Annotated in this window: 61 protein-coding genes (1 of these 61 cut by a window edge); 18 read left to right on the forward strand and 43 right to left on the reverse strand. The window is 65.6% G+C overall.

Annotation, left to right across the window (positions count from 1 at the left end):
- Positions 1 to 191 precede the first annotated feature (191 nt).
- From J4O76_RS09910 to petA, 4 genes are all read right to left on the reverse strand, one after another.
- A complete protein-coding gene (locus tag J4O76_RS09910) occupies positions 192 to 740 on the reverse strand; it encodes an adenine phosphoribosyltransferase (protein ID WP_426281578.1) in 549 nt (182 codons plus the stop codon).
- A gap of 145 nt (positions 741 to 885) precedes the next feature.
- Positions 886 to 1728, reverse strand: coding sequence for a cytochrome c1 (locus J4O76_RS09915; RefSeq protein ID WP_426281580.1), 843 nt, complete (start codon positions 1726 to 1728; stop codon positions 886 to 888).
- Positions 1729 to 1749: 21 nt separating this feature from the next.
- Complete coding sequence (locus tag J4O76_RS09920) at positions 1750 to 3081, reverse strand: cytochrome b (RefSeq protein WP_426281582.1); 1332 nt, start codon at positions 3079 to 3081, stop codon at positions 1750 to 1752.
- A 10-nt stretch (positions 3082 to 3091) separates the two neighbouring features.
- Entirely contained in the window at positions 3092 to 3658 is a 567-nt protein-coding gene (gene petA, locus J4O76_RS09925; RefSeq protein ID WP_056489394.1) for a ubiquinol-cytochrome c reductase iron-sulfur subunit, read from the reverse strand.
- A 203-nt stretch (positions 3659 to 3861) separates the two neighbouring features.
- On the opposite strand from petA, the gene J4O76_RS09930 reads away from it, so the two are divergent.
- The 3 genes from J4O76_RS09930 (at position 3862) to J4O76_RS09940 (ending at position 5945) form a co-directional block, all read left to right on the forward strand.
- Positions 3862 to 4311, forward strand: a complete 450-nt coding sequence (locus J4O76_RS09930) for a tRNA (cytidine(34)-2'-O)-methyltransferase (RefSeq protein WP_426281583.1) — start codon at positions 3862 to 3864, stop codon at positions 4309 to 4311.
- A gap of 193 nt (positions 4312 to 4504) precedes the next feature.
- Positions 4505 to 5347: an oxygen-dependent coproporphyrinogen oxidase gene (gene hemF / locus J4O76_RS09935; RefSeq protein WP_426281585.1), complete on the forward strand. Its 843-nt coding sequence runs from the start codon at positions 4505 to 4507 to the stop codon at positions 5345 to 5347.
- 4 nt (positions 5348 to 5351) lie between these two features.
- The gene (locus J4O76_RS09940; protein WP_426281586.1) at positions 5352 to 5945 is read left to right on the forward strand and encodes a GNAT family N-acetyltransferase; all 594 of its coding nucleotides are present in this window, start codon (positions 5352 to 5354) and stop codon (positions 5943 to 5945) included.
- A gap of 111 nt (positions 5946 to 6056) precedes the next feature.
- Here J4O76_RS09940 and J4O76_RS09945 read toward each other — a convergent pair whose 3' ends face one another.
- Positions 6057 to 6797 carry a hypothetical protein gene (locus J4O76_RS09945; RefSeq protein WP_426281588.1) on the reverse strand — a complete coding sequence of 247 codons (741 nt, stop codon included), beginning with the start codon at positions 6795 to 6797 and terminating at the stop codon, positions 6057 to 6059.
- Positions 6794 to 7654, reverse strand: a complete 861-nt coding sequence (locus J4O76_RS09950; RefSeq protein ID WP_426281590.1) for a hypothetical protein — start codon at positions 7652 to 7654, stop codon at positions 6794 to 6796. Before J4O76_RS09950 ends, J4O76_RS09945 begins: the two co-directional genes overlap by 4 nt.
- Between J4O76_RS09950 and lipB the strand changes: the two genes are divergently transcribed.
- The 3 genes from lipB (at position 7626) to J4O76_RS09965 (ending at position 9796) form a co-directional block, all read left to right on the forward strand.
- On the forward strand, positions 7626 to 8426 hold the full coding sequence (gene lipB, locus J4O76_RS09955; protein WP_426281591.1) for a lipoyl(octanoyl) transferase LipB: 801 nt from the start codon (positions 7626 to 7628) through the stop codon (positions 8424 to 8426). The genes J4O76_RS09950 and lipB overlap by 29 nt on opposite strands.
- Positions 8427 to 8529: 103 nt before the next feature.
- A complete protein-coding gene (locus tag J4O76_RS09960; protein WP_056065069.1) occupies positions 8530 to 8811 on the forward strand; it encodes a hypothetical protein in 282 nt (93 codons plus the stop codon).
- A gap of 274 nt (positions 8812 to 9085) precedes the next feature.
- A complete protein-coding gene (locus J4O76_RS09965; protein WP_056488597.1) occupies positions 9086 to 9796 on the forward strand; it encodes a hypothetical protein in 711 nt (236 codons plus the stop codon).
- 160 nt (positions 9797 to 9956) lie between these two features.
- Here the strand turns inward: J4O76_RS09965 and queE are convergent, their stop codons facing one another.
- The 5 genes from queE to J4O76_RS09990 all read right to left on the reverse strand — a co-directional run bounded on the left by queE (position 9957) and on the right by J4O76_RS09990 (position 14862).
- Positions 9957 to 10589, reverse strand: a complete 633-nt coding sequence (gene queE, locus J4O76_RS09970; RefSeq protein ID WP_426281593.1) for a 7-carboxy-7-deazaguanine synthase — start codon at positions 10587 to 10589, stop codon at positions 9957 to 9959.
- A 1-nt stretch (position 10590) separates the two neighbouring features.
- Complete coding sequence (queC, locus tag J4O76_RS09975) at positions 10591 to 11295, reverse strand: 7-cyano-7-deazaguanine synthase QueC (protein ID WP_107954448.1); 705 nt, start codon at positions 11293 to 11295, stop codon at positions 10591 to 10593.
- Between the two features lie 309 nt (positions 11296 to 11604).
- The gene (locus J4O76_RS09980) at positions 11605 to 12522 is read right to left on the reverse strand and encodes an Hsp33 family molecular chaperone HslO (protein ID WP_426281595.1); all 918 of its coding nucleotides are present in this window, start codon (positions 12520 to 12522) and stop codon (positions 11605 to 11607) included.
- Between the two features lie 32 nt (positions 12523 to 12554).
- Entirely contained in the window at positions 12555 to 13472 is a 918-nt protein-coding gene (argF, locus tag J4O76_RS09985; RefSeq protein WP_426281597.1) for an ornithine carbamoyltransferase, read from the reverse strand.
- Positions 13473 to 13671: 199 nt separating this feature from the next.
- Complete coding sequence (locus J4O76_RS09990) at positions 13672 to 14862, reverse strand: aspartate aminotransferase family protein (RefSeq protein WP_426281599.1); 1191 nt, start codon at positions 14860 to 14862, stop codon at positions 13672 to 13674.
- Between the two features lie 240 nt (positions 14863 to 15102).
- On the opposite strand from J4O76_RS09990, the gene J4O76_RS09995 reads away from it, so the two are divergent.
- Positions 15103 to 15891, forward strand: a complete 789-nt coding sequence (locus J4O76_RS09995) for a hypothetical protein (RefSeq protein ID WP_426281601.1) — start codon at positions 15103 to 15105, stop codon at positions 15889 to 15891.
- 188 nt (positions 15892 to 16079) lie between these two features.
- Here the strand turns inward: J4O76_RS09995 and parE are convergent, their stop codons facing one another.
- A complete protein-coding gene (gene parE, locus J4O76_RS10000; protein ID WP_426281603.1) occupies positions 16080 to 18089 on the reverse strand; it encodes a DNA topoisomerase IV subunit B in 2010 nt (669 codons plus the stop codon).
- A gap of 159 nt (positions 18090 to 18248) precedes the next feature.
- Here parE and J4O76_RS10005 point away from each other — a divergent pair, with 159 nt between their 5' ends.
- A complete protein-coding gene (locus J4O76_RS10005; protein WP_253071021.1) occupies positions 18249 to 19106 on the forward strand; it encodes an outer membrane protein in 858 nt (285 codons plus the stop codon).
- Between the two features lie 509 nt (positions 19107 to 19615).
- On the opposite strand, the gene J4O76_RS10010 is transcribed toward J4O76_RS10005, so the two are convergent.
- A complete protein-coding gene (locus J4O76_RS10010) occupies positions 19616 to 20371 on the reverse strand; it encodes a GcrA family cell cycle regulator (protein WP_426281606.1) in 756 nt (251 codons plus the stop codon).
- A 65-nt stretch (positions 20372 to 20436) separates the two neighbouring features.
- Between J4O76_RS10010 and J4O76_RS10015 the strand changes: the two genes are divergently transcribed.
- The gene (locus J4O76_RS10015) at positions 20437 to 21291 is read left to right on the forward strand and encodes an ABC transporter permease (protein WP_120301080.1); all 855 of its coding nucleotides are present in this window, start codon (positions 20437 to 20439) and stop codon (positions 21289 to 21291) included.
- Positions 21291 to 22562, forward strand: a complete 1272-nt coding sequence (locus J4O76_RS10020; protein WP_426281608.1) for a serine hydrolase — start codon at positions 21291 to 21293, stop codon at positions 22560 to 22562. Before J4O76_RS10015 ends, J4O76_RS10020 begins: the two co-directional genes overlap by 1 nt.
- A gap of 206 nt (positions 22563 to 22768) precedes the next feature.
- Here the strand turns inward: J4O76_RS10020 and J4O76_RS10025 are convergent, their stop codons facing one another.
- The 18 genes from J4O76_RS10025 to J4O76_RS10110 all read right to left on the reverse strand — a co-directional run bounded on the left by J4O76_RS10025 (position 22769) and on the right by J4O76_RS10110 (position 39591).
- Entirely contained in the window at positions 22769 to 23296 is a 528-nt protein-coding gene (locus tag J4O76_RS10025; protein WP_426281610.1) for a GNAT family N-acetyltransferase, read from the reverse strand.
- A gap of 41 nt (positions 23297 to 23337) precedes the next feature.
- Positions 23338 to 24120 carry a LysR family transcriptional regulator gene (locus J4O76_RS10030; protein ID WP_426281611.1) on the reverse strand — a complete coding sequence of 261 codons (783 nt, stop codon included), beginning with the start codon at positions 24118 to 24120 and terminating at the stop codon, positions 23338 to 23340.
- Positions 24117 to 24515, reverse strand: coding sequence for a Co2+/Mg2+ efflux protein ApaG (apaG, locus tag J4O76_RS10035; RefSeq protein WP_056488567.1), 399 nt, complete (start codon positions 24513 to 24515; stop codon positions 24117 to 24119). Before apaG ends, J4O76_RS10030 begins: the two co-directional genes overlap by 4 nt.
- Positions 24512 to 25717 (reverse strand): trans-sulfuration enzyme family protein, encoded by a 1206-nt coding sequence (locus tag J4O76_RS10040; protein ID WP_426281614.1) that lies wholly within the window; start codon positions 25715 to 25717, stop codon positions 24512 to 24514. The genes apaG and J4O76_RS10040 overlap by 4 nt, the downstream gene beginning before the upstream one ends.
- Before the next feature lie 222 nt (positions 25718 to 25939).
- On the reverse strand, positions 25940 to 27037 hold the full coding sequence (locus tag J4O76_RS10045) for a glycosyltransferase family 2 protein (RefSeq protein ID WP_333961923.1): 1098 nt from the start codon (positions 27035 to 27037) through the stop codon (positions 25940 to 25942).
- 10 nt (positions 27038 to 27047) lie between these two features.
- Positions 27048 to 28094 carry a 3-isopropylmalate dehydrogenase gene (leuB, locus tag J4O76_RS10050; protein ID WP_426281615.1) on the reverse strand — a complete coding sequence of 349 codons (1047 nt, stop codon included), beginning with the start codon at positions 28092 to 28094 and terminating at the stop codon, positions 27048 to 27050.
- Between the two features lie 41 nt (positions 28095 to 28135).
- On the reverse strand, positions 28136 to 28867 hold the full coding sequence (recO, locus tag J4O76_RS10055) for a DNA repair protein RecO (protein ID WP_136190996.1): 732 nt from the start codon (positions 28865 to 28867) through the stop codon (positions 28136 to 28138).
- Between the two features lie 116 nt (positions 28868 to 28983).
- Entirely contained in the window at positions 28984 to 29961 is a 978-nt protein-coding gene (locus J4O76_RS10060) for a polysaccharide deacetylase (RefSeq protein ID WP_426281617.1), read from the reverse strand.
- Positions 29962 to 30116: 155 nt separating this feature from the next.
- Positions 30117 to 32042, reverse strand: a complete 1926-nt coding sequence (uvrC, locus tag J4O76_RS10065; RefSeq protein ID WP_056055419.1) for an excinuclease ABC subunit UvrC — start codon at positions 32040 to 32042, stop codon at positions 30117 to 30119.
- A 327-nt stretch (positions 32043 to 32369) separates the two neighbouring features.
- Positions 32370 to 32690, reverse strand: coding sequence for a DMT family transporter (locus tag J4O76_RS10070; RefSeq protein WP_056488555.1), 321 nt, complete (start codon positions 32688 to 32690; stop codon positions 32370 to 32372).
- Positions 32691 to 32892: 202 nt separating this feature from the next.
- Entirely contained in the window at positions 32893 to 33510 is a 618-nt protein-coding gene (locus tag J4O76_RS10075; RefSeq protein ID WP_426281618.1) for a hypothetical protein, read from the reverse strand.
- Positions 33503 to 33997, reverse strand: coding sequence for an ATPase (locus J4O76_RS10080; RefSeq protein ID WP_056065115.1), 495 nt, complete (start codon positions 33995 to 33997; stop codon positions 33503 to 33505). The genes J4O76_RS10075 and J4O76_RS10080 overlap by 8 nt, the downstream gene beginning before the upstream one ends.
- A 54-nt stretch (positions 33998 to 34051) precedes the next feature.
- Positions 34052 to 34279 (reverse strand): F0F1 ATP synthase subunit C, encoded by a 228-nt coding sequence (locus J4O76_RS10085; protein WP_055873230.1) that lies wholly within the window; start codon positions 34277 to 34279, stop codon positions 34052 to 34054.
- A 38-nt stretch (positions 34280 to 34317) separates the two neighbouring features.
- Positions 34318 to 35076, reverse strand: a complete 759-nt coding sequence (locus J4O76_RS10090) for a F0F1 ATP synthase subunit A (protein ID WP_056056028.1) — start codon at positions 35074 to 35076, stop codon at positions 34318 to 34320.
- 70 nt (positions 35077 to 35146) lie between these two features.
- Positions 35147 to 35467 carry an AtpZ/AtpI family protein gene (locus J4O76_RS10095; protein WP_056488546.1) on the reverse strand — a complete coding sequence of 107 codons (321 nt, stop codon included), beginning with the start codon at positions 35465 to 35467 and terminating at the stop codon, positions 35147 to 35149.
- 350 nt (positions 35468 to 35817) lie between these two features.
- Positions 35818 to 36198, reverse strand: a complete 381-nt coding sequence (locus J4O76_RS10100; RefSeq protein WP_426281619.1) for a YdbL family protein — start codon at positions 36196 to 36198, stop codon at positions 35818 to 35820.
- A gap of 1 nt (position 36199) precedes the next feature.
- Complete coding sequence (locus tag J4O76_RS10105; protein ID WP_426281620.1) at positions 36200 to 36376, reverse strand: YnbE family lipoprotein; 177 nt, start codon at positions 36374 to 36376, stop codon at positions 36200 to 36202.
- A 47-nt stretch (positions 36377 to 36423) separates the two neighbouring features.
- The gene (locus J4O76_RS10110; RefSeq protein WP_426281622.1) at positions 36424 to 39591 is read right to left on the reverse strand and encodes a YdbH domain-containing protein; all 3168 of its coding nucleotides are present in this window, start codon (positions 39589 to 39591) and stop codon (positions 36424 to 36426) included.
- An 86-nt stretch (positions 39592 to 39677) separates the two neighbouring features.
- Between J4O76_RS10110 and radC the strand changes: the two genes are divergently transcribed.
- The 3 genes from radC to J4O76_RS10125 all read left to right on the forward strand — a co-directional run bounded on the left by radC (position 39678) and on the right by J4O76_RS10125 (position 41141).
- The gene (gene radC, locus J4O76_RS10115; RefSeq protein WP_426281623.1) at positions 39678 to 40382 is read left to right on the forward strand and encodes a RadC family protein; all 705 of its coding nucleotides are present in this window, start codon (positions 39678 to 39680) and stop codon (positions 40380 to 40382) included.
- 82 nt (positions 40383 to 40464) lie between these two features.
- Positions 40465 to 40674, forward strand: coding sequence for a hypothetical protein (locus tag J4O76_RS10120; RefSeq protein WP_426281624.1), 210 nt, complete (start codon positions 40465 to 40467; stop codon positions 40672 to 40674).
- Positions 40675 to 40739: 65 nt separating this feature from the next.
- Entirely contained in the window at positions 40740 to 41141 is a 402-nt protein-coding gene (locus J4O76_RS10125; RefSeq protein WP_426281626.1) for a BLUF domain-containing protein, read from the forward strand.
- 75 nt (positions 41142 to 41216) lie between these two features.
- Here J4O76_RS10125 and J4O76_RS10130 read toward each other — a convergent pair whose 3' ends face one another.
- Positions 41217 to 41645: an EF-hand domain-containing protein gene (locus J4O76_RS10130; RefSeq protein WP_426281628.1), complete on the reverse strand. Its 429-nt coding sequence runs from the start codon at positions 41643 to 41645 to the stop codon at positions 41217 to 41219.
- 231 nt (positions 41646 to 41876) lie between these two features.
- Here J4O76_RS10130 and purB point away from each other — a divergent pair, with 231 nt between their 5' ends.
- Positions 41877 to 43175 (forward strand): adenylosuccinate lyase, encoded by a 1299-nt coding sequence (purB, locus tag J4O76_RS10135; protein WP_426281629.1) that lies wholly within the window; start codon positions 41877 to 41879, stop codon positions 43173 to 43175.
- A gap of 430 nt (positions 43176 to 43605) precedes the next feature.
- Here the strand turns inward: purB and J4O76_RS10140 are convergent, their stop codons facing one another.
- The 4 genes from J4O76_RS10140 to dnaK all read right to left on the reverse strand — a co-directional run bounded on the left by J4O76_RS10140 (position 43606) and on the right by dnaK (position 47791).
- Positions 43606 to 44058, reverse strand: a complete 453-nt coding sequence (locus tag J4O76_RS10140; protein ID WP_426281630.1) for a TM2 domain-containing protein — start codon at positions 44056 to 44058, stop codon at positions 43606 to 43608.
- 72 nt (positions 44059 to 44130) lie between these two features.
- Positions 44131 to 44601 (reverse strand): hypothetical protein, encoded by a 471-nt coding sequence (locus J4O76_RS10145; RefSeq protein ID WP_426281632.1) that lies wholly within the window; start codon positions 44599 to 44601, stop codon positions 44131 to 44133.
- A 32-nt stretch (positions 44602 to 44633) separates the two neighbouring features.
- Positions 44634 to 45767, reverse strand: a complete 1134-nt coding sequence (gene dnaJ, locus J4O76_RS10150; RefSeq protein ID WP_426281633.1) for a molecular chaperone DnaJ — start codon at positions 45765 to 45767, stop codon at positions 44634 to 44636.
- 116 nt (positions 45768 to 45883) lie between these two features.
- Entirely contained in the window at positions 45884 to 47791 is a 1908-nt protein-coding gene (dnaK, locus tag J4O76_RS10155) for a molecular chaperone DnaK (RefSeq protein WP_426281634.1), read from the reverse strand.
- A 168-nt stretch (positions 47792 to 47959) separates the two neighbouring features.
- On the opposite strand from dnaK, the gene J4O76_RS10160 reads away from it, so the two are divergent.
- Together J4O76_RS10160 and J4O76_RS10165 are read left to right on the forward strand one after the other, a co-directional pair.
- Positions 47960 to 48397 (forward strand): copper chaperone PCu(A)C, encoded by a 438-nt coding sequence (locus J4O76_RS10160; RefSeq protein WP_426281635.1) that lies wholly within the window; start codon positions 47960 to 47962, stop codon positions 48395 to 48397.
- Positions 48394 to 48873 (forward strand): vgr related protein, encoded by a 480-nt coding sequence (locus J4O76_RS10165; protein ID WP_426281636.1) that lies wholly within the window; start codon positions 48394 to 48396, stop codon positions 48871 to 48873. Before J4O76_RS10160 ends, J4O76_RS10165 begins: the two co-directional genes overlap by 4 nt.
- A gap of 160 nt (positions 48874 to 49033) precedes the next feature.
- Here J4O76_RS10165 and J4O76_RS10170 read toward each other — a convergent pair whose 3' ends face one another.
- The 5 genes from J4O76_RS10170 to hrcA all read right to left on the reverse strand — a co-directional run bounded on the left by J4O76_RS10170 (position 49034) and on the right by hrcA (position 52485).
- Positions 49034 to 49273, reverse strand: coding sequence for a hypothetical protein (locus J4O76_RS10170; RefSeq protein ID WP_426281637.1), 240 nt, complete (start codon positions 49271 to 49273; stop codon positions 49034 to 49036).
- Between the two features lie 107 nt (positions 49274 to 49380).
- Complete coding sequence (locus tag J4O76_RS10175) at positions 49381 to 50604, reverse strand: threonine synthase (RefSeq protein WP_426281638.1); 1224 nt, start codon at positions 50602 to 50604, stop codon at positions 49381 to 49383.
- 129 nt (positions 50605 to 50733) lie between these two features.
- Positions 50734 to 50859 carry a hypothetical protein gene (locus tag J4O76_RS10180; RefSeq protein WP_268795438.1) on the reverse strand — a complete coding sequence of 42 codons (126 nt, stop codon included), beginning with the start codon at positions 50857 to 50859 and terminating at the stop codon, positions 50734 to 50736.
- Between the two features lie 17 nt (positions 50860 to 50876).
- Complete coding sequence (gene grpE / locus J4O76_RS10185) at positions 50877 to 51416, reverse strand: nucleotide exchange factor GrpE (protein WP_426281639.1); 540 nt, start codon at positions 51414 to 51416, stop codon at positions 50877 to 50879.
- Between the two features lie 25 nt (positions 51417 to 51441).
- Complete coding sequence (hrcA, locus tag J4O76_RS10190; protein WP_093399755.1) at positions 51442 to 52485, reverse strand: heat-inducible transcriptional repressor HrcA; 1044 nt, start codon at positions 52483 to 52485, stop codon at positions 51442 to 51444.
- 214 nt (positions 52486 to 52699) lie between these two features.
- On the opposite strand from hrcA, the gene rph reads away from it, so the two are divergent.
- Both rph and rdgB read left to right on the forward strand, forming a co-directional pair.
- Positions 52700 to 53416, forward strand: a complete 717-nt coding sequence (rph, locus tag J4O76_RS10195) for a ribonuclease PH (RefSeq protein WP_056055360.1) — start codon at positions 52700 to 52702, stop codon at positions 53414 to 53416.
- The gene (rdgB, locus tag J4O76_RS10200) at positions 53413 to 54048 is read left to right on the forward strand and encodes an RdgB/HAM1 family non-canonical purine NTP pyrophosphatase (RefSeq protein ID WP_426281642.1); all 636 of its coding nucleotides are present in this window, start codon (positions 53413 to 53415) and stop codon (positions 54046 to 54048) included. Before rph ends, rdgB begins: the two co-directional genes overlap by 4 nt.
- A 110-nt stretch (positions 54049 to 54158) precedes the next feature.
- On the opposite strand, the gene J4O76_RS10205 is transcribed toward rdgB, so the two are convergent.
- Both J4O76_RS10205 and J4O76_RS10210 read right to left on the reverse strand, forming a co-directional pair.
- Complete coding sequence (locus tag J4O76_RS10205) at positions 54159 to 54869, reverse strand: EAL domain-containing protein (protein ID WP_426281856.1); 711 nt, start codon at positions 54867 to 54869, stop codon at positions 54159 to 54161.
- A gap of 154 nt (positions 54870 to 55023) precedes the next feature.
- Positions 55024 to 55348 carry the 3' portion of a CAP domain-containing protein gene (locus J4O76_RS10210; protein ID WP_056065155.1) on the reverse strand. Its footprint extends 233 nt past the window's final position, so only the last 325 of its 558 coding nucleotides appear in the window; its start codon lies off the right edge, out of view; the stop codon is at positions 55024 to 55026.

Below are 55348 nucleotides of genomic sequence, written 5' to 3' on the forward strand. Positions count from 1 at the left end.
CGGTATGTCGCAAGTTCCATGAATGGGGTCTGACGGGGTTTCGTTTGGTGGTGAGCGCCTGTGCGGGCTAGGCGCACTCCCCTTGCTGTTTCCTCGCGAGCGCGGGGGTCCAGGGTGACGGTATGCTACGGTATTTAGCTGGGCCCCCGCTTCCGCGGGGGAACGGCTATGTGGTTATGTCTTCCGAGCCGTCAGTGGCCGGGGAAGTGGATCAGGGCGGTTGCTTCGATGCCATCCGAGCGGAGCGCGTCTGTTCCGCCGAGGTCGGGAAGGTCGACCAGGAACTGGGCTTGCGTGACCACGGCGCCGGCCTTGTGGAGCAGGCGGACTGCCGCGCGGGCGGTGCCGCCGGTGGCGATCAGGTCGTCGACCAGCAGGACGCGTGCGCCAGGGGCGAAGGCGTCGGCGTGGATCGCGATGCGGTCGGTGCCGTATTCGAGCGCATAGTCCTCTGCGATGGTGGCGCCGGGCAGCTTGCCGTCCTTGCGGATCAGCAGGACGCCGGCCTTTAGCGGGGCGGCCAAGGCGGCGGCGAAGAGGAAGCCGCGGGCTTCGATTCCGGCGACTAGGTCGACGGTGCCGGAGACTGCTTCGACCATCCGTTCGATCGCGGTCGCCCAGCCTGCCGGGTCGAGCAACAGTGTGGTGATGTCGCGAAACTGGATGCCGGGCTTGGGGAAGTCCGGGATGGTGCGGATCAGGGCTTTCAGGTCGGCGTTGCGCGCGTCGGTATCGGACATGGGCGTTCCCTTCTCTCCGCACGGGGCGGTGGACGTGCCGACACGCGACGCTGCGCTACGGCCAAAACGAAAGCGGCGGATCAGGCTATTTGCCCGTCCGCCGCTCCCTTATCCGTGCGCCCTTACCGCGGGAGCCGGGCCGTCATCAATGCTTAACGTCGCGCCAGACGTTCTGGTAGGCGCCCCAGGCCAGGCCGCAGAAGATCAGGATGAAGATGATCGACGCGAACCCGGCGGCATGGCGCGCCTCGAGATTGGGCTCGGCGGTCCAGGTCAGGAACGCCGAGACGTCGGTCGACATCTGCTCCTTCGTCGCCTTGGTCCCGTCCGCGTAAGCGACCTGGCCATCCGACGTGAGCGGTGGCGGCATCGCGATGTTGAGGTTCGCGAAATACGGATTGTAGTGGAGCCCGGTCGGCGTCTTGATGTCCGGGAACTCCTTCAGCAGCGCGGCGGGCTGCGTCGTGTAGCCGGTCAGCAGCGAGTGGACATAGGCGGTGCCGTCCTCGCGCGCCTTGGTGATTAGCGACAGGTCGGGCGGCAGCGCGTTATTGTTCGCGGCGCGCGCGGCGATCTCGTTGGCGAACGGCGACGGGAAGCGATCCGACGGGATGTTCTTGCGCGTTGCCGGCTCGCCGGTCTCCGGGTTGATCGACGGCTGCTCGATCACCCACTGGTTGGCGATCGCCTTAACCTCGGGGTCGGTATAGCCGATCTTGGTCAGATCGCGGAACGACACGAGCCGCAGCGAGTGGCAGGCCGAGCAGACTTCCTTGTAGACCTGGAACCCGCGCTGCAGCTGGCGACGGTCGAACTTGCCGAACACGCCGTTAGAGGCGAGCTCGATTTCCTTGGGGTGCTTGTGCGCGACGCTCTCCGCGGTCGGCGCGACGGGGTCGGTGATGACTCCCGCCACGCTGCCGAAGAGCGCGATGCCGAGCACCAGCACGAAGGCCGCGCCGACGATGGAGGCGATGAGACGAACCATGTGTGTGTCCTCTAGTTCGTATCAGTGCGCGGCGTGCGGCGCGGAGGGCGCACCATGCGACGTGGGCGCCGTCGACAGCGCGGTTTTGGCCGGGCTGGTGCCGCCATGCTTGTTCAGCACCGCCTCGGTGATCGAGTACGGCAGCGGCCGCGGACGCTCGGAGCGCGAGATGATCGGCAGGATGATCAGGAAGTGCGCGAAATAATAGGCCGCGCAGATCTGGCTGAGGATCACGTAGAACGCGTTGGCCGGCGCACCACCGCAATACCCGAGCACGAAGATGTCCGCGACCAGCACCCAGAACGCGATCCGCGCCTTGGGACGGTAGTTCATCGAGCGAACCGGCGAGCTGTCGAGCCAGGGCAGGAAGAACAGCAGCAGGATCGAGCCGAACATCGCCAGCACGCCCCAGAGCTTGGCCGGCAGGATGAAGTCCGCGGTGAAGGCGCGCAGGATCGCGTAGAACGGCCAGAAATACCATTCGGGAACGATGTGCGCGGGCGTCGAGAGCGGGTTCGCCGGAATATAATTATCCGGGTGGCCGAGATAGTTCGGGAAGAAGAACAGCAGGCCAGCGAAGATCAGCATGAAGATGCCGAGCCCGAAGCCGTCCTTCGCCGTGTAATAGGGGTGGAACGGGACGGTGTCCTGCTCACCCTTGACGTCGACGCCGGTCGGGTTGTTCGAGCCCGGGATATGCAGCGCCCAGATGTGCAGGATGATGACGCCCGCGATCACGAACGGCAGCAGGTAATGCAGCGAGAAGAAGCGGTTGAGCGCGGCGTTGTCGGGCGCGAATCCGCCGAGCAGCCAGATGCGGATGGTGTCGCCGACCAGCGGGATCGCCGAGAAGAACCCGGTGATGACCTGCGCGCCCCAGAAGCTCATCTGGCCCCAGGGAAGCACGTAGCCCATGAACGCGGTCGCCATCATCAGCAGGAAGATGACGACGCCGAGCAGCCACACCATCTCGCGCGGCGCCTTGTACGAGCCGTAATAGAGCCCGCGGAAGATGTGCGTGTAGACGACGATGAAGAACATCGAGGCGCCGTTGGCGTGGGCGTAGCGCAGGAACCAGCCGGCGTTGACGTCGCGCATGATGCTCTCGACCGAGTCGAACGCGACCCCGCCGTTGGCGGCGTAGTGCATCGCCAGCACGATGCCGGTGACGATCTGGATCGCCAGCGCGGCGCCGGCGAGGACGCCGAAGTTCCAGAAGTAATTGAGGTTGCGCGGGACGGGATAGCCGCCGCCGAGTGAATTGTAGACGAGCCGGGGAACGGGAAGCCGCTCGTCCAACCACCGCGTCAGCGGCAGCTTCGGTTCGTATTGCTTGGCCCAGGGAAAGCTCATGTCGTTTTCCTCAGCCTACCGTGACGACGGTGTCGGAGTTGAAGGCGTAGTCCGGAACGTGGAGGTTCGACGGAGCGGGGCCTTTGCGGATGCGCGCGGCGGTGTCGTAGGCCGAGCCGTGGCACGGGCAGAAATAGCCACCGAACGGCCCTTTGTTTTCGCCCTCGCCCGCGCCGAGCGGAACGCAGCCGAGATGCGTGCAGACGCCCAACGTGATCAGCCAGTTCTTCTTGCCCGCCTTGGTGCGCTGCTCGAGCGTCTGCGGATCGCGCAAGGTCGAGATGTCGACCGCGTCGGCTTCCGAGATTTCCTTCGGCGTCAGGTTGCGCACGAAGAGCGGCTGCTTGCGGAATGACGTCTTGATCGCCTGGCCGGGGAGGATCTTCGAGAGGTCGATCTCGGTGGTCGACTGCGCGAGCACGTCGGCGCTCGGGTTCATCTGGTTGATCAGCGGCAGGACGATCGCGACCGCGCCGACACCGGCGAAGGAGACGGCTGCGATGTTGATGAAATCACGGCGGCGAGGATCATGGGCCTCTTCGTGAAACGGCTCTGGCGATTCGCCGGGGGGAACCATGTCGTCGACTATCGCCATTCATCTCGCCCTTGCACGTTATTTTTTTCGTGGCCTGGCGGGGTTTTCGGTTTCGACGAACCGTTGCCCACCCTGCCCGACCGTCCCCACGGAGGCTGGCCTTTGATAGACGGCGGGGTGCGGGTTTGCCAACTGCATTTTGCTTTGGGTTACCACCCGGCCCTCGGCACGCTAAGGGATCGGGCATGAGAATTGCCCTGTATCAGCCCGATATCGCCGGAAATGTCGGCGCGATCCTGCGGACCGCCGCGTGCATGGGGATCGGCGTCGACCTGATCGAACCGATGGGATTCACCTGGAGCGAGAAGGCGGTGGCGCGATCCGGGATGGATTATGTCGGCGCGGTCGACGTGGTGCGGCATGTCGATTGGGATGCGTTCCTGGCGCAGGTGCAGGGGCGGATCGTGTTGCTGACGACGAAGGGCGCGGTGCGGCTGGATGTGGCCGAGTTTCGTAGCGACGACGTGTTGTTGATGGGGAGCGAGGGGACTGGGGTGCCCGAGGACGTGCATGCGCGCGCCGATGTGCGGGTGCTGATCCCGATGCGGCCTGGGTTGCGGTCGATGAATATCTCGGTGGCGACGGGGATCGTCGCGGCGGAAGCGTTGCGGCAGACTGGCGGCTGGCCCGCCTAACGTCTGTGGGTGCGGGGCGCTCCGTCGCCAACGCCCGTCATCCTGACGAAAGTCAGGATCCAGAGCCACAAAAGGCCGCGTTCGTTACCCTGGATCCTGACTTTCGTCAGGATGACGGAAATTCGGGCACGGTCGCGCTTCCAGGCGGCCTGCCCCCTCCCCGTTCCGGGGAGGATTTGGTAGAGACCCGCGCATGACCGATCTCGACCCCCAACAAGCCGCCGCCCGAACCTGGTTCGAATCCCTGCGCGACCGTATCTGCGCGGAGTTCGAGGCGATCGAGCGGGAGGCGGGCTCCGACGCGTCGTTCGAATACACCCCCTGGGACCGGATCGATCCATCGGGCGAACCGGGTGGTGGTGGCGTGCGCGGCGTCATGAAGGGCAAGGTCTTCGAGAAGGTCGGCGTGAACGTCTCGACCGTCGGTGGCACGTTCGAAGGCGACTTCGCCAAGTCGATCCACGGTGCCGGCGACGACCCACGGTTCTTCGCGACCGGGATCAGCCTGGTCGCACATATGACCAACCCGCATGTGCCCGCGGTGCACATGAACTGCCGCTTCCTCAACACCACCAAGCGCTGGTTCGGTGGTGGCGGCGATCTCAATCCTCCCTTGCCGATCGAGGAGGATACGGCCGACTTTCACGCGACGATGAAGGCAGCGTGCGATGTGCACGACCCGGCCTATTACGAGCGGTTCAGGGAATGGGCGGAGACCTATTTCTACATCCCGCATCGGAAGGTGAGCCGCGGCGTCGGCGGGATTTTCTTCGATCATCTCGACGGTGATTTCGAGAGCAATTTCGCCTTCACGCGCGATGTCGGCGAGGCGTTCATCGACGCCTATCCGCGGATCGTGCGGCGGCGGATGGATACGCCATTCGATGCGGCCGAGGAGGCTCAGATGCTCGAATGGCGCGGGCGGTATGCCGAGTTCAATCTCGTCTATGACCGGGGGACGCTGTTCGGGCTGAAGACCGGCGGCAACATCGATGCGATCCTGATGAGCCTGCCCCCTCGCGCTACGTGGTCGTGATCCGGTGGCGCTGATCCCGGTTGCCGACGACGTCCTTGCGACGATCGTCACGACGCTGGAGATGCGGACGCGGCCACCGCTGCGGCCGAGCCCGGGATCGCGGTTGCGGCTGGTGAAGTGGGAGCGGCCGGCGCTGGAGAAGTATCGCGCGCTGTTTCGGCGGGTGGGGAGCCCGTGGCTGTGGTTCTCGCGGCTGGTGATGGCGGACGACGTGCTGGCGGGGATCGTCCATGATCCGGGGATCGCGGTGTATGCGGTGCTCGATCCGGCGGGGATCGAGGTCGGGATGCTCGAGCTCGATTTCCGCGAGGCGGGCGCGTGCGAGATTTCGTATTTCGGGTTGATCCCGGAGCTTGCGGGGCAAGGTCATGGGCGGTGGCTGATGGCCGAGGCTTGCGCGCGGGCCTGGGCGAAGGGGGTGGAGCGGGTCTGGCTGCACACCTGCACGCTCGATCATCCTAGCGCGCTGGGGTTTTATCGGGCGCAGGGGTTCGTGGCGGTGAAGCGGACGATCGAGACGTTTCCCGATCCGCGGGCTTCCGGGTTGTTGCCGCCGGAGACGGCGCCGCAGATTCCGTATTTGGCTAAGCGGGGGTAGGCAGAAAGACATGTTTCCCCGCGAAGGCGGGGACCCAGACTGGGCTCCCGCCTTCGCGGGAGAACAAGAGGCAGAGGGTTTACTGCCTTGGCAAACGCTGAGCCCTGCGCCTTACCTGGCCAAGCGGCGGTAGGCGGAGATCGCGATCAGGGCCATCGCTATACCGGCCGCCATCGCCGCCACCGCAGCGCCGGCATCGACGATCGCCAGCGCGACCGGGTTGGCCTGCCCGCCGTCGCGCAGCGCCTTGTCGGCCATCATGAACGGCGCGCCGACGAGCCAGCCGCTGATGTAGCTGAACGCTGCCAATCCCATGAGCGGGAGCCCCGAGCCTCGGCTAAGCGTGAAGCTGCGTCGGATCGCAGCCAGCGCACCAAGCGGGGCTTCGGCGAACATTGCCGGGCCGGTCAGCATCGTCCGGCCGAGGATGTAGAGGCCGGGGATCGCGTATAGCAGCAGCCCTGCGCCGGCCGGCAGCGACACGATCACCATCGCGAGCAGGAAGCGCGGGAAGATCCGCAGGCACCGCGTCAGGCTTGCACGCAGGTCGAGATGCTCGCGATCGAGATACAGCGCGTAGAACAAGGACGTGCCGAAGAAGCTCATTACATAGGCGAGCAGGTACCAGCCGCCATGCGCCGCCGCCCAGGTCTGCACCGCATCGGCCCAGACCATCGCCTGGGCTTCGTTGTTGCCCGCCGCCGCGTCGGGCATCGGCGGATCGGGCACGACCAGCGCGAGCGCGAACGCGGGCAGGAACAGGAACGGTGCGGCGATCCGTAGCAACAGGTCGCGGTCGCGCTTGAACAGCGTCCAGGCGTCGGTGAGAACAGTCGCGAAATCAAGCTTCATGGGACGGCGTGTTTCTCTCTGGTCGCGACATAGAGCTGCGCGGTGAAGACGGCGGCGAGCGCCGTGAAGGCGGTGGTGACGATCGAGCCTGCAACCCCCGCAAGGAAGGCCGCCGTCGCGACCGAATCCGCGCCTAGCACGAGTCGGAAGACGATACCCGTGACGGACTGCGCCGCACCGGTCGCGACCAGCAGCACGATGCAGAACAGCACCAAGACGCCGATGATCCGCCAGGTCATCCCCTTGGTCAGCTGGATCGACCGACGGATCGCGCCGACACCGAGGCGTTCGTTGAGAATGACCGGATTGAGCAGCACCAATCGCGCGCCGATCCAGAGCAGCACGAGTAGATAGGCCAGACCGTAGAGCGCGGTGAAGCTGGCGGCACCGACGCTAGGCGACGTCATCTGCGCGCTGGAGCCACTGGCGGCGGCAGCGAAGTCGAAACCGGACTGGACCAGAACGACGATCGGCGGCACCGCGAGGAGAGCCGCGACAATCGTCAACAGGACGGTGATGCCAAGCGCCGGCACGACGCGCGCGCTCCCTTGCCGACGTGCGGACGCGGCTTCAACCGCCGGATCGGTCGCGATCGCGACGATCGAGAGTTGCGCCCAGATCATCGCGACGAGCGCGCCGATCGTCAGGACTGCGCCAACCAGCATCGAAACCGGATTTGCGCGCGACGTGAACGCAACGAATCCGTCCCGCACGACCGTCGGCAGCAACATGCCGAGCACCGCGATCCGCGCGATCATGCCGGTGCGCCCGTTGAGCACCTCGACCGTGCGATCCCAGACCGTTCCCATCTTCACGCGTGCGTTGACTATGCCCGTCGTCGCGCCTGTCGTCGCCATGCCTGTGCTCCCGCCATTCCCGTTCCTGCGCGAGGTAGCCCAAGCCCTCGCGCTTGACCACATGGTTGAAACGCTCGCCGCGGTTGCAACTTCGGATGCGGGTGCGCAATTGGGATCGGTGACCACCCGTACCCTCTCCGATATCGAATGGCGGACCAGCGTCGGCCTTACCCCTTACGCGGACGCGCTGGCCCAGATGGAGGCGCGGGCGGTAGCCGTCGGCGTGAACGAGGCGCGCGAACTGCTGTGGATGCTCGAACATCCGCCGGTCTACACCGCGGGCACCAGCGCCGAGCCGGGCGACCTGATCGACGCGCGCTTTCCGGTGATTCCGACCGGGCGCGGCGGGAAATACACCTATCATGGGCCGGGGCAGCGGATCGGCTATGTCGTGCTCGACCTGACCAAGCGCGGGCGCGACGTGCGGTGCTACGTCCACGCGCTCGAATCCTGGGTGATCGCAGCGCTAGGCGAGCTGGGCGTCGAGGCGTTCGCGGTCGATGGCCGGGTCGGCATCTGGACGCTCGATCGGGGTCGCGAGGCCAAGATCGGGGCGATCGGGGTGCGGGTCAAACGCTGGGTGACGCTCCATGGCTTCTCGGTCAACGTCGACCCGGACCTGTCGCACTTTGGTGGTATCGTGCCCTGCGGCCTTCCGGAATACGGCGTTACCAGCCTGCAATCGCTCGGCATTCCGGCCGACCTTGCAACTTTCGACGCGGCCCTGGCGTTGACGGCCGATGCTTTCCTTGAAACAGTTTCTTGTCCTTGAGAAAACGAGGCTTGAGGGCAAAGCGTTATCGGATTAATGTCCACTACGATTTGGGTATTAAGGGCGAGCAGCCAGCCAAATCCTCTATCTAGGGAGCTTCCACATGCGTGCACTCATTTCCAAGGTTCTGACCGGTTCGCTGATCGCCAGCGCAGCACTCGCTGTTTCGGCTTGCGGTCCCAAGACCGAGACCACGACCGACAACACGATGGTCACCGACATGAACGCCACTGAGGGCATGGACACGATGTCCGACAACATGACCGCAGTCGACGGCGCGTCGAACGGTGGCATGATGGCCAACGACACCATGATGGCGAACGACACGATGATGTCGAACGACACCATGATGACGAACAACGCGATGACCACCAACGCAATGTAATTTCCGCAAGGAAACTACGACGTTGTGGAGGGCCGCCCGGGCAACCGGGCGGCCCTTTTCGTTATTGGTGGTGCGCGATGGGTTTCGGCGATCGAAGCACGTGCGGGAGCACCCCCACAGCTCCGCTGTCGAGCGATCGTTTCGGCGCCGACGGATTTCTGACGTTCCCACCCGGCAACGGCGTCGGACGACAGGTCGAAAAGGTTAAAATCGCTTGGGAGTTTCACGGAAACGCTTTAGATTCGATCACTTGGAATGCCCTGGGGAGGTTGGAATGAAGGTGTTGCGTACCGCGCTCGCGCTCTGCGTGGCGTCGAGTGGGCTCGCTGTGGCGCAGTCGGCGTCGGCGCAGTTCTTTTTACAGTCGCGCGATTTCTCGGGCGCAGCCGTCACCGGTGAAGAATCCGACCTTGGCCAGGCCCTGCCCGGCGCGACGTCGGCGGAGATGCGGGCGGCGTTGGTGTGGCACATGCGTGCGGCGCTCAACGTCGCGGCGTTGCAGTGCCAGTTCGAACCGACGCTGTTGACCGTGCCGAACTACAACTCGATCCTGGCCGATCACGGCGAAGAGCTGAAGGGGGCGTTCGATACGCTGACCAAGTACTTCGTGCGCGTGAACAAGGCGGCGGGCCCCAAGGCCGGCCAGACAGCGCTCGACCAGTTCGGGACGCGGACCTATTCGAGCTTTGCCACCGTGGCCGCGCAATACGGCTTTTGCCAGACCGCAGGGTCGATCGGGCGTGATGCGGTGTTCGCACCGCGCGGTCATTTCGCCGACGTCGCACTGGCGCGCTCGCGGGAGTTGCGCAACAGCCTGATCCCGTGGGGGGAGCAGCGCTTTCCCCGGTACATCGGTCGCGAACGGGGAGCACCGATGATGATCCGCCTCGATCCGATCTGCTGGAACAAGAAGGGCGAATGGGTCGTGAAGAAGTGCGGCGCGCAGAACTGGCCGCCGGTCGGTTTGGGTATGGCGACTCGCTGAGAGGGCTGGCTCGGGGGTTGAGTGATCTGGAGAAGTACCTCCCAGTCCTCACCCTTCGCACCTGGCAACCGGCCGCCGGGCCTTCCCTTTGTTCAACATCCTGATCACCTAGCGTTACGCAATACCCACGCGAGAGCTGGAGTGGTGCGTGAGGCTAGGGTTAGCGCAGACCGAGCAGCTTGTGCGTCTGGAGCGACAGTCGCCATTGCGGGCGTTCCATCACCAAATCTACGCACGCCTCGCGGTTCGCATCCGCCCGCGGATCGTCGAGCGGCTGGAGCAGGAAGTTCTCGAAGTCCCAGGTTTCGACTTCCTCAATGTCACTGCCCGGCTGCGGCCAGACGAGCTTCAGCTCGTGCCCGGCGCGCTGGACGACGATGCTGCCGGCCTTGGGGCTGATGCAGATCCAGTCGATTCCCGGATGCGCCGGGATCGTGCCGTTGCTCTCCATCGCGATGCGGAAGCCGTACGCATGCAGCGCATCGACGATCGCGTCTTCGATCTGGAGCATCGGCTCGCCACCGGTCAGGACGACGAATCGATCGTGCACCCCTTCTCCCCAGAAGCCCGCTACCGCTGAAGCCAAAGCTTGCGCGTCGGCGAACTTGCCGCCGCCAAGCCCGTCGGTACCGACAAACTCGGTATCGCAGAACTTGCACACCGCGGTCGCGCGGTCCTGTTCGCGGCCCGACCACAGGTTGCAGCCGGCGAACCGGACGAACACTGCGCGGCGACCGGCGTTGACGCCCTCCCCCTGCAACGTGAGGAACATTTCCTTGACGGCGTAGCTCATGTCAGGCCGGCTTGACGGCGTAGCGCGTCGGATCGGCGATCCCCGCCTCGTCGAAGCCGCGCGAACGCAGGCGGCAGCTGTCGCACTCGCCGCAATGCTCACCGGCGGGCGTCGGATCGTAGCACGACCAGCTGAGGCCCAGATCGAGCCCGAGGCGCGTGCCTTCGCGGACGATATCCGCCTTGGTCATCATCTGGAGCGGCGCCTGGATACGGAACGGTTCGCCTTCGACGCCGGCCTTTGTCGCGAGTTCGGCGAGCCCTTCGAACGCAGCGATGAACTCGGGACGGCAATCGGGATAGCCGGAATAATCGAGCGCGTTGACGCCGATATAGATGTCGCGCGCGCCGGCCGCCTCGGCCCAGCCGAGCGCGAGGCTGAGGAAGATCGTGTTGCGTGCAGGGACGTAGGTGACGGGAATGCCACCGCCGTCTTCGGTACCAGCGCCGTCCTTCGGCACGTCGATGTCGGCGGTCAGCGCGGATCCGCCGAACGCGGACAGGTCCATCGGCAGGACGATGTGGCGCTCGGCACCGAGTGCGCTGGCGACGCGGCGTGCGGCGTCGAGTTCGATCCGGTGACGCTGGTTATAGTCGAACGATAGCGCGAGCACGCGCTGGCCGGCTTCGCGCGCGAGCGCGGCGGATACCATCGAGTCGAGCCCGCCCGAGACGAGGGCGACCGCAAAGGGAGCAGGGGATGTCATGATGCGTGTTCGCTAGGCCAGCGAGCGCAAAAAAGAAAGGGGCCGCCCGGCGGAGCGGCCCCGAGTTTGGCGCGGACGCGCGCCACAAGGGAGAAACGTGCTGAATAAGAGCACGTGACCGGAAATAGGGGCGAGGCGTAAAAACGCCGTTAACGCCGCACTTCCCCTCTCCCCTGGGGGGAGAGGGAGGGAGGCGCCGTAGGCGACGGAAGGGTGGGGGGTAGTTGGGACTAGTGTCCTGAGCCTCACGCCCCTCACCCTCCCACGACTACGTCGCGGGCCCCTCCCTCTCCCCTGTAGGGAGAGGGCTTAGTCCTCCACCGCCACCGGGAACTTGGTCGCGCAGAACGCGCAGTCGACGATGATAAAGCCGGTTTCGTCCGCCATCGAGCGCCGTTCTTCGATAGGAAATTTCGAAATCACGCCCCGGATATAATCCGGATCGCAGCGGCAGCCGCGCATGATCGGGATGTCGGCGAGGATGCGGACGTCTTCCTCCTCGTTGAACAGGCGCCAGACGAGCGTTTCCAGCGGCAACGTCGCATCGGTGAGTTCATCGACGCCCATCGTGTTGCCGAGCGTGGCGACATGCTCCCATTCCGGATGATCGAGCTTGGTATGCAGGCGCTCGCGCCCGTCCTCGCCCTCCGGGAGGTGCTGGAGGAACAGCCCGCCCGAGATACAGCGGCCGTCGGGGCCTTTCGCCATCCCGGTGCGGATCATCGTCGGAATCTGCTCGGACTGCGTGAAATAGCTCTGCGCGGCCTGCGACAGTGTGTCGCCATCGAGCGGCACGATGCCCTGATAGCGCTCGTTGCTGGTCGCCATGTCGAACGTGATCGCGAGATAGCCGGCGCCGAACAGCGCGAACAGCGATGGTTCGGCAGGCGCTTCGGCGAGCTTGTCGGCATCATATTCGATGTAGCCGCGCACTTCGCCGCCGCGGTAGTCGCAGACGAGCAACTGGACGACGCCGTTGTCGGTGCGCGTCTGCATCGTCAACTGGCCGCTCGAATCCTTGAGCGTCGAACCGATCAGCGCGGCGAGCGTCAGCGCTTCGGAGAGCAGCTTCTCGATCGCGGGCGGATAGGCATGCGCGGCGAGCACTTCATCGAGCGCGGTGCCGAGCCGGACGATCCGACCGCGCGCACTGCGCGCGGGGATCGCGAAGGCCAGCGCGCGGTCGAGATCGGTCACATTGGGGTCGAATTTTGGCGTATCGTTCATCGTCCGCCAGATGGTGACCCTGCCCGTTCAGGTCAACCGATCTGCCCGAAGCACCAGCGCAGGACAGACTTCTGCGCGTGGAGGCGATTTTCGGCCTCCTGCCAGATCAGCGACTGCGGGCCATCGATCACGTCGGGCGTGACTTCCTCGCCGCGATGCGCGGGGAGGCAGTGGAGGAACTTCGCGTCGGGCTTGGCAAGCGCCATCAAGGCGGTGTCGACCTGGTACGGGGTCAGCGCCTTCAGCTTCGCTTCGGCATGCGCCTGCCCCATCGAGATCCAGGTGTCGGTGACGACGATATCCGCGCCTTCGACAGCCTCCCGCGGGTCGGCGACGACGCGTGCCCGGCCGGAGGCGCGGACGATCGCCTCCTCTTCGGGTTGGAACCCCTGCGGGCAGGCCGCGACGACGTCGAACTGCATCAGCCCGGCGGCCTCGACGATCGAGGCGAGCACGTTGTTGCCGTCGCCGAGCCATGCGACCTTGAGGCCGGGCAGCGTCTTGCCGCTCTCGATGATCGTCAGCAGGTCGGCCATGATCTGGCACGGATGCGACGCGTCGGTCAGGCCATTGATGACCGGGACGGAGGCGTAATGCGCCATCTCCTCGATCTTGGCATGATCGTCGGTACGGATCATGATCGCGTCGACATAGCCCGACAGGATGCGCGCGGTGTCGGCGATCGACTCGCCGCGGCCGAGCTGCATCGAGCCGCCGTCGGACACGATCGAAGTGCCGCCGAGCTGGCGGATCGCCATGTCGAACGAGAAGCGCGTGCGGGTGGAGCTCTTCTCGAAGACCATCGCGAGCGTGTGGCCGGCGAGCGGCGTGTCGGCATCGACGCGGCCCTTGGGGAAGCCGGCGCGCGCCGCCTTGCGGTCGAGTGCGTCGGCGAGCATCGCGGCGATGCCGTCGGCTCCGGCGTCGGTGAGATTCAGGAAATGGCGCATAATTCCTCCCCGGCACGGGGAGGGGGACCGCGCTCGCAGAGCGGGGTGGAGGGAGTTTCAGGCCGGATCACCCCCCGGGTGATCCTAGAACATGCGGGGCATATTCTACCTGAAACTCTCCACGGGCACTGCGTTGCGGGGAAGCCCCCCTCCACCATGCTTCGCATGGTCCCCCTCCCCGTATCGGGGAGGATTTAAATCAATCGTCGGCGGCGGGCACGTAGACGCGCGCGGCGGTCGACAGCTTGTCGATGCACTCGGCGATGTGGCTCTCGTCGATCACCAGCGGCGGCAGGATGCGAACGACGTTCTCGCCCGCCGACACCAGCAGCAGATTATGGTTGTCGCGCGCGAACGCGACGAACGCGCGGCTGTCGCTCTTGAGCTTCAGCCCAAGCATCAGCCCGGTGCCGCGGACGCTGTCGAACAAATGATCGTGGTTGGGGATCATCTGCTCGAGCCCCTGCCGCAACCGGTCGCCCATCGCGGTGACGTTGTCGAGGAACCCGTCCTCGAGCATCACGTCGAGGATCGCCTCGCCCGCCGCCATCGCCAGCGGATTGCCGCCATAAGTCGAGCCGTGCGTGCCGGCGACCATGCCCTTGGCCGCTTCCTCGGTCGCGAGGCAGGCGCCCAGCGGGAAGCCGCCGCCGATACCCTTGGCGACCGCCATGATGTCCGGCGTGATGCCGTACAGCTCGTGCGCGAAGAACTTGCCGGTGCGCCCATAGCCGCACTGGACCTCGTCGAGCACCAGCAGCAGGCCGTGCTCGTCGCAGGCTTTGCGCAAACCGGTGAGGAACTCGTGGCTCGCCTGGCGGATACCGCCCTCGCCCTGGATCGGCTCGACCAGGAAGCCCGCGGTGTTGTCGTCGATCAGCGCCAGCGCACCTTCGAGATCGTTGAACTTCGCATAGGCGAACCCCGGCAGCAGCGGCTCGAACCCGTCGCGCATCTTCGCCTGATTGGTCGCCGAGATCGCGCCGAGCGTGCGCCCGTGAAACGCGGTGTCGAACGTGATCAGCGTGTGACGCTGCGGATTGCCGTTGGCGAAGTGATAGCGCCGCGCAGTCTTGATCGCGCACTCGACCGCTTCCGCGCCCGAATTGGTGAAGAACACCGTGTCGGCGAAACTGTTGTCGACAAGGCGCTGCGCGAGGTGCTCGCCCTGCGGCGACCCGTACAGGTTCGACACGTGCATCAGCGTGGCGGCCTGATTGGCGATCGCCTTGGTCAGATGCGGGTGGCCATGGCCGAGCGCGTTGACCGCGATGCCGCTAGCGAAATCGAGATACTGCTGGCCGTCCTCGCCGAAGAGGTACGCGCCCTCGCCTCGGACCGGACGCACGCCACACCGCGGGTAGACGGGCATGAGCGGGGTGATGGTCACGACGGCAAGCTCCTTCAAACAGAGAAGGCGACCCTTAGCGGCCGCCCGAACCGCCTGATACGAGCGCGCGACGCCGGGAGCAACACCGCTTGCATCACCCACCAAAGCTGACCGAGATTATATCGCCGTCACCCTGTCGCATCACCCTAAACAAGCGCATGCATCGGAAGACGCGGCGCCAGGATCCTGTGTGCTTTGATTCGATTCGAATGACCTCGTCGAAGTACAGGGGAGATAATCATGATCAAACTTACAATCGGCGTAGCATTGATATCGACCGCGATATCGCCGGTAGTCGCGCAAGACGTCCTGTCGGGTACTTGGAAGGGTGATATCAGTGCCAGTCAATTGTCCACCAAACCTTCCAGCACGTTGATAGACAAGGGACTATACACCTGCGCCACCTGCAAGCCGGTGGTGAAGGTCGCCGCCGACGGTGGCTGGCATGCGGTGGCTGGACAGCCCTACTACGACGAGATGTCGGTCACCGTCGTCGATCCGGCGGTCGTGAAATACGCGACGAAGAAGGGCGGCAAGATCGTCAGCGAAGCGACCGAGACGGTGTCTGCCGACGGAAAATCGATTGCGACGGCCTTCAGCGAGACGGTGGGCACGACCGGCGTTCCGATCACCGGCACGTCGGTCAGCGATCGCGTTGCCCCCGCCCCTGCCGGCGCGCATGCCACGTCGGGCTCTTGGCGCCAGACCAAGGATGCGCAGGTGTCCGACAGCGGGCTGACGTTCACGTTCGCGCAGGTCGGCAAGGTCGTGACCTACTCGACGCCGATCGGCATCTCGTTCGCCGCGACGATCGGCGGTCCGGCAGTGCCGGTGACGGGCGATCCAGGCTGGACGACCGTGTCCCTGACGCAGCCCAGTGCCCGCACGTTGCACGAGACCGATATGTTCGAAGGCAAGGTGACCGGCAAATTCCTCATGACGGTCTCGCCCGACGGCAAGACGATGACGATCGACGTCAACGATATCAAACGTGGGAAAACGTCGACGCTGGTCGCCTACAAGCAGTAGGTGATCGTTTGAGAGCCATGACGGTGCCCAGCTAGTGTACTCCCGCGAAGGCAGGAGCCCAGGCTGGGCACGAGCCTTCGCGGGTGAACACAGTGGCGGTGGCAAGCTTGGCGAACTCGGGCCGCCTCCGTGTCGTTTTCGGACGGGCGCGACATCGCCACCCGTTCCCTACACGCTCTACCGTTACGTCACGCGTCGATCGCTTCCTCGTCCATCCGACCCGCGTTCTCCTGGATGAACGCGAACCTGTGCGCGGGGTTGTTGCCCATCAGGCGGTCGACCAGGTCTTTCACCTGCGCGCGCTCCTCATATTCCTGCGGGAGCGTGATGCGGAGCATGCCGCGGGTGGCGGGGTCCATCGTGGTTTCGCGGAGCTGGCTCGGGTTCATCTCGCCGAGGCCCTTGAAGCGGCCGACATCGACCTTCTTGCCCTTGAAGACGGTGCGTTCGAGTTCGGCGCGATGCGCGTCGTCTCTCGCATAGACGCTCTTGGTGCCGACAGTCAGGCGGTAGAGCGGCGGTTGCGCGAGGTAGAGGTGCCCGCGGCGGACGAGTTCGGGCATCTCCTGGAAGAAGAACGTCATCAGCAGCGTCGCGATGTGCGCGCCGTCGACGTCTGCGTCGGTCATGATGACGATGCGTTCGTAGCGGAGCGTGTCCGGCGTACAGTCCTTCCGGGTGCCGCAGCCGAGCGCGAGCGTCAGGTCGGCGATTTCCCGGTTGGCGAAGATCTTGGCGCTGGTGGCCGACGCCACGTTGAGGATCTTCCCACGGATCGGGAGGATCGCCTGCGTCTTCCGATCACGCGCCTGCTTCGCCGAGCCGCCAGCCGAGTCGCCCTCGACGATGAAGAGTTCGGTGCCTTCGGGCGAGTTGGCCGAGCAGTCGGTGAGCTTGCCGGGGAGGCGGAGCTTCCGCGCGGACGTCGCTGTCTTGCGCTTGACGTCGCGTTCCTGCTTGCGGCGCAGGCGTTCGTCCATCCGCTCCAGCACATAGTTCAGCAGCGCCTTGCCGCGCTCCATGTTGTGGCTGAGGAAATGGTCGAAGTGATCGCGTACCGCCTTCTCGACGAGGCCGGCGGCTTCGGGGCTGGTGAGGCGATCCTTGGTCTGGCTTTGGAATTGCGGTTCGCGGATGAAGACCGACAGCATCAGTTCGCTGCCGACCATGACGTCGTCGGCGCTGATATCCTTCGTTTTCTTGTTGCCGACGAGATCGCCGAACGCGCGCAAGCCCCGGACCAGCGCCTGGCGGAGGCCCTGTTCGTGCGTGCCGCCATCGGGGGTCGGGATGGTGTTGCAATACCAGCTGTACGAGCCGTCGCTCCACAGCGGCCATGCGACCGCCCATTCGACGCGACCCTGCGTTTCGCCGTTCGCGCTCGGGAAATCCTGCGAGCCCGAAAAGAAGTCCGAGGTCGCGCATTCGCGGCCGGCGATCTGGTCGCGCAGGTGATCGGCGAGTCCGCCGGGGAACTGGAACACGGCCTGGGCGGGGGTATCGTCGCCGATCAGATCCGGTGCGCAGTGCCAGCGGATCTCGACGCCGGCGAACAGATACGCCTTCGAGCGGACCAGCTTGTAGAGACGCTGCGGCTTGAAGTTCAGTTCGGTGCCGAAGATCTCGGTGTCGGGCGTGAACGCGACGCTGGTGCCGCGACGGTTGGGCGTGGCCCCGAGATGCTCGATCGGGCCGAGCGTCAGGCCTTTGGCGAAGCGCTGGCGGTACAGCTGCCGATCGCGCGCAACCTCGACGACGGTGTCGGACGATAGCGCGTTGACGACGCTGATGCCGACGCCGTGCAGACCGCCCGATGTCGCATAGGCCTTTCCCGCAAACTTGCCGCCCGAGTGGAGCGTCGAGAGGATCACCTCGAGCGCGGACTTGTCGGGAAACTTCGGATGCGGATCGACCGGGATGCCGCGGCCGTTGTCGACGATCGTCAGGCGGTTGTTCGCTTCGAGCGTGACTTCGATGCGCGTCGCGTGACCGGCGACCGCCTCGTCCATCGCGTTGTCGAGCACTTCGGCGGCGAGGTGATGCAGCGCGCGCTCGTCGGTACCGCCGACGTACATGCCGGGGCGGCGACGTACGGGTTCGAGGCCTTCGAGCACCTCGATCGAGGACGCGTCATAGGTGTTGGCGGCGGTTTTGCCGGCGCCGGGCGTCGAGGGGGACGCGAACAGATCTTCAGCCATGGCGGGAACGTAGCCGCAGGCGTCGGACAAAGCCACAGGCTCCGTTTGTTCTCCCTGTGATGCAAAAGTCACATTGATATAGATTGTTGCTTTGGGGGGATAACTTTCGCGGAACCGGCCGTTTATGAAAAACCTGTCATGAAGTTTCCGGGAGTGAATATGACTAAGACGATGATGGTGGCGCTTGCCGGCGCCGCTACGCTGGGTTTTGCCGCAATGCCTGTCGCGGCACAGGAGATCACCGAAGACGCACCGTTCAGCGGCATCTATTTCGGTGCGGCCGGTGGCTATGACGTGCAGCCGAACGACGAAGGTTCGTCGATCCTGTTTGATCGCAACCTCGACGGCCGCTTCGGCGATGCCGTCACGACCGCGGCTGGCGCCAACGCGTTCTCGCCCGGCTTCTGCAACGGCGCCGCGCGGAGCAGCACGGCTCCTGCCGTCGGTGGCCGTGGCTGCCGCAACGACAAGGACAACACCGCCTATTATGCGCGCGTCGGCATCGACCAGCAGCGTGGTAACATCGTCGTCGGCGTCGTCGGCGAGTTCGGCAAGTCGAACATCCGCGACAGCGTCACCGCCTTCTCGACCACCCCCGCCTTCTACACGATGACGCGCGACCTCGACTGGGAGGCCTCGATCCGCGGCCGCGCCGGCTATGCGGTCAACACGACGCTGTTCTACGGCACGTTCGGTGCGGGCTATGCGCGCATCAACCGCGATTTCTATTCGAGCAACACCGCCAACGCCTATGCCCAGAGCGGCAAGAAGAACCAGTTCGGCATCACCGGCGGCGGTGGCATCGAGCAGAAGCTCGGCAAGAACATCTCGGTCGGCATGGAATACATGTTCCACCAGTATCAGGACGACGACGCCCGCGTTCTCGTGACGCGCGGCACGCAGCCTGCGAACAACCCGTTCGTGCTCGCGCCGAACACGGCTGGTACCGCGTTCAAGCGTTCGGATGACAACTTCCGCTGGCACAGCCTGCGCGGCACGGTGGCGTTCCGGTTCTGAGGCGAAGGGCGGCCTGCACCAAGCTGGTGCAGGACTCGCCCAAGCCCGGCCGGCGCGGCTAGCCGCGGCCGACGACGTGGGCTTTGCCCATGGCTAGCGTAATATGAAAAAGGCCGCTTCCCAAAACGGGGGGGCGGCCTTTTTTGGTTCCATGCAAAGTTTGTTTTCCCGCGAAGGCGGGGATCCAGTCTGGGCTCCCGCCTTCGCGGGAGAACAAGGTGGGGATGCTCGCCCTCAACCTCGTCCACCACCCCGGCGAAGGCCGGGGCCCAATTGGGCAACGTAGTCAACTGAGCGAAACCCGTCATCACCATGACCTTCCCAATTGGGCCCCGGCCTTCGCCGGGGTGGTGTAACAGTCAGAAAAAAAGGCCGCTTCCTCACCCGAGGAAACGGCCTTTTCTACATCACGCTAGCCATGGGCAAAGCCCATGTCGTCGGCCGCGGCTAGCCGCGCCGGCCGCGCTTGGGCGAGTCCTGCGCCAGGTTGGCGCAGGCCGCCCTGCGCCTCACCTGGGCCGCGGTCCGCCGAACGGCAGTGGCGGGGTCGGACGCCGATCGCGACGGGGCAACTGCGCCTGGTAGGCATGCCCGCAATGATCGACGCAATACGGGAAGCCCGGGTTCACCGCCTTGCCGCAGAAATGGAAGTCCGGCTCGCCAGGATGGCCGAGCGGCCATTTGCAGATGCGGTCGTTCAGTTCGAGCAGGCTCGTCTTGTTGGCCATCTCAGCCGACGGCTTGGCGGGAACCAGACGACGCGGCGGGGCTGGCGTGCTCGGAGGCTGCTGCTCACCGGGTGCCTGGCGGAGGAAGCCGCCTGGGCCGACCGAGCGCAGAATTGGCTGCGGCGCGCGGACGGGCGCGGCCACAGCCGGAGCCTCGTCCTCGTCTTCGTCCTCTTCGTCCTCAGGCTCTTCAGCGACCGGCTCCGGCTCGACCGGTGCAGCAGGCTTGGCCGCTGCCACGACGGGCTCTGCGACCGGGGCGGGCTTGGGGGCCTCGACCTCGACCGCCTCCGGTGCCACGACCGGCTCGGGGGCAGCCGCCGCGGCCGACGCCGACGCTTCTGCCGCAGCAGCCGCCTTCGCCTCGGGATCGTTCGGCTTCACCGGCGACGGGCGCGCCTGTAGCTCGAGGCGATGCGCCTTGCCGATGACGGCGTTGCGGCTGACGCCACCCAGTGCTTCGGCGATCTGGCTGGCGGTCTGGCCGGCCTCCCACATCGTCTTGAGCGTCGCGATGCGCTCGTCGGTCCAGGACATGTTCGTTCCTTAGTCTTGCTCAGCCGGGTTGCGGGCGGCAGCGGCAGCGATTACCCGCAACGCCTATGAGCAGCCAGCCCCCAATCGGTGAAATCCATTCGGCGGTGCATTCCGCCCCCGGCGTTCCCGTCATAAAGAGCGTGAACTGGGAGGGATTGCGAACCCTCTATATCAAGGAGGTGCGCCGGTTCTTCAAGGTGCAGCTTCAGACGGTGTGGGCGCCGGCGATCACGACGCTGCTGTTTCTGATCGTGTTCACCATCGCGACGGGCGCGAAAAGCCCGGTTCCGGTCGATGGCCAGATCGTCGCGTTCGCCGATTTCATCGCGCCGGGGCTGATCATTGCGCAGGGGATGATGGGGCCGGCGTTCGCCAATGCGAGCTTCTCGCTGCTGGTCGGCAAGATGCAGGGCACGATCGTCGATTACCTCCAGCCGCCCTTGTCGACGGGTGAACTGCTGGGCGCGCTGGTCGGTGGAGCGGTGACGCGCGCGGTGATCGTCGGGATCGTCGTGTGGGCGGCGATGGCGCTGTATCCGGGCGTGCACGTGACCCCGCATGCGCCGCTTGCGATCATCTGGTTCGGGTTGCTGGGTGCGACGTTCCTCGCGCTGCTGGGCGTGCTGACGTCGATCTGGGCGGACAAGTTCGATCATGCCGCCGCGGTCACCAACTTCGTGATCGCGCCGTTGTCGCTGTTGTCGGGCACGTTCTATTCGGTCGACAAGCTGGCGCCGGCGTTCCGCGCGTTCAGCCATGCGAACCCGTTCTTCTACATCATCTCGGGGTTCCGATACGGGTTCCTGGGGATCGCCGACTCGCCGGTGATGATCGGCGGGATCGTGATTCTGGTGATCGATCTGGTGCTGGCGACGCTGTGCTACCGGTTGCTGAAGAGCGGTTGGAAGCTGAAGAACTGATGCGGGGCCTCGCGCTTTGGCTGGTGGCGTTGGCGGTGGCCTTGCTGCCGGTCGGGGCGGTGGCGCAGGGCGCGGTGGCGGACCCGGCTTTGCGGGCTAGGGCGGATGCGCTGGTCGCGATCCTCGACGGTCGCGGCGCCTACGACACGTATTTCGCGGCGAGTTTCCGCGAGAAGGTGCCGAAAGCGCAGTTTTCGGCGATCACCGCGAAGCTGAAGACGACGCTGGGCGTGCCCCAGAAGATTGAGTCGTTGACGGCGACGTCGGCATGGTCCGCGGATCTGGTCGTTGGCTATGCGCGGGGTACGGCGAGTGTTCGGCTGGTGATCGACCCCGCGGCGCCGCATGCTGCGACCGGGTTGCTGATCACCGGCACGGGGGCGCGCGACGATAGCCTGGCGAAGGTCGAGGCGGAGTTTCGTGCGCTGCCGGGGGCTAGCGGGTTCGGGCTGTATGCGCTCGGCGAGGGTAAGCCCGAGCCGATCCTGGAATACCGCGCGGACGTGGCGGCGCCGCTCGGATCGGCGTTCAAGCTCTGGGTGTTGGCGGAACTGGCCCGGCAGGTGGCGAGCGGCGAGCGGCGTTGGGAGGACGTCGTGAACGTCGGGGCGCCGTCCTTGCCGTCGGGCGTGTTGCAGACCTGGCCCGCCGGGTCGCCGGTGACGGTACAGACGCTCGCGACGATGATGATCTCGATCAGCGACAATACCGCGACGGATACGCTGCTGACGACGCTCGGGCGCGCGAAGGTCGATGCGATCGCGGCGGCGGCTGGCGGGAGCGTGCCGGTGATGACGACGCGGGAGATGTTTGCGCTGAAGGGGGATGCGGCGCTGACCAAGACTTGGGCAGCGGGGTCTGTGGACGAGCGACGGGCGCTGCTGGTCGACAATGCGGTGAAGATTTTGACTGCCAAGCTGGATCCTACCGTGTTCGCCGGGAAGCCTGTGGCGATCGACAGCGTCGAGTGGTTTGCGAGTCCGGCGGCGATGGCAGGCGTGCTCGATCGGTTGCGCAGGGCGGATGCTACGACTCGGGCAGTGCTGGCGGTGAATGCAGGGATCGATCCGGCGATTGCCAAGCGGTTTGGGTATGTCGGGTTCAAGGGTGGCGGCGAGCCTGGGGTGCTGGCCTTGAACTATGTGGTGCAGGCGAAGGACGGGCGCTGGTATGCGGCGACTGGGAACTGGCACCGGGCTGATGATGGCGTGAACGAGGTTCGGTTTGCGGGGTTGATGGGGCGGGCGCTGGCTTTGCTCGCGGCGCGGTAGGTTAGCTGCCGTTTCAGACAGACAGAGAGAGAGAGAGAGAGAGAGAGAGAGAGAGAGAGCGCGCTCGACTTTTTTGCCACCACCCCGGCGAAGGCCGGGGCCCAGTTGGTGAACGTTGCTAATTGAGGGCGGCGCGCCGTTACGACCACCTTTCCAACTGGGCCCCGGCCTCCGCCGGGGTGGTGTAATCTGGGGAAGGGCGGCGGCTAAGCCCGCCCAGCCGCCTGCCAGCTATCCGCGCAGAGCCCGTAGATCAGGCTGTCGCGTAACCCCAGATGCGTTTCCCACTCGTCGCGCAACAGGCGTTCGCGACGAAAGCCCAGGCGTTCCAACAGGACGATCGAGGCGGCGTTCTCGGTATCGGCATCCGCGAAAACCCGACTCCGGCCTTCTGCGAACAGGCGATCGATCACCGCCGACACAGCCTCCCGCGCGATCCCCCGCCCCCAAGCTTCTCGTGCCAGGATAAAGCCGATCTCCGTAACCCCTGCCCCATCGGCCTCGCTCCCCGAGACCCAGCCGATCGCGCGGTCGTCGCCGGTGCGGGTGATCGCCCAGGTACGCTGGTTGCCCGGCGCGGCTTCCTCGGCGAGATAGGTGCGCACGTCGTCGACCGAGCCCAAGGGGCCGTCGGCGGAATAGGCCATCAGCTCCGCATCGGCGAGCATCGGGTGCAGCGCGGTCGCGTCGCCCTCGACGAGCGGCCGCAGGCGCAGCCGACGCGTCTTCAGCACCGGTGATACGCCGGCGCGCCGTGGTCTGCGTCCGGGTTGCCTCACGCGGTCAGGGCATCCACGAGCGCGCGGACTTTCTTCTGACGCCACTGCGGGAGCGGGGCGACCAGCCAATACCCCCCCTGCGACGGCTGCGACTCGCCGATCAGCCGGACGCGGGCCTGCGCAAGGTCGCGGCGGGCGAGCAGTTCCGGCACCGTTGCGCGGCCAAGCCCCGCCGCCGCCGCGTCAATCGCGAGCCCGGCATCGGTGACGCGGACCAGCGCGACGCCGTCTTCTCCGGACCAGGCAATTGCCGACTCGGTGTCCGTACCGGGCTTGGCGATCGTCACCATGCCTTCGGATTCGAGCGCCTCGCCCTCATGCTCGCCGGGACCATCGCCCCAGCGGATCGCGAGGTCGAGATTGGCTTCGGTGAAGTCGACATTCTCGTCGGCCGTGATCAGCACGAAGCGCAGTTCGGGATCGGCCTCGGCAATCTGCGCAAGCCGTGGCATCAGCCACTTCTCGGTAAGGTCGCGCGGTGCCGCGATCGTCAGCGATTTCGACGACTGCCCGGCTTGCATCGCGCGGACAGCTTCCTCGAACTGGAGGAACCCGCCGCGGAGCGCGCCTAGCCCCGCTTCCGCTTCGGGAGTGAGTTCGAGCCCGCGCGTGGTGCGGCGGAACAGCACGACGCCGAGCGTATCCTCCAGCGCGCGGATCTGCTGCCCGACCGCCGCCGGCGTTACCGCCAACTCGTCCGCGGCACGCGTGAACGACAGATGCCGCGCCGCCGCGTCCAGCACGCGCAAGCCGTTGAGCGGGAGATGCGTGCGCTTCAATTGAGCACCGCGGGGGCGAACAGCGAAAAGCGGGGAATCTCGACCGCGAACACGGCGCCGTCTTCGCGGACCATCTGGTAGCTCCCCTGCATCGCACCCGACGGGGTCGCGAGCGGGCATCCGGAGACGTAGTCGAAGCTGGCGCCCGGTTCGATCACCGGCTGTTCACCGACCACGCCTTCGCCCTCGACCGAGTGGCGCGCGCCGCGACCGTCGGTGATCACCCAGTGGCGGGTGAGCAACTGGACGGTCTCAGTGCCCTCGTTCTCGAGACGGATGTGATACGCCCAGAACCAGCGGCCCCGCTCGGGCTCGGACTGTTCGGGCAAATAGCTGACCGAGACGCGCACCGTCACCCCATCGGTCGTCGCCGCGTTGGGGAACAGCGCCTTCACAGGCCCGCCTGGCGCAGCGCCTGGTCGAGGTCGTCAATCACGTCCTGCACGTCCTCGAGCCCGACGTTGATCCGCAACAGCCCCTCGGTCACGCCCATCTCGATCTGCTTGTCGGGCGATACGCTCGCGTGCGTGGTCGAGGCGGGATGCGTCATCAGCGAGCGTGAGTCGCCGATATTGTTCGAGATGTCGACCAGCTCCAGCGCGTCGAGCAACGCATGCGCCTGCTCGCGTCCCTCGACCTCGAACGCGAAGATCGGTCCGCAGGCGTCCATCTGGCGCTTTGCCAGTTCGTGCTGCGGATGGCTCGGCAGGAAGGGATGCAGCACGCGGGGTACACGGCCTTCGAGAAATTCGCCGACCTTCATCGCGTTTTCGGACTGGCGGTGGATGCGCAGGTCGAGCGTTTCGAGGCCCTTGAGCACCACCCACGCATTGAACGGCGACAGCGTCGGGCCGGTGTTGCGCGTGAACGGCAACAGCGTGTTGGTGATGAAATCCTCGGTGCCACAGACTGCACCGGCGAGCACGCGGCCCTGCCCGTCCATCATCTTGGTTGCGCTGTAGGCCGTGACGTCAGCGCCGAACTCCATCGGCCGTTGCAAGGCTGCCGTCGCGAAGGCGTTGTCGACCACCGTCGTGATGCCGCGTTCGCGCGCGATGTCGCAGATCGCCTTCAGGTCGGCGATGTCCATCGTCGGGTTGGCGGGCGTCTCGAAGAAGAATACCTTCGTCTCGAGACGGACCGCGTCGAGGAACGCCTGCGGATCGCGCGCATCGACGATCGTCGTGGCGATGCCGAATTTCGGGAGCAACGTGTCGGTGAGCCAGCGGCACGACCCGAACGCCGCGCGGCCGCCGACGAGGTGATCGCCGGTCTGGAGCTGGCACAGGAGCGACGCGGTCATCGCCGCCATGCCCGTCGCCATCGTCCGGCACGCCTCGGCGCCCTCCAGCAGCGCGATCCGCTCCTCGAGCATCTGCACGGTCGGGTTCTGCAGGCGGGAGTATGTCATCCCCTCCTGCTCGCCGGCAAAGCGCGCCGCGGCGTCGCCTGCCTTGTCGTAGCAATAGCCCGATGTGAGGAACAACGCCTCCGACGTCTCGCCATACTCGCTGCGGGCGGTGCCGCCGCGGATGGCGCGCGTCGCGGGACGCCAATTCTGAGTGATCGAACGATCCTGGCCGGTCTTGCGCTTCATGCGCGCCGCTTTGCCGGGGGGGAGCCGCGATGACAACCCCGGGGACAAGCGTTGCGGGCGTGAAGAGGCTGGGCCGAGCGTCTCGATCCTCCCCCGCAAGGGGGAGGTGGCGCCGAAGGCGACGGAGGGGGAGGACCACGCAACCAAGGTTACCCTTTCCTCCCCCTCCGTCTGGCGAAAGGCCAGCCACCTCCCCCTGGCGGGGGAGGATCGAGGGTTCGATTAATACCGCCCCCAGGTGAATTTCGACGACAGCGCGTAGTTCCAGACCGCGCCGACCAGCACGCCGATCAGCGCCGAGGCCGCCCAGGCACCGTCCCGCATCTCGTACAGGAACGCTGCGATGCCGACATTGGCGACCGCGCCGACCGAGCAGATCACCGCGAACGACACCCAGCCGTCGACCAATTGCCGCCACCCCTTCAACCGCCGATCACGATACGTCAGCGCGTTGTTGAGGAAGAAGTTGAACGTCAGCGCGGCCAATGTCGCGACGATCTCGCCGACCAGGAAGTGCGTGCCGAACCCGACGAACAACGCGGTCAGCACGGCCATGTGGATGCCGACGCCGAGCACGCCGATCGCCGAGAACATCGCGAACCGCACCGGCACGACCCGCCCGAACATCCGGTCGTAGATCGCGATCAGATATTCCATCGCGACGACGTGATCGAGCTTGCTCTCGCCCTCGGTCCGGCAGCGGAAGGTGTACGGCACCTCGACGAAGCGCAGCGGCGTCGGCGACGCGGTGAGCAGGTCGAGCAGGATCTTGAAGCCGATCGCCGACAGCGACGGCGAGAGGTGGCGGACGATGTCGGTGCGGATCATGAAGAAACCGCTCATCGGATCGTTGAGATCGCATTTCAGCACGCGGCGCGACAGCTTTGTGGCAAGCGCCGACTTGGCGACGCGGTCGCTGTCCCACTCGCCGGTGCCGCCGCCGCTGACGAAACGCGAACCGATTACCACGTCGGTCTCGCCGTCCTTCAATAGATCAAGCATCGCCGGCAACAATGTCTCGTCATGCTGGAGATCGCCGTCGATCACCGCGACGATCGGGGCAGCGGTGGCGCACATGCCCTCGATGCATGCCGACGACAGCCCGCGCCGGCCGATCCGCTGGATCACGCGGACGCGCTTGTCGAGCCGGGCGATCTCACGCGCGGCGTCGGCGGTGCCGTCGGGACTGTCGTCGTCGACGAAGATCGCTTCCCAGTTCAGCCCGACCAGTGCCTGGTCGAGCTTGGCGATCAACGTCGCGACATTGGCCTTCTCATTGAACGTCGGGATGACGACCGCGAGTTGCAGCAGGTCACCGATCACTGGGCGGTCAAACGAGGTTAGCCCGCACTGCATCGCCCATGTCGCGGGTCGACAGCGTGCCGCCGAGATCGGGCGTGCGCGCGCCGCCGAGAATCGCGGCAGCGACGGCCGCTTCGATCCGATCCGCCGCTTCTGGGAGGTCGAGTGAATGGCGCAGCATCATCGCGGCGGACAGGATCGCCGCGCAGGGGTTGGCCTTGCCCTGCCCTGCGATGTCGGGCGCGCTGCCGTGGATCGGCTCGTACATGCCCTTGTTCGAGCCGTTGAGCGCGGCGGACGGCAGCATGCCGATCGAGCCGGCGCACATCGACGCTTCGTCCGAGAGGATGTCGCCGAAAAGGTTGCCGGTGACGATCACGTCGAACTGGCCGGGGTTCCGAACCATCTGCATCGCCGCGTTGTCGACGTACATGTGGCTGAGCGCGACGTCGGGATAGTCGGCCGAGATCTCGATGACGACGTCGCGCCAGAGCTGAGAGGTCTCCAGGACGTTGGCCTTGTCGACCGAGAGCAGCTTGCCCTTCCGGGTACGCGCGGTCTCGAAGCCGACGCGAGCGATGCGCGCGATCTCGGTCTCGTCGTAGCGCATCTCGTCATGGCCTTCGCGCAGGCCGTCGGCGGTCGTGCGGATGCCCTTCGCGCCGAAATACACGTCGCCGGTCAGTTCGCGGACGATGACCATGTCGATCGACCGGGCGATCTCGGGGCGGAGCGCGGAGGCGTCCTCCAGGCCGGCGAACAGCTTGGCGGGACGCAGGTTCGCGAACAGGCCGAGGTCCTTGCGCAGGCCGAGAATGGCTTGTTCGGGGCGGAACTGGCGTTCGAGCGCATCGCAGTCGGGATCGCCGACTGCACCGAACAGGATCGCATCGGCACGGCGGGCGAGCTCGAGCGTCTCGGGTGGCAGCGGATGACCGACCGCCTTGTACGCGGCACCGCCGACCAGGCCTTCCTCATAGGTCAGGTCGAGGCCGAGCGTATCGAGCACGCGACGGGCCTCCGCCGTGACTTCGGGTCCGATGCCGTCGCCGGCCAGTATCGCGATCAAGGGCATGTGCGTTTCTCCTGCGCGGCCCCTTGCCGGGCGGTGCGCGCTCACGCAACCGCCCTTTTGAGGCGATCGACCAGCCGGTCGCGCGCCGCCAACGGATCGGCGCGACGGTCGACGAGGATGTCGCGGGCGAGGAAGTGACCGGTCAACCGCAGGCCGTCGAAGATGTCCGGCCATGCCGCTTCACCGCCTGCCAGCAGGAAATCGGGTAATCGCAGGAGCTTGCCTTCATACCCGAACGCCGCCCCGCGCGAGACGGCTGCGCCACTCTTGGGCGACACGAAGCCGAGATCGTCCTCCGCTCCGGTCGCGACGCAGCGGTCGAGATCGAGTCCGAACCCCAGTTCCGCCAGCACCAGCAATTCGTACCGGACCAGCGCCGCCGCCCAGCCGCGGGCGGATGGAGCGCTCTCGATCGCACCCAGCACGCCGTCGAGCGCGTCGTGGATCTGCGGATAGGGCTGTGCTTCGGGAAGAGCGGCGGCGGCCAGCGCAGTCGCCCATTCGAGCGCACCGGCGGCGAGCGGCTCGCCGTGAAGCGTCGCGCGGCTGTGGATCAGCTCGGCGGTCAGCGAGGCCAGTTGCTCGCCGGTCCGCGCACGCCACTCGCCTTGGATGACGTTCGCCTGCAGCAGCACCGGCCGCATCGCGCGCGACCGCCCGCCGCGAACGTAGCCGGGCTGGACGCCGTCGTTCCGGGTCAGCGCGCGCACGATCGCGCCATGCTCGCCATGCTGGCGAACGGCGACGACGATGGCGGAGGCGCGGAGGTGCATGGGTTACCTTGTACCGCTCTGGCTCGAAGGAGAGGAGAGATTTAGCCGCAGATCGTCTCGGCCATGGCAAGCGTTCGCAAGCCGAACCGAACCCTCTGTGCCACGACCAAGGCGTATCAGGTGCGCCGCGACCGGGGGCGTTCCGAAATCCAGTTCGACCACAGCTGTTCGGCCTGTCGCCAGCGCGTGCGCACCGGATCGGGGCCTAGCGGCACGTCGACGCGATCGAGTTCGAGCACGGGGCGATCGGTGAAGTGCGTGGTCGGCAGCACGTCGCGCATCTCCGCAAGCATCGTGCATAATGCCTGGAAGCGGCGGACATGGACCGCATTGGCGCGCGTGCCGCGGCGGTTGGCGAGTTCGAAGCCGTGGCTGACGATCGTCACCGCGGCATGGTGCGACACCGCCGCATGTTCGAGCGCGTCGTAGCTTTCGCCTGCGGACAAGGCGCAGAGCTGGAAGGTGCGGATCCGGCCGCGCAGGTCCTCGATCACGGTTACCGGGACTTCCGTGATGCCGGTGTCGCCGGCACGGCGGACTGGGGCGATCTGCCGTGCGGGGAGCGAAATGCGGCTGGTGTGCGGCGCCTCCGACCCGTTGTGGCTGCTGTCATAGGCGAAGCCCAGGCCTTCGAGCGCGGTGAGCGTGTCGTCGTTCGCGGCGTAGCTCCCTGCGCGAAACGCGATCGGGTGCGGCGCGCCGGCCTCGACCAGCAATTCCGTAGCGCGAACGAGCAGGTCGGTCTGTTCGGCAAGGCTGTACATGTAAAGTTGGAACCGCTCGTGCGCGACGCCGCGATCGCCCGCTCGCGCGCTGGTCCAGTTGGGGTGGAGGTGGAGCTGGACCTCTTGCCCGGCCTCAAGGATCGTATCGATCATCCGACGGATCGGAGCCGGTCCGAACGTGATCGCGGGCATCGGATCGACGAAGAAACACGCCTTCAGATTGTGCCGGGCCAACTCGGCCAGTTGATAGCCCAGCCCTACCCCGGCCGGCTCCAGCGACCGGGCATAGATCGCGTCGCAATCCAGACCGGCGGCATGGTGGCGCCACGCGAACTCGGTGTCGATGGTCAGGAAGACAGGCGTAGTCACGGATTAGTATGTAACAATCAGTAGTGAAAATGGCGTTGTGATTTTATACAAATCAACTTGATTTGGGTTATAATTTTTTCCCGATCCGGGACGTCATCATCTTCAGGCCCGCATGACGATCTGTGCGTTCTCGATTGGCGGCCAAGTCCATGCGGCTACCGTGAATGATAGAAGTCGTAGACCTGTTGCGCGACGCCTGCGGACACGCCGGGTGCTTGTTGCAGGTCCTGCAAGCTCGCGTTGCGCACTGCGCGGCCGGTGCCGAAGTGCATCAGCAGCGCCTTTTTCCGCGCCGGGCCGATGCCGGGGACTTCGTCGAGCGGGCTGGCGCCGATGGCCTTGCTGCGCTTGTCGCGGTGGACGCCGATCGCGAACCGGTGGACCTCGTCGCGCAGCCGCTGGAGGTAGAACAGGACCGGGGCGTTGACGGGGAGCTGGAACTCGCGGCCGTCGAGCATGTGGAACACCTCGCGACCATCGCGACCGTGTTCGGGGCCCTTGGCGATCCCGACCAGGCACACGTCCTCGACGCCGATCTCCTCGAGCGCGGCCTTCACCGTGTTCAGTTGGCCCTTGCCGCCGTCGATCAGCACGAGGTCTGGCCAATCGCCCGAATCGCGATCGGGGTCCTCGGCCTGCGCGCGCGAGAACCGCCGCGTGAAGACCTCGCGCATCATCGCGAAATCATCACCCGGCGCGGTATCCTTGTTCTTGATGTTGAACTTTCGATACTGGCCCTTGCGGAAGCCCTCGGGCCCCGCGACGACCATCGCGCCGGTCGCGGCGGTGCCTTGGATGTGGCTGTTGTCGTAGATCTCGATGCGCTCGGGCGGCTCGGCGAGGTCGAACAGGTCGGCGACTTCGCGCAGCAGCTTGGCCTGCGTGGTCGATTCGGCCTGCCGCCGCTCGATCGCCTCGATCGCGTTGCGCTTGGCCTGGTCCATCAGGCGGCGGCGATCGCCACGCTGCGGGACCTGCAAAGCGATCTTGTAGCCGGCGCGTTCGCCTAGTGCTTCGGCGAGCAGTGCACCTTCCGTCAGTTCGCGGTCGAGCAGGATCTGCTTGGGGGGCGGGACCTCTTCGTAGAACTGGCCGAGGAAGCTGGTCAGCACCTCGTCCTCGGGGACGTCGTTGGTGTGTTGCGGGAAGAAGCTGCGATGCCCCCAGTTTTGACCGCCGCGGATGAAGAACGCCTGGATGCCGATGAGGCCGTCCTTGCACGCCATCGCGAAGATATCGGCGTCGCCCACGCCCTCCGCGTTGATCGCCTGCGTGCCCTGGATGAAGGTGAGCGCGCGGAGGCGATCGCGGAGCAGCGCCGCGAGTTCGAAGTCCATGTTCTCGGCGGCGGCCTGCATCTGCGCGCCGAGCTTCGCCTGCACCCCGGTCGACTTGCCGCCGAGGAACGCCTTCGCATCTTCGGTCAGTTCCCGGTACGCGGCCTCGTCGATCCGTCCCACGCAAGGCGCGGAGCAGCGCTTGATCTGGTAGAGCAGGCATGGCCGGTCGCGCGTCTTGAAGAAGCTGTCGGTGCAGCTGCGCAGAAGGAACAGCTTCTGGAGCGCGTTGAGCGTGTTGTTGACCGACCCGGCGCTCGCGAAAGGCCCGTAGTAATTGCCCTTCGCCCGGCGCGCGCCGCGGTGCTTCTGGACGCGCGGGAAGGCGTGGTCGTCGCGCAGGAGGATGAACGGAAAGCTCTTATCGTCGCGCAGCAGCACGTTGTAGGCGGGGCGATAGCGCTTGATGAGCTGCGATTCGAGCAGCAGCGCCTCGGCTTCGTTGTTGGTCGTGACGATCGTCATCGACCGGGTCTGCGATACCATCCGCTGCAGGCGCTTGGTGAGGCGCTCGACCTGGACGTAGTTCGCGACGCGGTTTCGGAGCGCGCGCGCCTTGCCGACGTAGAGCACGTCGCCGCGAGCGTCCTGCATGCGGTAGACGCCGGGGCGGATCGGCAGCGTGTCGAGCACATTGCGGATCGCCGCCACGCCGGCCGCGAGGTCGGGCGCTTCACCGCCACCGCGGACGGCGAACGTGGACTTGTCTTCGTTGAACCGGTCGGGGGAATTGGGGGAGGACATCGTTGGGGAATCTAGGGAGTGCGAGGGGGTTATGCCAGCTTAAGACAGTGATGTTCACGCGAAGGCGCAAAGACGCGAAGAGAAGGGAGGAGTTGGTTCACGCGGAGACGCGGAGACGCGGAGACGCGGAGAGAAGATACGAGCACTCAGCGTTCGTTCTCAACCTGCCGAAGGCTTACATCCACTCGTGGCGGCTCGGTACATCATCCCGAGCCGCAACACCTCCGCGGCTCCGCGTCTCCGCGTGAACCAACCTTCTGTTCCTCTTCGCGCCTTTGCGCCTTCGCGTGAATCAATCTTCTAAGCCCTGCGGGCGAAGAGGGGCGGTCAGGTTTGGGCGAAGACCTTGGTACCGACGATGCCGACCACGGTCAGGGCCATGAAGCAGGCCTGGATGCCGCTGACCTTGTCGCCGAACAGGATGACGCCGCCGATGATGACGCCGATCGCGCCCGCGCCGGTCCAGATCGCATAGGCGGTGCCGGCGGGGAGGCCGCGCATCGCGAGGGCGAGCAGACCCATGTTGACGAAGCTGAGGATGATCGGGACGCTGGAGGCTTGCCACGTGGCGACGGTGGCTGCCCATTTGAGGCTGAGCGCCCAGCAGATTTCGGTGACGACGGCGACCGCGAGGATGAGCCAGGACATAGGTGTTCTCCAACGGGCTCAGATTGGAGACTCAGCCGCCGGAAACCCGGGAAGAGACGGCCGTCTGTGCAAAACAGGAAAAGCGCCAAGCGAACTACCGTTCCCTCGCGGAGGCGGGGGTCCAGGGTTGCAGGCGCTGTCTTATGAGATCCTGGGCCCCGCCTCCGCGGGGGAACGGCAGCGCTTCGAGCGCTGCCCCCGGTTAGTTGAGGCGGCTGAGACCGGAGATCGAACGGTCTATCATCATGCGGTCGGCGGTTGCGTCGTGGTGCTCGGCGATGAGGATGCCGGCAGCCTTCGCCGCAGCATCCGCCGCCCGCGCGCGAACTTCGGCAATCGCAGCGCGTTCGGCCGCGGCGATCTTGTCCTCGGCCATCTTCGCGCGACGGGTCATGAGGTCTTCGGCGCCCGCTTTCGCCTTGGCGATGATCGCCGCGGCTTCGTGGTGTGCGTGGGCCTTCATGGCTTCGGCTTCGACGTGCGTGGTCTTGGCCTTGGCCTCGTACTCGGTGCGGATCGCTTCAGCTTCGGCACGGAGCGCCTTGGCCTCGTCGAGCTGCGTACGGATGCCGGCGATGCGCGTGTCGAGCATCTTGCCGATCATCCCTGGAACCTTCTTCCAGATCATCAGCAGGATGACGACGATCATCGCCACCGCGACCCAACCGGTCGAGGTCAGGCCGAGCGCGGTCGGATCGGGCACATGCTCGACGCCGCCGGGTGCGGCCGTGTGACCCTGGATGCCCTGGTTGTCGACCGCACCCTCGGGCGCCATGCCCTCGCCGTGGATGACCTTTGCGGCCGAATCTGGATTAGCCATGCGCCGTCGTCCTGCGTACCGCGTCGGTCGCCGCGTCCAGGCTGACCTGGAGGCCGGCGACCTTGGCGGCCAATTGCTGTGCTGCTTCGGCGGCGACACCCTGCAAGTTCGAGAGCGCCTCGGCCTTCGCGTTCGCGACCGCCAGATCGTGATGACCCAGACGCTCGGCGAGTTCGGCGTCGGCCGCGTGGACCTGTTGCTCGAACGCGGTCGCCGCACGCTTGGCTGCTGCCGCGGTCTCGGCCTGCGCCGCGACGCGGGCCGCGTCCATTTCGGCCTGCCAGTTCGCCTGGACCGTATCGGCCTGCGTACGGGCAGCGACCGCTGCCGCCAGATCGCCCGCGATTCGGCCTTCGCGCGAGTCCACGTTGGACACGATCTTTGGCACCATTCCCTTGCCGATCCCGAAATACAGGATGCCGAAGGTGAGGAGCAGCCAGAAGATCTGCGAGGCGTAGGTAGCGGCTATCTGGGAAATCTGGGGCATGTCGGTCCTTCGTGAAACGGCTGGGCGCGGTCGCCCGGCCAATTCAGCGAGTTGTTAGGCGACGAACACGAGAATGATCATCGTGACGAAGGCGAGCAGACCGAGAAGCTCGGCTGCTGCGAAACCGATGAACAGACGGCCCTGCTGGCTGTCGGCTGCGCCCGGGTTGCGCAGAGCGCCGGCGAGGAACTGGGCGAACACGTTGCCCACGCCGAGTGCCGCGAGGCCCATGCCGATCGCTGCGAGGCCGGCACCGATCATCTTTGCTGCTTGTGCGTCCATGGTAAATTCCCTTTGAAAATCAGTTGGTAATGGAAAACTTAGTGGAGATTGACGGCGTCGTTCAGATAGACCGACGTCAGCAACGCGAACACGTAGGCCTGGATCGCAGCAACCAGCAGCTCGAGCAGCGTGATGCCGATCATCAGCAGCATGCTCGGCGCGCTGACCAGACCGATATACATCCCACCGAGGTTCAGACCGTTGATCACGAACGCGGCCAGCACCTTGAGCAGGATATGCCCCGCGGTCATCGCCACGAACAGTCGCAGACCGAGCGAGAACGGACGCACCAGGAACGACATCAGCTCGACCACGAAGATCAGCGGAATCATCAGCGCCGGCGTGCCGCTCGGCACGAACAGCGAGAAGAAGTGGAAGCCGTGCTTGCCGAAACCGACGAGCAGCACGATCGCGAAGCTGATCAGCGCCAGCACGCCAGTGACGGTCATGTGGCTGGTCACGGTGAACGGGTGCACGCCGGGGACGATGCCGAATGGCAGGAGCCCGATGATGTTCGCGAACAGGATGAACATGAACAGCGAGAAGACGTACGGCACAAAGCGCTTGCCGCCGGGGCCGACATTCTGCTCGAGCATGCCCGAGATGAAGCCGGTAAAGCCCTCGACCGCCATCTGCCAGCGACCGGGCACGAGCTCACGCTTCATGCCACCGATCATGAACGCCCAAAGCGCGACCAGCGTCACCACCATCCACAATGCGGAATTGGTGAACGACAGGTCATAGCCACCTACGATCCAGTGCGAGCCGAACGCCGGCTCGATCAGGAACTGGTGCATCGGATCGATCTTGCCGCCCTGTTCTGCCGCCACGTGGAATCCCTGCCGTCTTGATACGACAAACGCCCGGTTACTCCGGGCGTTCGCCTGAAATTCGAATGATCTGCCTGAACGCGACCGCTATCCCGAGGAACAGCAACACGATCAGCCCCCAAGGGCCAGTGCCGAACCAATGGTCTATCAACCAGCCGATCAGCGCACTGCCGACAAGACTCCCGATTAGAGCGGAAATGACGCGATTGCCTTGCGAGTACCCCCGCTCGGCATCCGCCCCCTTCTGCCCCTTTGCGAGCGTTTCCCGATGCTGCGCCTCTCGCAATCGCTCATCGAGCGCGGAAAGTCGCGGATCTTCAACACCCTGGGGGTCCTGTCCGGGTTCGATCTCCGCCACGCACGTTCCTCCACCTGATTACGCATCGGGGAGGAAGCAAGCAGCGACGAGCGATCCCGCCAAGGCGCGGTCCGTTTAGAAAAGGGGGGGGTGCAAGTCAACCGGTGTGACACGGGCGTCATTAATGGGGCGGCGGATGGGATTGGCGATAACGTTCGGTGCGATCAGTAGAGAAGCTCGGAAGGACGCTCGCTCTTCGTCATCCCGGCGAAAGCCGGGACCTCGCGCCACGAGGGGAAGCTCCCTTCTTCGTCACCCCGGACTCGTTCCGGGGTCCACCGTTCCGCACGCTCACTACTATCGAGTACGCGGAACCGTGGATGCCGGAACGAGCCCGGCATGACGGGAGGTCAAACGCAGCGCGAATCGCGTTCGGGCGCACCGGCGGTGCGGGTCTTCCAGACACCGTTCGGCGTCTTGTACTTCTCACCAGGGTTGGTCTGCATGATCAGGTTGCAGCCGCTAGTGAAGGCGAGTTGCTCGACCGTCGCACCGCTCGCCTGCGCCTTTACCGTGTAAGCCGACTTGCGCTGGATGTTGATGTTGTTGACCAGCGCGCGCAAATCGCCGCTCGCCGCGCCGACCAGGCCGAGATAGCCGTCGGGCTGCTCGCCGACCTCGCCCCCGGCACGCGCCGCGGCATAGGCCGGATCGCGCTGCGCGGTTGCCGCGACAGACAGGCCACCGAGAGCCGCCGCTGCGGCAACCACCATAAGGACCTTGGTCTTCATCTTAGAATATCCCCGGATTCTGCTGGATCAACGATTTCGCCTCGCCATCGAGACGATAGACCACTTCCTGCGTGACGTTGATGTTGAGGTTGATCTCGATCGGCTTGTCGGGCGCCGACACGTTGATGCAGCCCGGCAAGGCCCCCGTCAGCCCGATAATCGCGATCGTCCTCGTCATCCTATGCAAGATCGGCCTTTGCTCCCGCTTCTTCAATCCTGTTTCGGTCATGGCACGATCCTGCTTGCGGGAGGCTGAATGGTCGGGGGTTTCGGAGGAGGCGGCGCAGCTTGCTGCTGCAGCAACGCCGGCAGGTTTCGCTGGATCAGCCGCTTCGGATCGTAGAAGCTCTGCGCCGAGTCGAGCAGGCCGCGGAACGGCGCCTTGATCCGGATATTGAACACGAACGGCAGCTTCTGCAGGCGGCGGACGATGAAGTTCGCCTTCGCCCCCTCGCCCTGGCTGATCCCGGCGAACCGCACGTCGGTGACCATCTCGCCCGCGAGCGGCCCGTTCAGGCCGACGCGCAACGACTGGTAGCGCAACGACTTCAGTGCGCCGAACGCGATGTTCGCCCAGACGCCGAGATCCTTCTGGGTGAGATCGCCGACATAGGCGAGCGTCCCACCGCCCGGCCGGACGCGCAAGTCGCCGCCTTCGATCCGGCCGCCGGTCTCGTCGAAGATCATTGGCAGCACGCCGTCGAAGATGCCGGTCGCGTCGAGATTCTTGAAATCGAACTGTTGCAAGAACTGGTCGGCCGCCATGTTGGCGACGTGGAACGTCATCCGCCGCTCGGATTGCGCGGAGAAATCGAGCAGCGTCGGGTCGAGCGTCAGCGATCCACCCGCGAACGGCCACGAGCCACCCTCAACCTGGACGCGCGCGCCCGGCAGCGTCTGGTAGCGGATCGTGCCGTCGCTGACCGGTATGCCGGGGTTGAGCGTGCGGATCGTCGCCACCTGCCCCGGCGCGCTCTGGAGATTGAGCAGGTCGGTGAAATGGATCTCGGTGGCGATTCCCGTGACCGGTCCGAACGCGGCGGCGAGATCGGTGCCGGCGGTACGGAACACGCCGGTGCTGGTCACCCCGTCGGGGTTCCAGGCGATATGCCCCTCGCCGCTGACCGATCCGTTGACGTCGGCGATCACGCCGAAGGTCAACGGGGTCAGCGCGTCGGGTTGCAGCTTGTCCTTGGCGAACGCGATCGCGGGTACGGCGAGGTCGGCCTTGCCTGCGCCGGCACCCAGAGCGTGGGTCAGCGTTACGTCGGCGACCTTGGTGTTGGTGGTCGGTTCGAACAGCGTGCCCGCCGCGGTAATCGTGCCGTTGACGAGCGCGAGTGTAACGCTGCGGGCAGCAAGCGGCTTGAAGCGCGGGGTCGGCGCGGCATCGGATACCCCCATCGCGCCGGTGAGGTTGAGCGCGCCTTTGACGAGCGTCCAGTCGCCGGCGGCGTCGCCGAGCAGCAGCGGCACGTTGGCGATCTGGCCAGAGCCGTCGGTGAACGCGCCCGCGACGCCCTGCCCGGTCATGCGACCGGTGACGGTGCCGAAATCGAGTCGCGTGATGCGTTCGGACGCGCCGATCCGGGTCTGCACGCCGTTGATCGCAAAGCCGCGATCCGCCAACCGCACGGTCGCACCCGCGGTCGTCAGCGTAATCGGGGTAGTGCCGAGTCGCCCACCCAGCTTGGCCGCGGCGATCTTCGCACCACCGCTGACCCGCGCGCCATCGACTTGGACCAGCGCGCCATTGAGCGGGCACAAGGTCAGCCGCGAGGGATCGAGCACGAGGCCGGAGATCGCAAAGCGCTGGACCGCCAAAGGCACGCAACCGGTGTTGACGACCAGCCGCCCGCGACCGTTCCACAGCGCCGCAACCGGCATCGACAGGCCATCGACCCGGTCGCCGGGACCGCCCGCACCGATCGGTCCCCCGAGCGTGACGCGCGTCGCGATCGAGGTTGCCCCGCCCGGCGTTGCGCTGAAGGTGACGGGGGTCAGCGCCAGGCTCGCGCCACCCGCCGCATAAGGAGCGATGGTGGCAACGCCGCGGATCGCCGCGCCCGGTTTCCCCTGCGCGAGCGACACGCGCGCCTCAGGCAGGCCGCCGCCACGCATCGCGAGGACCGTGTCGAGCCGCACGCCGCCGTTCGGCCAGCCGAACGCGACCCCGCTGCCGCCACCGAGCGCTACACGCGCACCACTGGCGGAGGCGAGGGCCAGACGCGACAGCACGGCCTTGCCGCGCCCGCCGTCGATCCGCACGCGAACGTCGGCGTCCGCGGCAAATCCGCGGCCGGCCTTATGGATCGCCTGCGTCACCGCGCTCGCCAACGGCGCAACGGGCGTGCCCGCGGCCGCACCGCCTATCCCCGCCAGCCCCGCGAGTCGCTTTTGCGCCACCGCGGCGCCGCTCGCCTGGACGCGCCCGTCGAACGCGATCTGCTGGCCGATCCGGTACGTGCCTGTGAGCGCAACCCGGCGCGCGCCGCCCTCAGTGGTGCGAACGGTATCGGCGGCGATGTTCGCCTTGCCGCCGGTCGCCGCCGCGGTTCCGGTGAAGTCGATCGTGCCTCCGACACCAGCCAAAGTCGCACCCGGCGTTCGTGCCGCGCCAGTCTTGAGCGTAGCCTTGCCCTGCCAGCGATCGAGCGCCGCAGAGAGGCCAACGTCCAGATCGGCCACGATCCGCGCCGCCTGCGTCGTGCCGCAGGCGAGCCGCGACACGCGCATCGGCCCGGTGATCGTCGGTTTGGCCGCGTCGATACGCAGCTTCACCGTTGCCGCCAGCCGGTCGATCACACATCCGCCGATATCGAGCCGCTCGCTGATCGCCGCCAACGTACCGCGGAACCCGTCGTCGAGCTTGCCGGAGCCTGCCAGCTTCAACCCGACGATCCCTTGCGGTGTCTCTAGTCGCATCCGACCGTCGGCGACCGATACGTCGAGCGCCGGTAATGCGAACGGCTTCCCCGACGGCGCGGGTAACAACCTGTCGATCGCGCCGAGCGACACTTTCCCGTCCACCAGTCTCCCGCGCAACCGGACCTTCCCCGCGCGCACGCCCTCCAGATACGGCCCGGACAGCCCGACGCCGGTCCGCGTCTCGACCCAGTCGGCGACCAGATCGGGATGCGCCGGATCGCCGATCACGACGTTGGTCAGTCGCTGGCCGCCCAGCGCGAGGTCGGCAATATCGTACCGCGCAGGTACGCCGGCCTTGGCGAGTTCTCGGTCGATGAACCCTTCGGCGATCGGTTTCCGCACCAGCCACAACACGACCAGCGCGGCGATCAGGAGCAGCGCGATCCCCAGCGCAACGCGGCGGGCGGTCACGGTACGGCGAGGATGGGCCCCGGGGTCGACCCCCGTCTCGCTCGTCTCGGTCACCCACTCACTCCGCTACGCTTTCGCGGCCTGCATAGGCGGGAGCGAGGGCGTCATGCAATTGCCCAGGGATGTGCTAGCATCGCAAAATGGCCGATCCGGACGAAGACGCTGACGTCCGGGGGGACGATCTGAAGGGCCATCGCGGCCGCCTCCGCAAACGCCTGTTCGAAGGCGGCAGCGACGCGCTGCTCGACCATGAACTCATCGAATACCTGCTCGCGATCGCCATACCCCGCGGCGATACCAAGGCGCTCGCCAAGGCCCTGATGCGTGAGTTCGGCGGGATTGGCGGGGTGCTTACCGCGGATGCCGAGGCGCTCGGCCGGGTGAAGGGCATGGGCGAAATCTCTACCGCGGCGATCAAGATCGCGCACGCCGCCGCGATCCGCCTGCTGCAATCGCACGTCAGCGACCGTCCGGTGCTCGCCAACTGGCAGGCGCTGCTCGACTATCTCCCGGCCGACATGGCGCACCACGCGATCGAGCGCTTTCGCGTGCTCCATCTCAACACCAAGAACATGCTGATTCGCGACGAGGTGATGAGCAAGGGGTCGATCGACCAAGCCGCGGTGTATGTCCGCGAAGTCATCCGCCGCGCGATCGACCTCGGATCCGCGTCGATCATCCTCGTCCACAATCACCCGAGCGGCGACCCCTCCCCCAGCCGCGCCGACATCGACATCACGCGAACGATCGCGGAGGCGGGCAAGCGGCTCGGCATCACCGTCCACGACCATATCGTGATGGGCACCGGCGGCCATGTTAGCCTGCGTGCGCAAGGGTTGATCTGACGCAATCAGATAAAGGAGAAACATCCGAAACTCCTCGTGCCTTTTCATCCGTATCTTCGTTGTCACGGCAAAGGAATTGCATGTGGATAACAAGTTGCACGACGAAGCCTCGGAGGTAACCGCCGAGCACGGTCAGGTCATGGTCGACGGGCCGGACGGGGTCGCGGTATCATTGACGCCCGACGCCGCGGCCGAAACTTCCGATCGGCTGCTCAACGCCGCCGTCGAGGCGCAGGGGCAGATCCTGGCGGAGACCCGCATTGCGCAAGATCGGGTGCGCAAAGCCGACTGATCTACCGCAAGTCGTAGCTCTCCGATCTATAGTAGCGATATGCGCAACTATCGACCGGAGACGCGATGCGCCAAATTCTATACATGAGTTCGAGCACCATAGCCGGCGACAAGGCCGATCTCGTGGGAATATTGCAGCAGTCCCGGCACAATAATGCGCTGCATGACATCACTGGATTGTTGTGGTCGGACGGCACGCATTTTCTTCAGGTGATCGAGGGACCAACAGCTTTCCTCGACGCGACGTTCGGCCGTATTACGCAGGACGATCGTCATTACGATCTGTCGCTCCAGCACAATATCCCGATCCACGAACGGCAGTTCGGTGCCTGGACGATGGCGCACAGGCGCGCGGACGATCCTGTCGATGCGTATGATGCGCGCATGCGGCGCTTGCTCAACGGCGCGTCGCAGCGGGTGCGCGATCCCTTCCTTGCGCTGATGGCGACGGGTTCGCTGGACGGCTGACGTGACGAAGGCCGCCGGGCGTAAACCCGACGACCTCGATCCGTGCGATGAGACTTTGCGGACGTGTCGTGGCCGTCAGCCCTGTGACAGGAAGCTGGTGACCTCGGTCTTGGTCAGCGACTTGCTCTTGTCGGTATCGGCCTGCGCGAAGGCGGCGGATACCCATTTCTTGGTCTCGGGCGCGTCGGGCTTCGTCGAGGGATCGGTCTTGCTCTTCAGTGCGACCATCCAGCCGCCGAATTCGGTCGCGCTGAGTTTGCCATCGCCGTTCTTGTCGTAGGTCGGGAACTCGGTGTCGACGACCTGCGCGACCTGGCTGCCGGTCGCGGGCTGCTCGCGCGTGGCGGGTTGCATCGGCACTGCATCGGTTGGCGCACCAGATGGAGCGGCCTGCCCGACAGCAGCACCGCCCGACGCCGAAGTCTGCGGGGATGTCGTGGTCGTCTGTGCCAGTACGGGTGCAGCAACCAGTACCGCGCCGGCCAGCATAGCATATTTCAACATTGCGTCTCTCCGGTGGTGTTCTACGCGTCTACTAAGCGACGTTGCGACCATGCCTGATATATACTCGACATAGCGAACCGCTTACCGACTCTATACGCGCCACATCACCGGATTTATACCTCGCGACGGGTGTTTGAACCTTCCCCTGCGTCCTGCTACCGCGTTTCGCGAGCAGCCGCGGGCCGAACGGCACGCGACGCGCCCTACCCTTCACGCTCCCGAGGAAACCCGATGGTCCCCCGCTATTCCCGCCCCGACATGGTCGCGATCTGGACGCCCGAAGCGCGCTTCAAGATCTGGTTCGAGATCGAGGCGCACGCCACCGACGCGCTCGCCGAACTGGGCGTGGTCCCCAAGGAAGCCGCCGCCGCGATCTGGGAAAAGGGGACGTTCGAGGTCGACCGGATCGACGAGATCGAGCGCGAGACCAAGCACGACGTCATCGCCTTCCTGACCAACGTTGCCGAGCATGTCGGCCCCGAGGCGCGCTTCATGCACCAGGGCATGACCTCGTCCGACGTGCTCGACACGTGCCTCGCGGTGCAGCTGGCCAAGGCAAGCGACATCCTGATCGCCGATCTCGACGCGCTGCTCGTGGTGCTCGAACGCCGTGCGCGCGAGCACAAGATGACGCCGACGATCGGTCGCAGCCACGGCATCCATGCCGAGCCGGTGACGTTCGGGCTCAAACTTGCGCAGGCGCATGCCGAGTTCGCGCGCAACCGCGCGCGGCTGGTCGCGGCGCGCGAGGACGTCGCGACCTGCGCGATCTCGGGCGCGGTGGGGACGTTCGCGAACATCGATCCGTTCGTCGAGGAGTATGTCGCCGGCAAGCTCGGGCTGTCGGTCGAGCCGGTTTCGACGCAGGTGATCCCGCGCGATCGCCACGCGATGTTCTTCGTGACGCTGGGCGTGATCGCCAGCTCGATCGAGCGGCTCGCGACCGAAGTGCGGCACTTGCAGCGCACCGAGGTGCTCGAGGTGGAAGAGTTTTTCTCGCCCGGCCAGAAGGGCTCGTCGGCGATGCCGCACAAGCGCAACCCGGTGCTGACCGAGAACCTCACCGGGCTCGCGCGGATGGTGCGCGGGTACGTGACGCCGGCGATGGAGAATGTCGCGCTGTGGCACGAGCGGGACATCTCGCACTCTTCGGTCGAGCGGTACATCGGGCCGGATGCTACGATTACGCTCGACTTCGCGCTCGCGCGGCTGACCGGGGTGATGGACAAGCTGGTCGTCTACCCCGAGCGGATGTTGAAGAACCTCAACAAGATGGGCGGCCTCGTCCATTCGCAGCGCGTGCTGCTGGCGCTGACGCAGGCGGGCGTGAGCCGAGAGGACGCGTATCGCCTGGTCCAGCGCAATGCGATGAAGGTGTGGGATTCGGACGGCGCGCTGTCGCTGCTGGAGTTGCTGAAGGCGGATCCGGAAGTGACGCTGAGCGATGCGGAGCTCGAAGACAAGTTCGACCTTGGCTATCACCTCAAGCACGTCGACACGATCTTCGCGCGGGTATTCGGCGCGGCCTGAGGACTAGGGCGAAGGTTGCTCCCCTCCCTGAAAGGGAGGGGTTGGGGGTGGGTCGGCTGGTTCGAGTTATCCCGTCTGGAATTTGCGGAAGCCGACCCACCCCCTGCCCCTCCCTTTCAGGGAGGGGAGAGCGTTGCGGATCGGGCAAATGTGACGCCCAAATCGCGCCGAATGCACGCAATGCAATTGCGATTACGTGTTACAAAATTGCGACAGCACGCAACTATGCCCATATCTCGCTTGCCGGATATTGTTCCGGCATCGGAGACCAATCCATGCGCATGTTCGAAACCGTGACCAGCACCATGCTGGCGATCGCGGCTCAAGCGCTGGTGGTCGGGGTGGTCATCACCGCCTTCTGATCCATCGGCCCGCCCGCCCCCTTCCGAGGGGGCGCGGCTAGGCCGGCAGTTTCAAGACCCGCGAATAATCACCGCTTGCGCGGGTAGCGCGCGGCGAATTCCTCGTCGGACATCATCAGATAGCGGATCATGTCGATCAGCGCCCAGGGCGCGCTGATGATCAACCCGATCACGGTGATGCTCAGCACCAGCATGATGATCCCGGAGCCGGTCCGGCCGAGGTAGAAGCGGTGGATGCCGAGCGTGCCGATCACGAACGCCATGACCGCGGCGACGTATTTGTTGCGGTCGTTGGTCGGGAGAGCCTCGGCCGGCACAGCGCGACGGGGGCCCGGTGCGGTCGGCATCGGGAAGACGCTGAGCGCGCGGTCGTTGGCGGCCTCGAAATCGACTTCCAGGCCGATTGCTGGTTCGCCGCGATGCGCCCAGTCTTCGCGCGCGAACCGATAACGCTGTCCGTCCTGTCCCGCGACGAGTCCTTCGCCCGTGCGGGGATCGACGCCTAAAACCTGTCCGCGCATATCATTCCTCGGTGTTGGTTTCGCATTCTGGCGGATGATGCGAATCAGGCAAGCTCGAACTCACCCTCGGTGTCAGGCGGCAAGCGCGGTTTGACGCCAATGCCTGTCGTCGTCGTTGTCTGCATTCGTCGATCGCTTCTTCCGCGAGCGGATCGCGCGCTTGTGCTTTTGTGCAGCCGGGCGGCGAGTGAATACGCTGAGCCGGCGCGTCATGAAGCTCCGGAAACGCAGGCTGGATGCCGCAGCGGCCAGCGCCATGAGAATGTCGACATAGGCCGAAACCTCGAATGTCGTGATCCAGATCGCGACATCGGGGGCGGCCAGAGTAAGCAGCCTGATACCGTCGCCTTCGCCGACGAGCGTGACCATTGCGGCCGTCAGCATCAGCAGGAACATGACGGCAGCATCGCCCCGCGTGAACCGTGCCAACCGGACTGCAGGCTTGTCGATCAGCACCCGACGCAAGGTTTCGCCGATTGGCGTCCGGGGGGCGGTGGCCATGAGCAGCCAACAGGCGAGCGCGATGAAAAGACATGCCAGCATTGCGCCCCCCTTGGTTCAGTATGTAGCCGGGTTTATTCTCCGGCGAACACGCCCTTCAGCTTGGCGAAGAAGCCTTGGCTGGCCGGGCACTCATCGCCCGTTTCCGTCTCGCGAAACATCTCGAGCAGTTCCTTCTGGCGGTTGCTGAGACGCGTCGGGGTTTCGACGTCGATCTGGACGACGAGGTCGCCGTGGCCGCGGCCTTGCAACACCGGCATGCCGGCACCGCGCTGGCGGAGTTGCTTGCCCGACTGGATGCCCGCCGGGATCTTCACCTCGTGTGTGCGACCGTCCAGGCCAGGGATCGACAGCGACCCGCCGAGCGACGCGACCGTGAAGCTGATCGGCGCGCGTGCGAACAGCGTCGTGCCTTCGCGCTCGAAGAGATTGTGCTTGGTCACGTGGAGGAAGATGTAAAGGTCGCCAGCCGGAGCACCGCGTGCGCCCGCCTCGCCTTCGCCGGACATGCGGATGCGCGTGCCCTCGTCGACGCCGGGGGGAACGTTGATCGACAGCGTCTTGGTCTTCTCGACGCGACCTTCGCCGCGGCAATCCGGGCATGGATCGGAGATGACTTCGCCCGCGCCATTACACACCGGGCAGGCGCGTTCGACTACGAAGAAGCCCTGCTGCGCACGAACCTTGCCGTGGCCGCCGCAATGCTGGCAGGTCTTAGCCCGCGTACCGGCTTTCGCGCCCGAGCCGTCGCAGGTGTCGCAGAGCGCGGAGACGTCGATCGTGATCTCGGTCGTCTTGCCGTGGAAGGCTTCCTCGAGGCTGACTTCCATGTCGTAGCGCAGGTCCGCGCCGCGCCGCGCCGCCGAGCGACCGCCGCCGCGCTGCGCGCCGCCCATGAATTCGCCAAAGACGCTTTCGAAGATATCGCTGAAGCCGCCGAAATCCTGCGCGCCGCCACCGTGACCGCCGCCGCCGCCGTTCTGGAACGCGGCGTGGCCGAAGCGATCATAGGCCGCGCGCTTCTGCGGATCCTTGAGGCATTCGTACGCCTCGCTGACCGCCTTGAACTGCGCTTCGGAATCCTTGCAGCCGGCGTTCTTGTCCGGGTGATATTTCATCGCGAGCTTGCGGTAGGACGACTTGATCGTCCCCGCATCCGCGGTCCGCTCGCATTCGAGCAGTTCGTAATAATCTGTCTGGGTACTCATGATCTCAAGCCCTCTCCCCTCCGGGGAGAGGGTTGGGAGAGGCGCGCCACACGCGGCCCCTCTCGGTACTGCCCCTCACCCCGACCCTCTCCCCGACGGGGAGAGGGGGACGTCGGTTACGCCTTCGGGTTGTCGTCGACTTCCGAGAACTCGGCGTCGACGACATCATCGTCCTTCTTCGCCGCGTCGCCATCAGCCGACGGCGAAGCGTCCGCCTGGGCCTGCTTCTCGTAGATCGCCTGGCCGAGCTTCATCGCGACCTGGGCGAGCGCAGTGCTCTTCTCGGTCATCGCGTCCGCATCGCCGCTCTCGACCGCAGCCTTGGTCGCGTCGATCGCGGCCTGGATCTCGGCCTTCAGCGACTCGTCGACCTTGTCGCCATTGTCGGCAAGCTGACGCTCGGTGGTGTGGACCAGCGACTCGGCGTTGTTCTTCGCCTCGGCGCCCGCACGACGCTTCTTGTCCTCCTCGGCGAAGGTCTCGGCGTCGCGGACCATCTGGTCGATGTCGTTGTCCGAAAGACCACCCGACGCCTGGATGCGGATCTGCTGCTCCTTGCCGGTGCCCTTGTCCTTGGCCGAAACGCTGACGAGGCCGTTGGCATCGATGTCGAACGTGACCTCGATCTGCGGCACGCCGCGCGGTGCGGGCGGGATGCCGACGAGATCGAAATTGCCGAGCATCTTGTTGTCGGCCGCCATCTCGCGCTCGCCCTGGAACACGCGGATCGTCACCGCGCCCTGGTTGTCGTCGGCGGTCGAATAGGTCTGCGACTTCTTGGTCGGGATCGTCGTGTTGCGATCGATCATCCGGGTGAACACGCCACCCAGCGTCTCGATGCCGAGCGACAACGGCGTCACGTCGAGCAGCAGTACGTCCTTGACGTCGCCCTGCAGCACGCCGGCCTGGATCGCGGCGCCCATCGCGACGACCTCGTCCGGGTTGACGCCGGTGTGCGGCTCCTTGCCGAAGAACTGCTTCACGACTTCACGCACGCGCGGCATGCGCGTCATGCCGCCGACCAGCACGACTTCCGAGATGTCCTCGGGCTTCAGGCCGCCGTCTGCGAGCGCCTTGCGGCAAGGCTCGAGCGTACGCTTGACCAGATCCTCGACCATCCGCTCCAGATCGGCGCGGGTGATCGACTTCACCAGATGCTTCGGGCCGTTCTGGTCCGCGGTGATGAAGGGCAGGTTGACCTCGGTCGACTGCGCCGAGCTGAGTTCGATCTTCGCCTTCTCGGCCGCTTCCTTCAGACGCTGGAGCGCCAGCTTGTCCTTGGCGAGGTCGATGCCCTCGGCCTTCTTGAACTCGTCGGCGAGATACTGGACGATCTTGTTGTCGAAATCCTCACCACCCAGGAACGTGTCGCCGTTCGTGGCCTTCACCTCGAACACGCCGTCGCCGATTTCCAGCACCGAGATGTCGAACGTGCCGCCGCCGAGATCGTAGACCGCGATGGTCTTGCCGTCCTGCTTGTCGAGGCCGTAGGCCAGCGCAGCCGCAGTAGGCTCGTTGATGATGCGCAGCACTTCGAGGCCAGCGATCTGGCCGGCATCCTTGGTCGCCTGACGCTGTGCGTCGTTGAAGTAGGCCGGCACGGTGATGACCGCCTGCGTGACCGTCTCGCCGAGATACGATTCGGCGGTTTCCTTCATCTTCTGCAGCGTGAACGCTGAGATCTGCGACGGCGAGTAATCCTTGCCACCCGCCGAGACCCATGCGTCGCCATTCGGGCCGCGCGAGATCTTGTACGGGACCAGCTCGGTGTCCTTCTTGGTGATCGGATCGTCGAAGCGACGGCCGATCAGGCGCTTCACCGCGAAGATGGTGTTGTCGCCGTTCGTCACTGCCTGGCGCTTGGCCGGCTGGCCGACCAGTCGCTCGCCATCCTTGGCGAATGCGACGATCGACGGCGTGGTGCGCGCGCCCTCGGAATTCTCGATGACCTTGGGCTTGCCGCCTTCCATGACGGAAACGCAGCTGTTGGTCGTGCCGAGATCGATACCGATTACTTTAGCCATGAGTTCTGATTAGCCCCTCACTTGAAACGAAAATACGAAACCGGTTCCACCCCGTTACGGCAGTGGAACCTTTCTGATGATGGGCGCGATATAGGTGGCCTCGCGCTTGCCGCAAGATTGTACCGGTCATAGGATGCGCAAGTGGTCGGGCCCGGAGAAAAGTAACCTATGCGTATCGTTTTCGGACTGGGTGTTGCCGCGATGGCACTGGCGTCGTGCTCGCCGCCCAAGGAACTGTCCGTCGACGGGGCCTGGGTGCGGCTCGGCGCGGTGACCGGACGGCCTGCGGCGGCGTACTTCATTGTGCATGGGGGGCCGGTGCCGGCGACGCTGATCTCTGCCACGACCGACGTCGCGATCAGGTCTGAGATGCACGAGACGATGGACAAGGGCGGCATGTCGACGATGACGCCGCTCGCGAAGGTCGAGATTCCGGCGAATACGGACGTAGCCTTCGCGCCGGGTGGGCGGCACGTGATGCTCTTCGACATGAACTCGGGGATCAAGCCCGCCGATCGCGTCACGCTCACGTTCGCGTTTGCCGATGGGACACGCATCATCAACAACGCGACCGTGGTCGCGGCGGGAACTCCGGTAGGGAAGTGACCGGAGCAGGCTCAAGGCGCGGGCTTACCGAGGGAGAGACGGCGCTCGCGGCATCGGTGTTCGGGGGTGCGATCGATTACTCTTCGGTCAGCTTGGCACGTCGCAAATGGGCGTTCTTCCAGCCGCGCGATACGGTGATGGCACCCCGCGGCTGTATCCACTTCCACCCCAAGGGCGACCTGTGGTGCGACGACTTCGCGCATGCGAACCTGACGTTGCAGGGACTGTTCGTCCACGAGATGACGCACATCTGGCAACACCAGCGCGGCGTGTTCCTGCCCTTGGCGCGGCATCCGTGGTGTCGGTACGACTATGCGTTCCGGCCGGGGGTGGCGCTGCATCGCTACGGCATCGAGCAGCAGGGGGAGATCGTGCGCCATGCCTTCCTACTGCGTGCGGGAGCGAAGGTGGCGGGCGCGCCGCCGCTCGCCCAGTACGAGACGGTGCTGCCGTTCACGCCGTCAGCGCTCGCCTAGACAGGATCGCTATTATAGTTGGGACCACGCCAAGCCCACCCCGTCACCCCGGACTTGTTCCGGGGTCCACCGTTCCGCGAACTCAAAGACCGATGAGCATGCGGAACGGTGGATGCCGGAACAAACCCGGCATGACGGAAGGGTTCAAACCGATCCGACCTCAGAGCCAGCTACGACCATCCGGCCCGGCACAGCCGTAAGGCGGCAACTGGCCCGGGAACCGTGCCTGCATCTTGTGGCAGCCCCAGGCGCGCATCGGCCCCGGTGCATAGCCGTTCAACGCGATGCCGACCTCGTCATACGGGCTCGATCCGCGCGCGACGTACATGTACCAGCGACCGACGAACATCACCGCCGCCGCGATGAGCACGACACAAACGACCTGGACGATTTTTTGCATTGGGAACCCTTTTTGTAAAGAAGGGCGCCCCGTTGCAGACAACATGGATCAATTTCAACCACCGATCTGGTAGATCGCGATCCACTCAATCGGCAGAAATCCGCCGTTTACAGCGCGTCGAAATCGATAGGTCGTGTTCTATCAAGTGCTTGCGGCGCCTCGGGCATCGGATATTTCAGTCCGGTCGCGCAGTTGAAAAGAACGACCTTGTCGTCCTCGTCGACCAGCCTGGTGTTCAGCGCCTGATGATACGCCGCCAGCGTCGCGCCGCCCTCGGGGCATAGCAGCAGCCCATCCTGCTTCGCCGCCGCGTCGACCGCCTTCAGGATAGCCGGATCGCCGACCGCCAATGCCTGCCCGCCGCTCTCGCGAACCGCACGGAGGATCAGGAAGTCGCCGACCGCTTTCGGCACGCGAATCCCCGCCGCGACGGTGCTTGCGTCTTCCCAACGCTCGGCATGCTCCTCGCCCGCTTCGAACGCGCGGACGATCGGCGCGCACCCGCTCGCCTGCACGGCGAACATCTTGGGGCGCTCGGAGCCGATCCAGCCGAGCTTCTCGAGTTCGTCGAACGCCTTCCACATCCCGATCAGCCCGGTGCCGCCGCCGGTCGGGTAGAAGATCGCTTGCGGAAGTTTCCAGCCGAACTGCGCGGCGAGTTCGAGCCCCATCGTCTTCTTGCCCTCGATCCGATAGGGCTCCTTCAACGTCGAGAAATCGAACCAGCGGCCCTCCGCGGCGCCCTTCCCGACGATCGCGCCGCAATCGTCGATCAGCCCGTTGACCCGCCAGACGCGCGCGCCCTGCATCGCGATCTCGCGGACGTTGATCTCGGGGGTGTCGTCGGGGCAGAACACGATCGTCTCGATCCCGCACCGCGTGGCGTAGGCGGCCAGCGCCGCGCCCGCATTGCCGTTGGTCGGCATCGCGATCTTGGTGACGCCCAGTTCCTTCGCCATCGCGACGGCCATGACCAGCCCACGCGCCTTGAAGCTGCCGGTCGGGAGGCGGCCTTCGTCCTTCACGAGCACATTGGGCCCGCCGGACTTGGTCAACGGCACCAGCGGCGTCTCGATTTCGCCGAGGCTGACGATGTTGGACGTGTGGCGGACGGGGAGCAGTTCACGCCACCGCCATAGATCGGTCGGCCGCGCTTCGATCGTATCACGCGAAACCGAGGACCGCACCGCGTCGAGGTCGTAGCGGACGAGCAACGGTCGCCCGGCGCGCGACAGCCCATGAAGCTGATCCGCCTCATACCGCTCGCCGGTAATCGAGCATTCGAGATGCGTGACGAAGGTCTGGCGATCGGTCGTGAGGTTCTGGTTCATTTTTTATCCTGACGAGGCCCAAAACCCCCGTCACCCCGGACCTGTTCCGGGGTCCACCGATCCGCGAACCAAGCGGCCGTGAATGCGCGGCGCGGTGGATGCCGGAACAAGCCCGGCATGACGGAGTGTTTAGATGAACATGAAGACGATACCCGTCAGTACGACAACCACCGCCAGCCAAATGAAAAACTGCTTCCACGTATCCGGGATTGCGGCGCCCAGTCCCTCGATCAGCACTCCGACCAGATCGTGCACGCCGCTCTCCCTACAAGTTACCCGGCCTTGGCGACGCCGACCATGGCGGGACGCAGCAGGCGATCCTTAATCATGTAGCCCGCCTGCATCTCCTGGACGATCGTTCCGGCCGGCTGGTCGCTCGGGACTTCGAGCATCGCCTGGTGCTTGTTCGGGTCGAGCATCTGGCCCTCAGCCGCGATCTTGGTGATGCCGTGGCGCTGGAACACGCTTTCCAGCTCGCGACCGGTCGCTTCGAGCCCGGTGACGAGCCCCTTCATCTTCTCGTCCGCCCGCAGGTCCGCCGGGATTGCCGACAGGCCGCGCGAGAGGTTGTCCGCAACCGAAAGCACGTCGCGCGCGAACGCCGTCGCGGCATAGGCGCGCGCGTCCTGCGCTTCCTTCTCGGCGCGGCGGCGGACGTTCTGGATCTCGGCCTGCGCGTAGAGGACGTTCTGCTTGGCTTCGGCGAGCTGGTTCTCGAGCTCGGCGACGCGGTCGTTCGAGGCCACTTCAGGTGCGGCGTCGGCGGTCTCTTCGCGCAGGTCTGCAGGCGTGTTCTGGTCGATGTCGGACATGGTTTTCCCTATAAATTGGGCCGGCTCAACCCATCAACCGGGCGAGCGTTGCAGCCGTGAAATCCACCATGGGCACGACGCGCGCATAGTTCAACCGCGTCGGGCCGATGACACCGACCACGCCGACCACCCGACCGTCCAATCCGCGGAAGGGCCGAGCGATCACCGAAGACCCTGACAACGCAAACAATTTGGTCTCCGCGCCGATGAAAATCCGGGTCGAATCGCCAGCCCGCGCGCTGTCCAAAAGCGACGCGACTTCCTGCTTTCCCTCGAGATCGTCGAGCAGGTCGCGGACCCGATCGAGATCGGCGGCGGCGGCGGCATCGATCAACCGCCCCTGCCCGCGCACGATCAGCACCGGGCGACGATCGGCATCCTCGCTCCACACCGCGATGCCGCGCTCGACCAGCGTCCGCGCCGCGCCGTCGAGCGCCGCCTGCCCGTCCGCCAGCTCACGCTCGATCCGGGTCCGCGCATCGGCGAGCGTCAGGCCGCCGAGCGTCGCCGACATGTAGTTGCCCGCCTCAATCAGAGCGGACGGCGACATGCCCTTGGGCAGTGCGATCACGCGGTTCTCGACCGAGCCGTCCTCGCTGACCAGCACCGCGAGCGCCTGCTCGGGCGACAGCGCGACGAACGCGATCTGGCGGAGCTTCAGTTCGCGCTTGGGGACCATGACCAGTCCGGCGCAGGCCGACAGCCCGGAGAGCGCGAGCGTGGTCGCGGCGAGCGCCTCCTCGACCGGGCCTCCGACGCCGGCACGTGCCTCGATCGTCTGGCGCTCTTCGAACGAGGGTTCCATTGCCTGCATCATGCCGTCCACGAACAGGCGGAGACCACGGTCTGTCGGCATGCGGCCCGCGCTGGTATGCGGGCTGGCGAGCAGGCCGAGACCTTCGAGTTCGCCCATCACGCCGCGAATCGAGGCGGGCGAGAGGCTGAGACCGGTCAGTTGCGCGATCGTCTTCGACCCCACCGGCGTGCCGCTCGCGAGATAGCTGTCGACGACGGCACGGAAAATGTCGCGCGCGCGATCGGTCAGTTCGGTGACGGGGGGCGTGGCCATACGTCTGATCTAGGGCTGATCGACGGGCGTACAAAGAGGAATGCACCTATCCACCCGTCATCCTGACGAAAGTCAGGACCCAGGGTAACCGAACGGTGTCCTGCGTGGCTCTGGGTCCTGACTTTCGTCAGGATGACGGCGGTGGTTGGGCTGGCGAGCGACCAAACGAAAGGCTAGGCAGCGGGCAACCACTCACTCCCGTTAGGATAAGACTATGCGCCCATCCGGCCGCGCCCCAGACCAGATGCGTGCGATCACGATCGAGCCGCGCTTCACCAAGCATGCCGAGGGCTCCGTCCTGATCGGCTTCGGCGATACCAAGGTGCTCGTCACCGCCAGCGTCGAGGAGAAGGTGCCGCCGTTCATGCGCGGCAAGGGCGAAGGCTGGGTGACCGCCGAATACGGCATGCTCCCACGCGCCACCAACACGCGCAACAACCGCGAGGCCGCCAAGGGCAAGCAGTCGGGCCGCACGCAGGAAATTCAGCGACTGATCGGCCGTAGCCTTCGCGCGGTGGTCGACCTGAAGCTGCTCGGCGAGCGCCAGATCGTGATCGACTGCGACGTGATCCAGGCGGATGGCGGCACGCGCACCGCGTCGATCTCGGGCGGCTGGGTCGCGCTTCGACTCGCCATCGATGGCCTGCTGGCGAGCGGCAAGCTGACCGCCGACCCGCTGACGCAGAAGGTCGCGGCGATCAGCTGCGGGATCTACCAGGGCAATCCGGTGCTCGACCTCGACTATATCGAGGATTCGGGCGCGGATGCGGATGCGAACTTCGTGCTGCTCGAAAACGGCAACATCGCCGAGGCGCAGGCGACTGCGGAGGGCGCGACGTATGACGAGGAGGCGCTGCTCCGCCTGCTGCGTCTCGCGCGGATCGGCTGCACGGATATCTTCGCGGCGCAGGCGAAAGCCGTGGCCAAGTGAGCGGCGAAGGCAAGGAACCGCAGGCGATCCGCAAGCTCCAGCCAGGCAAGCTGGTCATTGCCAGCCACAACAAGGGCAAGGTTCGCGAGATTGCGGCGTTGTTGGAAGGCCGGGGACTCGAAGTCGTCTCCGCCGCCGAGCTCGATCTGCCGGAACCCGTCGAGACGGGCACGACCTTCTTTGCGAACGCCGAGCTGAAGGCACGCTCTGCCGCCGATCTGTCGGGCTATCCCGCGCTCGCGGACGATAGCGGGCTGTGCGTCGACGCGCTGAACGGCGATCCGGGCGTCTACACGGCGGATTGGGCTGAGACGCCGAACGGTCGCGACTGGGTGATGGCGATGCAGAAGGTCGAGGACGCGATCGTTGCCAAAGGCCCCGACGTGGGCCGCGGCGCCCATTTCGTCAGTGTGCTGGCACTGGCTTGGCCCGATGGTCATGTCGAATGGTTCGAGGGGCGTGCCGAGGGGACGCTCGTCTGGCCGCCGCGTGGGGATGTCGGGTTCGGGTATGACCCCGTGTTCGTGCCGCTGGGCTACGACCAGACCTATGCCGAACTCCCGCACGAGACGAAGAACGCGATCAGTCATCGGAACGAGGCGTTCAAGTTGCTGGAAGCGGCAGTGTTCTGAGAGACTTACTTCCCGTTCCCCCGCGAAAGCGGGGGTCCAGGAGCCACGAATGTCACGCTCTTGACCCTGGGCTCCCGCCTTCGCGGGAGAACAGCAGGGACCGACCCTGTCTAAACCGCGATCGCCTGCTTCTCCGGCCATATCACCGCAGGCAGCGCTTCGAACGCGGGTTTTGCCAGCAGATACCCCTGGATATACCGCACGCCGAGACCACGCAGCGCCTCGAACTCGCCACGCGTCTCGACCCCCTCGGCGATCACCGTGATTCCCAGCGCCGTGCACATCCGCAGCATCCCCTCGACGATCATCCGCCGCGGCAGGCTCGTGTCGATGTCGCGGATCAGCTCCATGTCGAGCTTGATGATGCCCGGCTGGAACCGCGCGAGCAGGTTGAGCCCGGCATGCCCTGCACCGAAATCGTCGAGCGCGGTACCGAACCCCATCTTCTGATACGTCGCGATGATGTTCGCGACATGCGCGGGGTCGAGCATCTCCTCGTTCTCGGTGAACTCGAAGATAAGGCGGTCGGTCGGCATGCCGACTGCCGCCGCCGTCTTGAGCGTCAACTGGATGCACGCTGCCGGCGAATAGACAGCGTTCGGGAGGAAGTTGATCGACAGCCGCGCGGGCGTGTCTAGCAGCCCGGCCTTCACCGACGCCTCGATCGCGCGCACCCGGCATTGCTGGTCGAACGCGTAGAGATTCTTGGCATCGACCTGAGCCAGCACGCTCGCCGCCGACTGGCCTTCGGGACCGCGCACGAGCGCTTCGTAGGCGAAGACGGTCTCGGTCTCGACGTCGACGATCGGCTGGAACGCCATCGAGAAGGCGAAGGACAGGCCGGCGCCGTCTCGGCATCCGACGCAGCCAGTTGGCCGAGCGCCATCGGGTTTGGATACTGGTATCATTCGACCAGATTAAGCGACGACCGCTTAAGAAAGTGCCACCAATTTGGGTCTAACCGCTTGCTCCAGATCAATAAGCGCGCTCGCCGAAGACGTTGCCGGGGGGCGAGTAGCGGCACACCAGATAGTCGTCGGTCTTGTTGCTCGCCATCGCGCAGCCGACCTGCGTCGAGCCGCGCCAGACGATCTGCGTATAGTGCGCGACGTCCTCGAACTTGCCGGTGCGGCTGAACCCGGGGGTCGGCTGGTTGATGAAATCGCGCTTCTCGGCGACCCAGTGCCCCATCATCTCGGTATACGCATAGGCATAGCGCGTGCCGGTCCACAAATTCTCGCCTTCGCGCGACATGCCCTGGGGTTGCGGCGCGTGCGCGAATTTGCCGGTGCGCGCGAGT

Origin of the sequence: Sphingomonas sp. NFX23 (genome assembly GCF_049887795.1) — a bacterium.
Taxonomy (GTDB): domain Bacteria; phylum Pseudomonadota; class Alphaproteobacteria; order Sphingomonadales; family Sphingomonadaceae; genus Sphingomonas.

Excerpts from the sequence above, each read along its gene's own strand:
- J4O76_RS09910 (WP_426281578.1), bottom strand. The coding sequence starts at position 740 with ATGTCCGATACCGACGCGCGCAACGCCGACCTGAAAGCCCTGATCCGC.
- J4O76_RS09915 (WP_426281580.1), bottom strand. The coding sequence starts at position 1,728 with ATGGTTCGTCTCATCGCCTCCATCGTCGGCGCGGCCTTCGTGCTGGTG.
- J4O76_RS09920 (WP_426281582.1), bottom strand. The coding sequence starts at position 3,081 with ATGAGCTTTCCCTGGGCCAAGCAATACGAACCGAAGCTGCCGCTGACG.
- petA (WP_056489394.1), bottom strand. The coding sequence starts at position 3,658 with ATGGTTCCCCCCGGCGAATCGCCAGAGCCGTTTCACGAAGAGGCCCAT.
- J4O76_RS09930 (WP_426281583.1), top strand. The coding sequence starts at position 3,862 with ATGAGAATTGCCCTGTATCAGCCCGATATCGCCGGAAATGTCGGCGCG.
- hemF (WP_426281585.1), top strand. The coding sequence starts at position 4,505 with ATGACCGATCTCGACCCCCAACAAGCCGCCGCCCGAACCTGGTTCGAA.
- J4O76_RS09945 (WP_426281588.1), bottom strand. The coding sequence starts at position 6,797 with ATGAAGCTTGATTTCGCGACTGTTCTCACCGACGCCTGGACGCTGTTC.
- lipB (WP_426281591.1), top strand. The coding sequence starts at position 7,626 with ATGCCCGTCGTCGCGCCTGTCGTCGCCATGCCTGTGCTCCCGCCATTC.
- J4O76_RS09950 (WP_426281590.1), bottom strand. The coding sequence starts at position 7,654 with ATGGCGACGACAGGCGCGACGACGGGCATAGTCAACGCACGCGTGAAG.
- J4O76_RS09960 (WP_056065069.1), top strand. The coding sequence starts at position 8,530 with ATGCGTGCACTCATTTCCAAGGTTCTGACCGGTTCGCTGATCGCCAGC.
- J4O76_RS09965 (WP_056488597.1), top strand. The coding sequence starts at position 9,086 with ATGAAGGTGTTGCGTACCGCGCTCGCGCTCTGCGTGGCGTCGAGTGGG.
- queE (WP_426281593.1), bottom strand. The coding sequence starts at position 10,589 with ATGAGCTACGCCGTCAAGGAAATGTTCCTCACGTTGCAGGGGGAGGGC.
- queC (WP_107954448.1), bottom strand. The coding sequence starts at position 11,295 with ATGACATCCCCTGCTCCCTTTGCGGTCGCCCTCGTCTCGGGCGGGCTC.
- J4O76_RS09980 (WP_426281595.1), bottom strand. The coding sequence starts at position 12,522 with ATGAACGATACGCCAAAATTCGACCCCAATGTGACCGATCTCGACCGC.
- argF (WP_426281597.1), bottom strand. The coding sequence starts at position 13,472 with ATGCGCCATTTCCTGAATCTCACCGACGCCGGAGCCGACGGCATCGCC.
- J4O76_RS09995 (WP_426281601.1), top strand. The coding sequence starts at position 15,103 with ATGATCAAACTTACAATCGGCGTAGCATTGATATCGACCGCGATATCG.
- parE (WP_426281603.1), bottom strand. The coding sequence starts at position 18,089 with ATGGCTGAAGATCTGTTCGCGTCCCCCTCGACGCCCGGCGCCGGCAAA.
- J4O76_RS10005 (WP_253071021.1), top strand. The coding sequence starts at position 18,249 with ATGACTAAGACGATGATGGTGGCGCTTGCCGGCGCCGCTACGCTGGGT.
- J4O76_RS10010 (WP_426281606.1), bottom strand. The coding sequence starts at position 20,371 with ATGTCCTGGACCGACGAGCGCATCGCGACGCTCAAGACGATGTGGGAG.
- J4O76_RS10015 (WP_120301080.1), top strand. The coding sequence starts at position 20,437 with ATGAGCAGCCAGCCCCCAATCGGTGAAATCCATTCGGCGGTGCATTCC.
- J4O76_RS10020 (WP_426281608.1), top strand. The coding sequence starts at position 21,291 with ATGCGGGGCCTCGCGCTTTGGCTGGTGGCGTTGGCGGTGGCCTTGCTG.
- J4O76_RS10040 (WP_426281614.1), bottom strand. The coding sequence starts at position 25,717 with ATGAAGCGCAAGACCGGCCAGGATCGTTCGATCACTCAGAATTGGCGT.
- leuB (WP_426281615.1), bottom strand. The coding sequence starts at position 28,094 with ATGCCCTTGATCGCGATACTGGCCGGCGACGGCATCGGACCCGAAGTC.
- recO (WP_136190996.1), bottom strand. The coding sequence starts at position 28,867 with ATGCACCTCCGCGCCTCCGCCATCGTCGTCGCCGTTCGCCAGCATGGC.
- uvrC (WP_056055419.1), bottom strand. The coding sequence starts at position 32,042 with ATGTCCTCCCCCAATTCCCCCGACCGGTTCAACGAAGACAAGTCCACG.
- J4O76_RS10070 (WP_056488555.1), bottom strand. The coding sequence starts at position 32,690 with ATGTCCTGGCTCATCCTCGCGGTCGCCGTCGTCACCGAAATCTGCTGG.
- J4O76_RS10075 (WP_426281618.1), bottom strand. The coding sequence starts at position 33,510 with ATGGCTAATCCAGATTCGGCCGCAAAGGTCATCCACGGCGAGGGCATG.
- J4O76_RS10080 (WP_056065115.1), bottom strand. The coding sequence starts at position 33,997 with ATGCCCCAGATTTCCCAGATAGCCGCTACCTACGCCTCGCAGATCTTC.
- J4O76_RS10085 (WP_055873230.1), bottom strand. The coding sequence starts at position 34,279 with ATGGACGCACAAGCAGCAAAGATGATCGGTGCCGGCCTCGCAGCGATC.
- J4O76_RS10090 (WP_056056028.1), bottom strand. The coding sequence starts at position 35,076 with ATGCACCAGTTCCTGATCGAGCCGGCGTTCGGCTCGCACTGGATCGTA.
- J4O76_RS10100 (WP_426281619.1), bottom strand. The coding sequence starts at position 36,198 with ATGAAGACCAAGGTCCTTATGGTGGTTGCCGCAGCGGCGGCTCTCGGT.
- J4O76_RS10105 (WP_426281620.1), bottom strand. The coding sequence starts at position 36,376 with ATGACGAGGACGATCGCGATTATCGGGCTGACGGGGGCCTTGCCGGGC.
- radC (WP_426281623.1), top strand. The coding sequence starts at position 39,678 with ATGGCCGATCCGGACGAAGACGCTGACGTCCGGGGGGACGATCTGAAG.
- J4O76_RS10125 (WP_426281626.1), top strand. The coding sequence starts at position 40,740 with ATGCGCCAAATTCTATACATGAGTTCGAGCACCATAGCCGGCGACAAG.
- J4O76_RS10130 (WP_426281628.1), bottom strand. The coding sequence starts at position 41,645 with ATGTTGAAATATGCTATGCTGGCCGGCGCGGTACTGGTTGCTGCACCC.
- purB (WP_426281629.1), top strand. The coding sequence starts at position 41,877 with ATGGTCCCCCGCTATTCCCGCCCCGACATGGTCGCGATCTGGACGCCC.
- J4O76_RS10140 (WP_426281630.1), bottom strand. The coding sequence starts at position 44,058 with ATGCGCGGACAGGTTTTAGGCGTCGATCCCCGCACGGGCGAAGGACTC.
- J4O76_RS10145 (WP_426281632.1), bottom strand. The coding sequence starts at position 44,601 with ATGCTGGCATGTCTTTTCATCGCGCTCGCCTGTTGGCTGCTCATGGCC.
- dnaJ (WP_426281633.1), bottom strand. The coding sequence starts at position 45,767 with ATGAGTACCCAGACAGATTATTACGAACTGCTCGAATGCGAGCGGACC.
- dnaK (WP_426281634.1), bottom strand. The coding sequence starts at position 47,791 with ATGGCTAAAGTAATCGGTATCGATCTCGGCACGACCAACAGCTGCGTT.
- J4O76_RS10160 (WP_426281635.1), top strand. The coding sequence starts at position 47,960 with ATGCGTATCGTTTTCGGACTGGGTGTTGCCGCGATGGCACTGGCGTCG.
- J4O76_RS10170 (WP_426281637.1), bottom strand. The coding sequence starts at position 49,273 with ATGCAAAAAATCGTCCAGGTCGTTTGTGTCGTGCTCATCGCGGCGGCG.
- J4O76_RS10175 (WP_426281638.1), bottom strand. The coding sequence starts at position 50,604 with ATGAACCAGAACCTCACGACCGATCGCCAGACCTTCGTCACGCATCTC.
- grpE (WP_426281639.1), bottom strand. The coding sequence starts at position 51,416 with ATGTCCGACATCGACCAGAACACGCCTGCAGACCTGCGCGAAGAGACC.
- hrcA (WP_093399755.1), bottom strand. The coding sequence starts at position 52,485 with ATGGCCACGCCCCCCGTCACCGAACTGACCGATCGCGCGCGCGACATT.
- rph (WP_056055360.1), top strand. The coding sequence starts at position 52,700 with ATGCGCCCATCCGGCCGCGCCCCAGACCAGATGCGTGCGATCACGATC.
- J4O76_RS10205 (WP_426281856.1), bottom strand. The coding sequence starts at position 54,869 with ATGGCGTTCCAGCCGATCGTCGACGTCGAGACCGAGACCGTCTTCGCC.